Source organism: Stenotrophomonas sp. S39 (assembly GCF_016624665.1).
GTDB lineage: Bacteria > Pseudomonadota > Gammaproteobacteria > Xanthomonadales > Xanthomonadaceae > Stenotrophomonas.
Map to the genome: position 1 here is coordinate 1 of NZ_JACVTT010000022.1, position 52,979 is coordinate 52,979.

A 52,979-nucleotide genomic window follows, 5' to 3' on the forward strand; every position below is an offset into this window, starting at 1 on the left:
ACGCCCAACCCCGGTCTTGCCGTGTGCGCAGGACAGCGCACACGAGCAAGCGGCGACCGAGCTTGCATGGACGTACTTGCAGCGCCCCCCTCAACCGGACCCACCCCGCCATCCCACGGACAGCCCGCTTTTGACGTTGACGTTGCCTCTGCGGGTGCAGGGCGCAGCCCTGCCGAACACCCTTACACCGCGCTGTAGGCCCGTTCGGCCGCGCAGAACACATTCCCTGGCGCAAACAACTCGCCCAGATGGTGCAGCGCCTGCCGCCGCTGCTGCGGTGGCCGGTAATCGTCCCCGGTTCCCATCAGCATCTGCTGGAACTCCAGCAGATCCTGCAGGATGCGCACGTGCCGGTACCAGGCAATCCACTGCGGATCGCCCAGGTCATCGCCGTAACCATCGGCAAATCCCTGCGGGCGCTCACGCCCCCAACGGCCACCCACCGCCGCGCCGACAAACATCAGGTCGCGTTCGCGGGGCGCCAGCGAAAGGCCGTCCCAGTCGATCAGGTGCAGTGCGCCGTCGTGACCCATCAACACGTTTCCCGCATGCAGATCGGTATGGCACAGGTACAACCGCGGCACGCTGTCATGCAACGCCTGCTGCAACTGCCGGGCCCGCGCGTGCAATGCGGCGATGCGCGGTCGCTGCCGCCCCCACATGGCCAGGAAGGCACGGCTCCAACGGTCCTGTGCCACTGGCAGCGCTGCCGGTTGCTGCAGCCACTGGCCAACGGTCTGCAGCGCGGACGCATCCAGCACCCTGTGTGGCAGCCCTTCCGCCAACGTGGCGGGTACCTTTGCATCGTGCAGCTGGCGCAGCACTTCCCCCAGCCGGCGCCACTGCGCCGCGCTCAGCGGTGCCTCGAAACCGGATTGCCCTTCGATATAGGGGAACAGGGTGAACTGCAGGCCCCAGCGCGTAACCGAGGCCCCCCCGGTCAGTGCCGGCCACGGCGCCACCACTTCTTCGATGCCCAGCGGGCCGCGCATCCAGTGCAGGCCCTCCCACACCACCGCGCCCACCTCGTAGCTGCGGCACTTCAACCACCACTGGCTGCCGCGTGCGTCGATACGGAACACGCCGGCATTGGCGTCGGCACCCACCGCACGCGGCACCACGGCGGTGGCCGTGACGCCGTAGGACTGTTGCAGGACTTCGCCGATCTGCTGCGCCGAAGCGAATGGCATGGTTGAGCGCGTACCGTGGGGTTGGATCCAGTGTCGCATCAAGCCCAGTGAACGCGCAGGCAATCCGGTCACAACATCAACATGCATCCCTCGCCAGGGGCATCGGAGGAAGCGCTGGAAGCCAAGACGCGTTTCATCGGCGGTCGCCCCATAGCGATCAAGGAACGGTTTCACCGAGCGGGCGTTCCCGAAGCTGTCCACCACGCTGAGAATCGCCGTGGGTGACCATGCAGTGCTCGCCCTGCTGCCGCTGCCGCAGCAGCGCAGCACAGGCATGCGCCGCGCTCAGCCCAGCCGCATCGACAATTCCACATCCTCGGCGAACGGCAACGACAGGTAGCCGCTGCCCGGCGCACGCACGCGCTGCAGGTAGGCCGGGCTATCGTCGGCATTGTCGGCCACAATCAGCGCCCCCGGGCGCAGGTGCGGCTGCAGCAGGTCCAGCACCTCGGCATACAGCACCTTGGCGCCATCCAGCAGCACCAGATCGATCGGCGCGGGCAGGTCCTGCGCCAGCGTCTGCAGGGCATCGCCGGCACGCAGGTCCACCAGGTCATCCAGTCCGGCCTCACGCAGGTGCGCGGCGGCGCGCTGCAGCTTGCCCGGTTCGAATTCGGTGGTGACCAGGCGGCCGCCGCCGTTGTCGCGCAGCGCTGCGGCCAGGTGGATGGTGGAAATACCGAACGAGGTACCAAATTCAACGATGTGGCGCGCGCCACTGCTCCGCGCCAGCAGGTACAGCAGCTTCCCGGTGTCGGCCGACACCGGCAGCCACAGGTCCTTCAGCAGCTCGCCATACAGCCGGGTGTACTCGCCGCGGCTGCCCAGCAGGCGCTGCCGTTCGGCCGGCGGCACCGCAGTCAGGGCCGGGCTGAGGGCGCTGTCGGCTTCATCGAACAGGCGCTGCAGCAGCGGCGCCACGGGGGAGGATGTCAGGGTGGTCATGCAGGGCTTCCAGAGAGGGGTCAATGACGTTTCACGGGCGCCAGCCGGCGGCTAGAATGCGAGTAATCCGTCGCAAACAAGATTAGGCGCCCTCCCCTGGGCTGACTATTCGCATTGGAACCGACTCATGTCCGAGCGCCGTCCGCCGCAGATTTCCTCGAGAAAACAGCCTCGCCAGGCTCGTTCCAACGACCTGGTCGGAGCCATCCTGCAGGCCGCTGCTCAGGTTCTGCGCGATGAAGGCGCGCCCCGTTTCACCACCGCGCGGGTAGCCGAGCGGGCCGGCGTCAGCATCGGGTCGCTGTACCAGTACTTCCCCAACAAGGCGGCGATCCTGTTCCGGCTGCAACACGATGAGTGGCAGCAGACCAGCGCGATGCTGCGCGACATTCTGCAGCGCACCGACGGCCCGCCGCTGCAGCGTCTGCGCGCGCTGGTACAGGCGTTCATCCAGTCCGAATGCGATGAGGCGCAGATGCGCGGGGCGCTGGTTGACGCCGCGCCGCTCTACCGCGATGCGCCGGAAGCCGAGCAGGCCCGCAATGGCGCCGACGCGGCCATGCTCGCATTCATGACCGAAACACTCCCCGATGCCAGCGCAGCGCAACGGCAACTGGCGGTCGATCTGATCCACACCACGCTGGGTGCCACCGGCCGCGAGTTTTCCAGCGTGCCGCGTACGGCGGTGGAGATCAGCACCTACGCCGATGCGGTCGCTGACATGTTCTGCGCCTATCTGCAGCAGCTTGGCGCGCGGTGAGCGCGCCGTGACTCAGCGCGCGTAGAACCCGAGGAACATCGCCACCGCCGACTCGGCGACCTTGCGCCTTTCGGCGGGCCCCAACGGCGGCTGGCCCATGGTCACCTGCGGCCAGAACGCGAAGCCCTTCACCAGGCCCTGCAACTGGTGGTCGGCGAATTCCGGATCGACCTCACGCAGGCGCCCATCGGCGACGGCCGCGCGGATCCACGCGCTCACCCCGCCTTCCTTCTCGCCCATTCGGCAGACGATGGCCTGCGCGCGCTCCGGCGAGTGGATGATCTCGGCCATCGCCACGCGGGCCAGATCGATGAAGTTGGCATCGCCCAGCAGTTCCAGCTTCTGCCCCAGCAACTGCAGGAGCTGCACGTCCAGCGGCAGATCGGCGCGGTAGGGAAGCACGACAGCGGCCATGCTGCTTTCCCAGAGTTCTTCCAGGATGTGGCCGAACAGTTCTTCCTTGCTGGGGAAATGGTTGTAGACGGTGCGCTTGGAGACGCCTGCGGCTGTGGCGATGCGGTCCATGCTGGTCGCCTCATAGCCGGCGCTGCGGAACTCCTCCACCGCCGCGCGCACGATGGCTTCGCGTTTGCGGTCGGTCAGGCGTTGCGGGGCACGGGACATGGCGGGAACCAGGAAACTGAACGGATGTGCACATTTTACACCGACCGGTGTACTTTCCTGAAATCGGAAACTACACTGTGCAGTGTACCCAGCGGACGTCAACGATGAAGCGCCTGCTCCTTGTCCTCCTGTTCGGAACCCTTGCCGTGACTGCCTATACCTTCTGCAAGTCCTGGTCCCTCCCCGACTTCCCCGATTCGCCGCAGTACAGCGATGGCAAGTTCCGCAACGCCCTGCCGAAGCCGGCGATGGGCCTGCGCGCCGGCGCCGAGCTGTGGTGGACGTTCCTCTTCAACCGGCCCAAGGGCACCGTGCCAACGGCGCCCATCCCGGTGCAGGCACTGGACCGTGCGGCGCTGGATGCCGCGCCGGATCGCAGCCTGTTCCGGCTTGGCCACTCCACCCTCCTGTTGAAGCTGCGCGGCCAGTACTGGCTGACCGACCCGGTGTTCTCCGAGCGGGCCTCGCCGGTGCAGTGGATGGGCCCGGCCCGCTTCCATGCGCCGCCGATCAGCATCGAGGACCTGCCGCCGATCGCCGGGGTGATCCTCTCGCACAACCATTACGACCATCTCGACCATGCTGCGGTCATGCAGCTGGCCGGCAAGACCGCTCGCTTCATCGCGCCGCTGGGCGTGGGCGACCAGCTGATTGCCTGGGGCGTGGATGCGGCCAAGGTCGAACAGCTGGACTGGTGGCAGTCGACCGAGGCCAACGGCCTGCGCCTGACCGCCACCCCGGGCCAGCACTTCTCCGGTCGCGGCCTCGGCGACAGTGACCGCAGCCTGTGGGCATCGTGGGTCATCCAGGATGACGACTTCCGCATCTTCTTCAGCGGCGATACCGGCTACTTCGATGGCTTCAAGGCGATCGGCGAGAAGTACGGTCCGTTCGACCTGACGATGATCGAGACGGGTGCCTACGACAAGCGCTGGGCGTTCGTGCACATGCAGCCCGAACAGACCCTGCAGGCGCACCTGGACCTGCGTGGCAAGTGGCTCCTGCCGATCCACAACGGCACCTTCGATCTTGCCCTGCACGAATGGCAGCAGCCGTTCGAGCGGATCACCGCACTGGCGGCGGCCAGGAACGTCGCTGTGACCACGCCGATCATGGGCGAGGCCTTGGACATGCAGGCGCCGCACGCCGGCTCACGCTGGTGGGAGCAGGTGCAGCGGTAACGCGGTGGGCGCCGATCCAGGCCGGCGCTACGCCTTCGGCTGCAGCCTGCGCCCTTCCCGCGCAAGATTGAGCTGCAGCGCGGCAGCGGCGAGTTCGGTCATCTCCGTGGTGACCTTCGCGCTGCCCCGCGCCCGCAGCCAACCGAGAATGTCGGCGAGATGCCAGATCGAGGTCGACCCCTCATGGAGCGGAGACGGAAACGACTGCGGGTTGGCGAGCATCAGCTTGCGCATGTTCTGCCGCGACATTCCCAGCAGGTCTGCAACGTCGGTGAGCCCCACCAGGTCGGGGCTCACTTCGACCAGCTCGGCACCAGGCACCGCCCGCTGCGCGTCATCCAGCGCCGAACGCAGGGCAGCCCCTGCGCTGCCCGCCTCGCGGCAGAACGCCAGCGCCAGTCGTCCAGGCAGACCGATGCCCACAAGTGCATCGTCACACCCGGCTTCAGCCAGGCGCTGCTCGAGGACATCGATTTCATCGCAGGTATCCGGCAAGCGGTACTTCAGCGTGAAGTTGAATTCCATGTTTGACCACCTCGCTTCTGACGAAGCCTGATTTCATTGCTCACGACTGCAGTTCTCGACTACGCGCCGCAAGGCCCTTGCATGATTGCCTGCACTGCGGGGCGTGCTCCAGATGCTGACGATGCAGAACTCTCCGCATCGGCAATCGGTGTCGTTGAAGGGGCAATACATCCGGCCCCACGCATGGCCGCCCGCCACGCGAAGCCTCCACCCTCGATCCTCCGCGAACTGCAATGCCGCTTCGATGTCCTTGTCGGGATGACGCGCTCGAGACATTCCCTGTTCTCCACAGTCTGCACACGGCATGGACGAGTTGTCAACTGACAACCCAGTGAAATCCAACACCCGATCTGACGATAGCCGGTCCCATCCACGCGTCCAGAGCCACACACGTCAGCGCGACGGGATGGCCCCGCCTGGAGATTCGTTGACCCACGTCGCTGACACCCCGAAGAGCTATTGCAGCGCGTCATGTAACCGCTTACATGCCTTGCTAGCGTATCCCTCGCCCGCTTACGGCCGAACCCGCGAGGTTGCCCGCAATGACGTTGTGCGCCGAACGCTCCAAGGTCTCCCGCCCTCTTTTCCTGTGCCGTCCCGCCACTGCCCTGCTGCTCGCCGCGCTCGCAGCGTCCGCCCAAGCCCAGACCCTTCCCCCGCGCAGCCAATGGCAGGCCAGCAGTTCTTCGCAGCAGGTGCCGGCAATGGCCATCGGCCACCTGATCGACGGCGACCCGAAGACCGTCACCGGCGGCGCCTTCAGCCCCGGCCATTGGTTCCAGATCGACCTGGGCGCACCCGCACTGCTGGCGGGCACGCGCCTGACCTGGGATGTCTCCAATCCTGAGGGCTACTCGCTGCAGACCTCGGTGGACGGCACGCAGTGGCAAACCGCATACACCATGGCCGACTCGCTGGGTGATGTGGAAACCCTGTACTTTTCGCCACGGCAGGCGCGCTACCTGCGGCTGGCCAGCCCGCAACGCACGTCCGACTGGGGCGTCTCCATCTTCGAGATGGAGCCGCTGGACGCCACGCTCAGTGCACGCATCGGCGGTCTCGATGCAACGCAGGCAGCAGCACTCTGGCAAGGCGGCAGCGCCGTGGCGATCCCTCGTGGGAAAGGCGGCTCCCCTGTGCTCGAGATCACGCTGCCGCAGGCCCAATCCACCGCCGGCCTGGTGATCGACTGGGCCGATGGCGCGCGCGGCCCTGCCCGCCTGCAGGCGCAGGATGCACACGGCCAATGGCAGGAACTCGCACATGATGCGCAGGCAGCCCACCATCGGCAGAGCTGGCTGGCCGCCGGCACAGCGCAATCCCTGCGCGCGTTCCGGCTGAGCGTGGACGGCGCTGCACCTCAGATTACGCGTCTACGGCTGCTCGGCCCGAAAGCCGTGATGACGCCGATGAAGCGGTACCAGATCGCCGCCAGCGGCGCGCAGCGCGCGTTGTTCCCCGCCTCGCTGCAGATGCAGCAGACCTACTGGACCGCGGTCGGCATCCACGGGGGAAGGCAGAAATCCATCTTCGACGAGCATGGCAATCTGGAGGCATTCAAGGGCGCGCCGCTGGTGCAGCCCCTCTGGCGCAATGCCGATGGCCATACCGCGGGCGCCGCCGGCCAGTCGATGCAGCATGCCCTGCGCGATGGCTGGAAGCCGATGCCGTCCGTCACCTGGGTGCCGCAGCCTGGCCTGGAGCTGCGCAGTGAAGTGTTCGCCATCGAACGCGATGGGCAGCCGGTGACCTTCCTGCGCCATCGCCTGCACAACACCGGCAGCACCCCGATCGAGGGCACGCTGAGCCTGGTCGTGCGCCCGATGCAGATGAATCCACCGTGGCAGAACGGTGGGCTCTCGCCGATCCGTGAGGTGGCCGTCGACGGACACACCGTACGCGTCAATGGCCGCACGCTGCTGCAGTCGCTCACGCCGGTAGCGGCGTCCGGCGTGGCGCCTTTCGGTAAGGACGGTGCAACGGAGATCACCGCCACCCTCGCTGCTGGCCAACTGCCTACCGCGCAGCAGGCGCAGGATGACCAGGGCCTTGCCGCAGCCGCGCTCAACTACAACGTCTCGCTCGCGCCCGGCGCCAGCGATGCCATCGTGGTCGCGTTCCCCTTGGGTACGGCCGCGGCGGATGCGAATGGCGTGCTGCCCGAGGCACCAGCGCTGGACCTGGCCACGCTTCCACGCGATGCCAATGCGGCGTTCGAGACCCTGGCCACGAAGGCATCGGCAGACTGGCAGGCACGGCTGGGCACGGTCGGCCTGCGCCTGCCCGATCCCTCCCTGGTCGACATGCTGCGCGCACAGGCCGCCTACATGCTGATCAACCAGACCGGTCCGGCCATGCAGCCCGGGCCGCGCAACTACAACCGATCCTTCATCCGCGACGGCATGGCCACTTCGGCAGTGCTGCTGCGCATGGGCGAAGCAGCCGTCCCACGCGACTACCTGGCCTGGTACAGCACGCACGGCGTGCATGCCAATGGCCTGGTCTCGCCCATTCTCAACGACGATGGCAGCGTCAACACCGGCTTCGGTTCGGACATCGAGTACGACAGCCAGGGCCAGTACGTTGCACTGGTTGCCCATGTCGCGCGCCTGGATGGTGGGTCGGAATCGGTGCGTGAGTACCTGCCGAAAGTGAAAGCAGCGCTGCGCTTCCTGCAGGAACTGCGCGAGCGCACGCTGGTGCCGGGCTACAAGGCCGACCAACCCGCGCCGAAACGTTTCGCCGGCATTCTTGCGCCGTCGATCAGCCACGAGGGCTACCCCTCGCCTACCCACAGCTACTGGGACGACTACTGGGGCCTGAAGGGCTGGCACGACGGTGCATGGCTGGCCGAAGCACTGGGCGATCATGAAACAGCCGCGTGGGCACGCGAGCAGTACAGGCTGCTGTACGACGCGCTGCATGCCTCGATCCGCGCGACGATGGCGTGGAAGGGCATCGACTTCATTCCATCTTCGGCCGACCTCGGTGATGGCGATCCCACCGGCGTATCGATCGCGCTGGACCCGACCGGTGCGCAGAGCGTGCTGCCGGCCGAAGCATTGAGGACCACGTTTGCGCGCTATCTGGACGACGTGCGCAAGCGCAACCAGCCCGGCGCGCTGTACGCCTATACGCCCTATGAAATCCGCAACGTGTTGAGTTATGTGCACCTCGGCCAGCCTGACGCGGCCGATGAACTGCTGCAGGGACTGCTGCACGATCGGCGCCCGCTTGAGTGGCAGGTATTGGCCGAAGTCGTGCATTCCCGCCTTCGCTTCCCGCGCTACCTGGGCGACATGCCGCACACCTGGATTGGTGCCGAGTACGGTCGCACGCTGTTTGGCATGCTGATGCGCGAAGACGACGATGCGCTCTCATTGCTGCCGGGCACGCCGCCGTCGTGGGTGGCCGGTGACGGGCTGGCGGTGGAGCGCCTGCCAACGGCTTACGGCACGCTGCAGATGCAGGCGCGGCAGCGCGACGGCGTGCTGACGATCACGCTGGGTGAGGGTCTGCACCGTGGGACGGCAGTGAAGGTCTGGTGGCCAGACCGCACGATGCCAAAGGCGGTACGGGTGGATGGCCGGCCGGTCAGCGGCTTCGATGCCGATGGTGTGCGCGTGGCGAAGCCGTTCAATACGCTGGAGGCGCGTTGGTGAAAGCCACCGGGCATGGCCCCACGTCAGAGATTGGGCAACCCCGGCGGGTTGGTCTGCGATTGCGGCACGGCTTCCTCGGCCAGGTTCCAGCGTGCCAGCGCCTGCGCATAGGTACCGCTGCGGATCTGTGTGTTCAACGCGGCGGTGATCGCATCGGCCAGCCCACTGCCCTTGCGCGTGGTCGCCGAAATCGCCGCAGCATCCGGCCAGCCACCGGGGAACAGGCCCACCCGCCGCACCTTGCCATCACGTGCCGAGTAGGCACCCGTGGCGTTCGGCTCGAACGAGACATCGGCACGGCCGGTGATCACCGCCAACCGCCCCACCACTGCATCATCGAAGTACTGGTACTCCACGGGCTTCAGGCCCGCCGCGATGTTCTGCTGGTCCCAGTGCCGCAGAATCTGGTCCTGGTTGGTGCTGGCGCCGACCACCACCTTCAGCCCGGCCACGTCGGCCGGTCTCTCGATCTTGCGGATCGGTCCATCGGCGCGCGTGTAGATGCCCAGCAGGTCGAAGCGGTAGCTGGAGAAGTCGAACTTCTTCTTCCGCTCTTCTGTGACCGTCACATTGGACAGCACCGCATCGTACTTGCCTGATTCCAGCCCCAGCGGCCAGTCGGCCCATGCCACTGGAACCAGCACCAGCTTCAAGCCCAGGCCATCGGCAATCAGCTTGGCGATGTCCGGCTCCACGCCCACCACCTGCTTGCTGTCAGCACCGTAGTCAGCCAGCGGCAGCTGTGCCGGATGGGTCGCGACGGTCAGCGCGCCGGGGGTCACGAAACGGTAGCCGGCGGGAATCAGCGACTGCGCCTTCGGGTCTGGCGTGCCAACCAGTGCGGGCGCATCGGCACCGGCCAGCGTCACGCTGGCGCCGGGCGCGGCGGCCGGCGCCTGCACGCGCGAATAGACGATGCCGGCAATGCCGATGACCAGCACGGCGCCGATCAACAGGGTGCTGCGCGAGGGACGGCGCGATGCTGCAGGGCTCATGGTGCTCCTTGGGGAATTACAGGGTCTTGGCCAGGAAATCGGCGGTACGCTGCTGGCGCGGCCGTTCAAACAGCGCCTCGGGATTGCCCTGCTCGATCACCCGGCCCTGGTCCATCATCACCACGGTATCGGCGACGCGGCGGGCGAAGCTCAGTTCATGGGTGACGATCACCAGGGTGGTGCCCGAGCGGGCCAGCTCTTCGATCACGCTCAGCACTTCGGCCACCAGCTCCGGGTCCAGCGCCGAGGTCGGCTCATCGAACAGCAGTACCTTCGGCTGCAGCGCCAGCGCGCGGGCAATGGCGATGCGCTGCTGCTGGCCACCGGACAGCTGTCGTGGGAAAGCGTCCGCCTTGTCAGCCAGGCCAACGCGCTGCAGCAGATCACGCGCCTGCTGTTCGGCCTGCGCACGCGGCAGGCCACGCACCGCGATCGGTGCCTCGATGATGTTCTCCAGCGCAGTCAGGTGCGGGAACAGGTTGAAACCCTGGAACACCATGCCGACCTCGGCACGACGGCGGCGGATCTCGCGCTCGGGCAGTTCGTACAGGGTGTCACCGTCGCGGCGATAGCCGATCAGCTGGCCACCGACCGTCACGAAGCCACTGTCGGCGCGTTCCAGGTGATTGATCAGCCGCAGCAGGGTCGATTTTCCCGCACCGGAAGGACCGATCAGCACGGTCACGCTGCCGGCGCGCAGCTCCAGGTTCACGTCTTCCAGCACGGGCTGCTCACCGAAGGCCTTGCCCACGCCCTGCAGCACGACCGATGCGCCCTGCCCGGCCTCGACCCGGGCGGCGATGCGCGGGCGGCTGGCCACGGGCGCGACGCTCTGCACAACGGGCCGTGGCGGTGAAGAGACGCGGGAGACACTGCGCTCACGCTGCAGCTGGCCGCGCGCAAAGCGCTGCTCCACGCGCCGCTGCAGCAGCGAAAGCACGGTGAGGATGACCAGGTACCAGACCGTGGCCACCATCAGCAGCGGCACCACCTCCAGGTTGCGGCGGTAGATCACCTGCACGGTGTAGAACAGTTCGGGCAACGCCAGCACGTAGACCACCGAGGTGCTCTTGGCCAGCCCGATCACATCATTGAAGGCCGCCGGCAGGATCGAGCGCATTGCCTGCGGCAGGATGATGCGGCGGACCTGGCGGCCGCGCGGCAGGCCCAGCGCGGCCGCAGCTTCGTACTGGCCATGGTCGACCGAGAGAATGCCGCCACGGATCACTTCGGCCGAGAACGCTGCCTGGTTCAGGGTCAGGCCCAGTACCGCGGCAGTGAACACTCCGATCAGCTGGGTGGTCGGGTACGAGAACAGGCTGATGCCGGTGAATGGCACGCCCAGTTCAATGGTGCTGTACAGGTAGCCGAGGTTGTTCAGCAGCAGCAACAGCACCAGCAGCGGGATCGAGCGGAACAGCCACACATAGCCCCACGACACCGCCGACAGCAACGGCGAGCCTGACACCCGCGCCAGCGCCAGCAGCGTACCCAGCGCGAAGCCCAAGCCCGTGCCCAGCGCAGTCAGCAGCAAGGTGCGGCCAAGCCCTTCCAGCACAGGGCGCGCGAAGAACCACTCGGCGAACGTGCCCCAGCCCCAGCGTGGGTTGCCAAGCACCGACTGCAGCGCGATCAGGATCAATGCCAGCGCCAGCACCGTGCCGACGGTCTGCAGCGGATGGCGCGCCGGAACGATCTTCAACGCCGTTGAGGGTGCGGAGGCCGGACGGGCAGCGATGCCGTCCAGCGCGGTCGAGGGCGTGCTCATGCATGGACTCCGTGCCGCACGGCCGCGTCGGCGTGCGGCAATGGTGCCGCCGCGTGCAGGTGCTTCTCGAACGGCAGATGGGCGATGGTTTCCGGGTCCGCCTGCAGATCGAACAGCGCGGTGTAGCCATGGCCCAGGTACAGGCCCACTGCCTCGGGTTGGCGGAAGCCGGTGGTGAGGAACACGCGGCGATAGCCCTGGCGTGCGGCCTGGTCTTCCAGTTCCTGCAGCACGCGGCGGGCGATGCCCTGGCGGCGCAGGCCGGGCAGCGTCCAGATGCGCTTGAATTCAGCGGTGTGCGCATCGCGGTGCGGCATGAAGGCGCCGCCGGAGATCGCCACGCCATCGCGCAGCAGCAGCAGGAACGCGCCCACCGGCGCGGCGAAGGCCTGTGCCGGATAGCGCTGCAGTTCTTCGCGGGCACTGCCGCCGATGCGACGTCGCACGTCGGCATAACGGCTGTCGTATTCATGTTCCAGGCCATCGAACAGGGGCCGCGCCAGCGGGTCATCCACCGAGGTGTAGAGGAAACGCTCGTTGTCGTACCGCACGCTCATGCCGCGTCCTCCACCAGGTAGTGCTCGGCCAGGCGTGCCCACAGGCTGGCGGCGGGCGCGATCGCAGCGTCGTTGAACACATAGCGAGGGCTGTGCAGCGGCGCACTGTCGCCGTTGCCGACGAACACGAAACTGCCCGGACGCGCCTGCAGCAGGAAAGCGAAATCCTCGCTGGCGGTGCGCGGTGCAAACCCGGGAACGACCTGCCCGGCGCCGAACGCCTGCAGCGCCACCTCGCGGATGTAGGCGGTCTGCTGCGGGTGATTGATGACGCTGGGGAAGCCGCGCGGGAACTCGATCTCGGCACGTCCACCAAATGCTATGGCGGTCTGCTCGGCGATGTCGGTCACCCGGCGACGCAGGGTATCGCGCACCTCCGGCAGGTAGGCGCGTACGGTCAGCGTCAGTTCCACCACATCGGGAATCACGTTGGCCGCCTGCCCGCCATGGATCGAGCCCACGGTGACCACGCCCATCTGCCGCGGGTCCACGTTGCGTGACACCACGCTCTGCAGCGCAGTGATGATGTGCGCCGCCACCAGGATCGGGTCGACGCTGCCCTGCGGCTCGGCGCCGTGGCCACCCTTGCCGATCACCTTCAACCGCGCCCAGTCCACCGACGCCATCGCCGGTCCATCGACGAAACCAAAGTGACCCACGGGCACGCCCGGCCAGTTGTGCAGGCCATAGATCGCATCCACCGGGAAGCGCTCGAACAGGCCGTCCTCGATCATCTTCGAGGCGCCCGAGCCGGTCTCTTCGGCCGGCTGGAACACCAGCTGCAGCGTGCCATCGATGCGCCCGTGGTGGGCCAGGTAATGCGCGGCCGACAGCAGGATGGCGGTGTGGCCATCATGCCCGCAGGCGTGCATGAGGCCTTCGTTCTGGCTGGCATAGGCCAGGCCGGAGTCTTCCCGGATCGGCAGCGCATCGATGTCCGCACGCAGGCCCAGCCGGCGGCTGCCCTGCCCGCGCTGCAGTGTGCCCACCACACCCGTGCCACCGATGCCGGTGGTCACTGCATAGCCCCACTGCTGCAGCAGCTCGGCCACGCGGGCGCTGGTGCGGTGCTCTTCGAACGCCAGTTCGGGGTGGCGATGCAGGTCGTGCCGCAGGGCGATGGCCGCTTCGGCGCGCGCGGCGATCTCGGGCAATACGCCTGTTGCCGGCGAGTTCGGCCGGGAATGGCCCGGCGCTACCGATGTGTCTCCGCTCATCGTCTTACCCCACCTTCCGCGCCGGCTCGGCGTCGGTCGCATGGCGGCTGGCCTTGCGCGGCAGGCCGAGATGGTCACGCAGGGTCTGCCCTTCCAGTTCGCGCTGATGGTAGCCGCGCGCCTGCAGGATCGGCAGCACCAGCCGCACGAAGTCATCCAGCCCTTCGCGTTGCGCCGAGAAACCGAGGATGAACCCATCACTGGCACCCGCGTCGAACCAGCGGATCAGTTCGTCGGCCACGTGCTGCGGGGTGCCGATGAAGTTCGGCCGCGGGCTGACCGCCTGCAGCGCCACCTGGCGCAGGGTCAGGCCCTGCTCGCGCGCGTCCTGCTTGATGCGGTCGGTGGTGGACCGGAAGGAGTTGCTGCCAATGTCGCCCAGCTCGGGGAACGGCGCATCCGGATCGTACTGGCTGAAATCATGGTGGTCGAAGAAGCGTCCCAGGTAGGCCAGTGCGTCCTCCAGGCTCGCCAGCGCTGCGATGGCCTGGTACTTGGCCTCGGCCTCGGCCGCCGTGTGGCCGACGATCGGGCCGATGCCCGGGAAGATCTTCACGTCGTTGCCGCTGCGCCCGTGGGCGATGGCGGAGTTCTTCACCTTCTGGGTGAACGCCCGCGTCTCGTCCAGGGAGGGTGAATGGGTGAACACCGCATCGGCGTACTTGCCGGCCAAGGCGATGCCATCGTCGGACGAGCCGGCCTGGAAGATCACCGGCTGCCCCTGCGGCGAGCGCTGGATGTTCAACGGGCCTTCCACCTGGAAGAACTTTCCCTTGTGGTCCAGGCGCCGGAACTTTTCCGGGGCGAAGAACGTACCGCTGTCGCGCTCGCGCACGAACGCATCGTCGTCCCAGGAATCCCACAGGCCCTGCGCCACCTCCAGGTACTCATCGGCAATCTGGTAGCGCAGCGCGTGTTCCGGGTGCGGGCGGCCGTAGTTGCGGCCCGAGCCTTCCAGCGGCGAGGTCACCACGTTCCAGCCCGCGCGGCCGCCGCTGAGCAGATCCAGCGAGGCGAACTGACGGGCCACGGTGAATGGATCGCTGTAGGAGGTGGACAGGGTACCGGCCAGGCCGATCTTCTTCGTCGCCGTGGCCAGCGCCGACAGCAGCGAGATCGGTTCGAAGCGGTTGAGGAAATGCGGGATCGACTTTTCGTTGATGTACAGCCCATCGGCTACGAAACCGAAAGCGATGCCGTTGTCCTCGGCGGTGCGCGCGATGTCGATGTAGAACTGCAGGTTGACGCTGGCGTCGGTCGGGTTGGAGGGGTGTTTCCAGGCATGCATGTGGCTGCCGGGGCCCTGCAGCATGATGCCGAACGGAATGTGGCGCGGGGTGGTGCTCATGGGGGTCGCTCCTGCAGGTCAGGCCACCGCCGCGCGTGGCGCGGGCGACAGCAGTTCAAGGGAAGTCAGGCGGGCATCCAGGTCGGCCACCGGGGCATCGAGGATGAATTCACCCACGCCGAAGCGCCGGTGCAGTGCGTCCAGTTCGCCGCGGACGTGCGCGGCATCGCCGGACAGCACGCTGGGCCGGGTTTCCTCGATGCGAAAGTCGCTCACCCCGACCTGCCGCGCGTACTCGGCCGCGGCCTCGGGGCTGGGCAGGTTCACCGTCTGCCCCGGGCCGAGGTGCAGCTTGTAGACGCGCAGTGCACCGATATGGCGTGCAGCGGCTTCGCTGGTCGGTGCGGCGAAGGCCACGGTGGCCAGCAGCGGCGCCTGCGCCGACAGCGCGCGGTAGGCATTGAAGGCGGCCTCGATATGGGAGGGATCGCCATCAAAGTGCGCGGCATAGACGAAACGCCAACCGAGCTCGGCCGCCTGTCGCGCGCTCTGCCGGCTGGCGCCCAGCAGGAACCGCTCGGATGCGGCCTGCGGCAGCGGCCGCGCCTGCGCGTCATCGCGCGTTCCCGACAGATACCCTTCCAGGTCGCGCAGCTGCTGGGCGAAATCCGCGAACGCCGGGCGCCCAGCCGCCAGTGCTGCGGTCGAGGCCGGCAGACCGCCCGGCGCCTTGCCCACGCCCAGGTCCACGCGGCCCGGTGCCAGTGCCGCCAGCAGGTTGAAGTTCTCGGCCACCTTGTACGGCGCGTAGTGGCGCAGCATCACCCCGCCACTGCCGATGCGGATGCGCCGGGTCTGCGCCAGCACCCAGGCTGCCAGCACTTCCGGCGCCGGGCTGGCCAGGGTGGGTGCGGCGTGGTGTTCTGCAAACCAGTAGCGGTGGTAACCCAGCTGCTCGGCGCGCTGCGCCAGCTGCAGGCTGCTGCGCAGCGCCTGCTCGGGCGTGCCACCGTCGGCCACGGGGCTCTTGTCCAATACGCTGGTCAGGTAGCTCATGTGCGCGTCCTCGCTCAGGGATGGGCCACGGGAATGCCAAGCAGGCCGTTCAGCGCTGCCAGGATCGGTTCGGCACCGGAGACGTACTGCCGCTCGTGGTGCGCGCCAGTGGCGTGCTCGCTGTGCACGCCCTGCGGCAGCACCAGCTTGGGCAACGACTGGTCCTGTTCGCCGATCTCCGCGATCACCTCGCGTCGCGGCCGGGCAAAGCCAATGCGGCGCACGTCCAGCTGGCCGTCCAGGCCACCGATGCTCGACAGCGCGCCTTCCAGCAGCAGGCTGTGCCGGCAGAAGAACCGCTGCCCCGGCAACTGGCCGTCCTCGAACTCGCGGTCGAGCAGGAACAGGATGGGTTTGGGCGTTGCGTCTACAGCCACGGTATCGTCCTCATCAGGTCCGGCAATGCATTGCCGCTTCGTATTCGATGCTAGAGAAGACCGGCGCTGCCTCTGCGCCATCGCGCGACAATCGGCGGTCACTTCCGGCCACGCAGATGCGCCTTGGCCATAAGCAGAATGCCGCCGGTTATGCCGTGCGTTCGGCGCTCACGCGATCCGCCGCAACGGCGCCGGTGCAAGGACCGCCTGCACCGCCAGATGACCGGCTGCACGCTCGGCGGCCAGTTCGATGCGCGCCTGCAGCGCCGTGCTGCTGACCTGTGCCCCCGCGAAGTCGGCCGGCGTGGCATACACCCCGATCGGCAGCGTGTGCGCCTGCAGGAAGCTGAACAACGGACGCAGCTGGTGGTCGATCACCAGGGCATGGCGCTCGCTGCCGCCGGTGGCGGCCAACAACACCGGCGTATCCACCAGCGCGTCCAGCTCGATGAAATCCACCAGGTGCTTGAACAGCCCCGGATAGGAACCGCGATACACCGGCGCAGCCACCACCAGCAGATCGGCCGATTCCACCGTGGCCAGCGCCTGCTGCACCTCCGGCGACGCTTCCGCACGCGACAGCGACTGCCCCAGCGAGCGCGCGATCGGCGCCAGCTCGACCAGCGTCACGCTGGCATGCAGGCGCTGCTGCAGTGCGTCCAGCAGGTGCCGCACCAGCAGCAGCGTCCGCGACGTCGCCGAGCTCGTCGGCGAACCAATCAATGCAACCACGTTCAATGCAGATGACATGCAAACCTCCGTCAGTAGAGTCGAGCCATGCTCGACTTCGCCTTAATCAAAACCGGTAATTGACCCGCCCGTACCAGAACGCACCCACCGTGCTCAGCACATCGCCGGTATCCCAGGTGGTCTCGATGCTGGCTACGTCGGTAGCGCTGCGCGCGTACTCGGGCACCTTGCGGGTGCGCTTGTCGAACACGTTGTTGATGCCCAGCGCCGCACTCCAGCCGCTGCCCAGTTCGACCCCACCGGACAGATTGGTCACCAGCACCGGCGGCTGCTTGTATTCCACACCGTTGTTCAGGCGCTTGATCGGGCCGAAGTAGGTGAAGTCCAGGTTCGAGCGCCAGCGCCCGTTCTGCCAGCCCAGCCCCGCCACCTGCGTGTAGCTGGGCGTGCGGAAGCGCAGCGCGTACTCGCTGGATTTCGTCAGCAGGTTGATGTTCGGCAGCCCCTGCAGCGCGCCAGGAATGGCGCTGACCTTCTGGATGGTGGTGCGGCCGACGTTGGCCGCGTAGGTCCAGCGCAGCTTGCCCCACGCCGTGTCCTGGTTCGCTTCCAGGGTCAGTTCCACGCCGCGCGTGCGGGTATCGCCCACGTTGGTGAAGTAGCTGGCATAGAAGGCATCACCCGGCAGGATGCTGATGCCGGCCGTGCCCAGCAGGGTATCGATGGTGTTCTTCTGCGCCGCGGTCAGCACCGTACCGCTGTTGTCGGTGATGCGTGCCGGGTCCTGCGCGTTGTAGCCGATCTGGCTGGACTGGCCCAGCTGTCCACGGATGTCGATCTGGTAGGCATCCACCGCCAGGTGAAACGCCTGGCTCGGGTCCCAGGTCACACCGAGGCTGTAGTTGGTCGCTTTCTCCGGCTTCAATGGCGTTGCGCCGAGGGCGATGGTCGCCGGTGATGAAACCTGCGCCACCAGCGTAGTACCGCACGGGCAACTGCCGGTGGCCTGGTAGAACTGCGCGCCCAGGCTGGGCGCATGGAAGCCGTTGCTGACCGTTGCGCGCACGCCCAGCGCATCGGTGAAGTCGAAGCGCGTGGTCAGGCGCCCGGTCGACACGCTGCCGAAATCCGAATGATCTTCCCAGCGTGCGGCCGCATCCAGGTACCAGCGCGAGGTGATGTTGCTGGCCGCCCCCACGTAGACCGCTTTGCTGTTGCGGGTGGCTTTCACCGCGTCGGCGGTGGAGTAGCCGACGAAGGCGGCGGCACCGAAACCAGTGTAGGACTCCCACTGCCCTGCGCCGCGCTCGTACTGCTCGTGCTGGTATTCGGCACCGGCGCTCACCTCCAGTGGCGAGGCGAATGCCGCCACCTCGAAGCTGCGGCGCAGGTCGAGGTTGGCGATGCCCTGCTGGTAATCCAGCTTGCCGTCATAGAAATCAGTGGGCGAGCCCGGGTACGGTAGTGAGAAGTTGGCCGAGTTGCGCGTATACGTGCGTACCGTGCTGCGGTTGCCGGTCAGGCTGGCGTCGTAATCCCAGCCCGCCAGCTGGCCCTTCACCCCGGCACTGCCGGTGTACTGCTTCTCCTTGGTTTCCAGCACCGGCAGGAATCCATCGGGCCAGACGCTCAGCACGCTCGGCGCCTTGTAGGTGGTGAAGATGGTGGCCGGCAAGCGGAAGTTCTGGATGGCCTGTGCACTGCGGTCGCTGGCTGTGGCGGTGGCGTAGAACTGCGCGTTCTCACCCAGGCCATGGCCGGCGTTCAGCGCAAAGGCCTTCAGCGAGTACGAAGGCGAGCTGAGGATGGTGTTGGCCTCGGCATCACGCGTAGCCTCGGCTGGGTTCGGCGTCGCCCCGGCCGGAAGCTGGTTGTTCGGCCGCAGCGCCACCAGGTTGCCGCTGGCATCCACCGCCGGGTAGCTCAGGTAGCCGTCGATGTAGCGCCGCGTGCGGATGGCGTGGTGCTGGCGCGTGGTTTCACCGGACAGGTTCACGAAACCATCCTCGCCCCACGGCAGGCCGACGTTCGCACGCACACTGGTGCGGGTGCCGTCGCCATCGATGCTCTGCCCGCTTTCCACCGAGACATCGCCACCGTGCGCCTGCGACTTCAGGATCACGTTGACCACGCCGGTGATCGCGTCGGAGCCGTAGATGGCCGAGGCACCGTCGCGCAGCACTTCCACGTGGTCGATGGCCGCCACCGGAATCAGCGCGAGGTCGGCCCAGGCATGGCCGGGATAGCCGCCACCGTTGGCACCGCTGACATAGGCACTGGCGTTGCGGCGCTTGCCGTTCACCAGCACCAGCGTGTAGCCCGGCGACAGGTTGCGCAGCTGGTAGCCACGGATCAGGCTTTCCTGATCGCTCTGGTAGCCACCGATCTGGCTCAGCGACGGCAGACTGCGCTGCAGCGCTTCGAGCAGGTTCGCCTGGCCGGTGGCGGCCAGGTCTTCCGCCGAGATCACGTCGATGGGCGTGGAGCTGTTCTTGACGGTGCGCGTGCTGCTCCGCGACCCGGTCACCACGACGGCATCCAGCGTGGACGCGGCGAGGTTGGCGGACGTGGCCGTCGCTGCGTCTGCGGGACCATCCGCTTCGGCGGCATGGGTGGTGGCTGCAGCCAGCGTGGCTGCAATCAGGACAGCGAGGGTGTTCAGGACAGGCGAATGGGCGGCAGGCATGGGGGCTCGTGGGGGTGGGCCGGAGACACACCTCCATTCAAAGACCCCGGCCAGCGCCGCAACAGCGGATATCGCGTCACCCAGCCGTCATATCCGGCCAGCCACATGACCGCTGGTAATGACCTTACGCAACGCTGGGCGCCACGCCGCCCGATGCCATGTCCATGGGATGGCGACGGACGACGGGGGGATGAGTGATGTCGGCGGTCGGCGGTCGGCGGTCGGCGGTCGGCGGTCGGCGGTCGGCGGGGTAGAGTCGACTGTTAGTCGACTATCGCGCGCAGCGCGGGCTTCCAAACGGTGTCGCCAACAGCAGTCGACTAGCAGTCGACTCTACCCAGTCGGGTACACCAAGCCAGACGAACGCCCCCGCGCACATGCTCCACTGGCATCACCACATGCCCGCGCGCCGCTGCGCCCACCGCAACCACCTCGGTAGCATCAGGCCATGAGCATCAACCCGACCGCGCCCACCCTCGCCATCGTGGCCTGCCACGGCCAGGGGCTGTTCGAGTTCGGCTGCGCGGTCGGCCTGTTCGCGCCCATCCGCCCGGAACTGGGCGTGGCCTGGTACCGCACCCAGCTCTGCGCCGGCGAACCTGGTGCGCTGCGCATGCTCGGCAGTGCACAGGTGCAGCTGCCCTGCACGCTCGATGCTGTCGATGACGCCGACATCATCGTCATCCCCGGCTGGCGCGAGCCCAGTGAGCGCCCGCCACAGGCGCTGCTTGATGCGCTCATCCGCGCCCATGCGCGAGGCGCGCGCATCGCATCCATCTGCTCGGGCGCGTTCGTGCTGGCCTGGGCAGGCCTGCTCGATGGCCGCCAGGCCACCACGCACTGGCGGCTGACCGAGGCGCTGGCGCGTGATTTCCCACGCATCCACGTGCGCGAGGATGTGCTTTACGTCGATACCGGCGACATCATCACTTCCGCAGGCTCGGCCACCGGCATGGACATGATGCTGCACATGGTGCGCAAGGATTACGGCGCGCGCGTGGCCAACCTGGTGGCCGAACGCCTGGTGCTGGCGCCATGGCGTGATGCCGAGCGCAGCCAGCGCGTCAGCCGGGCCATTCCCAATGGCGAGCCCACGCGGCTGGCCAGGCTGATGGAATGGATGCGCCACAACCTGCGCGAGACCCATTCGCTGGCCAGCCTGGCCGAACAGGCCGCACTGAGCCAACGCACGCTGCAGCGGCAGTTCCTTGAAGCCACCGGCCTGTCCCCCATCGACTGGCTCATCCGCGAGCGCGTGGCCTACGCCCGCGAGCTGCTGGAAACCACCGACCGGCCACTACAGTGGATCGCCGAGCAGGCCGGATTTGGATCGCAGGAATCGTTCCGCCGTCATTTCCGCAGCCAGGCGGCCGCCAGCCCAACCGAATACCGTAGCCAGCATCGCAACGGGATCGGCGCGGACCGGCTGGTCGGCTGCTGAGTGCCTCCCCAACCGGCTTTCCACGGCGCCACCACCGCTGCAAGATAGGGGATGGCCCTGCACTGCCGATGGAACGGTGATGACTGACAGCCCCTACCGGAACTACCGCGTTGGCATCGGCGTGTCGCTGCTGCTGGCCGCGCTCATCGCCACCCTCTCGCTCATCGCGGTGGCGACCCCCAACCTGGGCTGGGGCGTCGTGGCGCTGGCCACTGTGGCAATCTGCATCGGTGGCCCCTTGCTGCTGGTCCTGCTGCTGGCGTGGCTGCGCTACATGGTACGGCAGCGCGGGCGCGTGCCCGGCCGCGTGCACGCGTGGATGTTCCTGCCCACCGTGTCGGCCGCGCTCATCATTCCGTTGTGGGAGTCCGTACAGCACAGCTGGGCCAACATGGTGGGCGGGTCGCGTGACCCTGTTGCCGAGCTGCACATCAATCTCAGCGGTCAGCCGCTGTGGCTGGACACCTCACCGTATGCGTCCACCGGCTCCGGCACTGGCCCGGACCTGCCCATGCAAGGCGACACGCCCGAGCGCTTCGTGGCCTTCCATCGCTATCCCAACGCGCAGTCCGATGTGGACCGCGCGTTTCCGTACCAGGACGCGCGCCTGAAGCGCTCCGTGGAACACTACCGGTACGCCACGCCATCCGGCGATCGCGCCGTCACCGAGGTGCCACTGGTCCGCCGGCCGTATCCGGACACCACACGCTTCAACGCCGGATGGCGCAGCACAGGCACACCCGAGCTGGTACACCTCTACTACCACTACAGCGATCATGTGGAGGTCGTACCCACGCTCGCACGCCTCAGCGGATCGGCTGCCGACCAATTGCAGCGCAGCCGCTTCGAGGGCCTGGTGCTGTTCAGGATCCACAACTATGGCCACACGCCCATCGTGCGGATGGAGGCCGATGGCATCGCACTGGACATCGGTGACAAGGCCATCGAGAACATCCCGGCGATGCCTGCGGATTGCACCGCCTATGGCTATCCGGCCGGTGTCGCGCTGCTGCCACTCGACCAGCCACTGCAGGTGCGCTGGCAGACCGTCGATGCACCCACGCGGTGGCACGGCGCGCGTGTGCAGGTGCCTGCATTCCGGCAGGCGCAGCCGTTGCAGGGCCAATCCACGTTGCAGCACGTTCTGCTGTACGTACTGCCTGACGGCACGCTGGCCGCCGAACGCTACGCCGAAGTGTTCGACGGCGACACGCAGCGCGGCATCAAGGCCACCGGCCTGCCGGCCAGTGCTGCCGCCTTCGCGCGTTGTGGCAGCGCCCGCGCTGGCTACAGCGAGCGTGCCGGCGCCGTGCTTGCTGACTGATCCGCAGCGCTGGCGGTCCCAGCCGAGCGCTCGTGCAGCGCGCACATCCCGCCGGGCTTGGCCCGGCGCTACCGCGTCCTTGCGCGCGGTGCCAAAGTCGGTAGTGCCGGCCGCTGGCCGGCAAACCGCCGCAGGTGAAGATGGCCCTACCAATTCGTTCACTGACGCAACACCGGCGCCAACGCACGATCAGGTCGCCCATCCCGGGCCTTACGCATAGGTGTTCTGCAATGGACAAGAATCGTACCGAAGGTGCCAAGAACCAGGTCAAGGGCACCGTCAAGGAAGTGGCCGGCAAGGTCACCGGCAACAAGACCCAGGAACTTGAGGGCAAGGCACAGAAGGACGTGGGCAAGGTGCAGAGCGCGGTGGGTAAGGCCAAGGACGACGCACGTCATTGAGTGCCGTCGCAGCCGCCGCAGCCACAGGGCGCGGCGGCCAGGTGCCCTCTCCGGAGGGAATCGCCGGCAGGTTCATCCTCGCCCAGCATTGAGAATCCACGCGCGGTGACTCTGTCGACCACACAACGCATCCTGCTCGTCGAAGACGATACGGCCATCCGCGAACTCACCGAAGATGTTCTCACTGACGGCGGGTATGAGGTCATCGCTGTCTGCGATGCGGAGAAGGCGGTCCATGCACTTGCCGCAGCTGAGTCGTTCGACCTGCTGATTTCCGATATCCGCTTGCCCGGCATGAACGGCTGCGAGCTTGCACGCCATGCGATGGCCCTGGACCCCGCCCTGCGCGTACTCCTGGTCACCGGTTACGCAGGCCAGCGCGCAGGCGATCCGCAGTCCGTGCCCAAGGACATTCCCCTTCTGCTCAAACCATTTTCGTTACGGCAGCTTCTGCAGTCGGTGCACAATACGATCTGAGATCGCCTGCCAGCAGCCGGTCCACACGGCGCTCGAGTTCTGCAGCCGAGAACGGCTTGGTCAGTATCTCCATCCCCTGTTCAAGGTGTTCACCCCCTACCGCTGCAAAAGCGGCATAGCCGGTAATGAACAGCACAGGCAACGCCGGCCGCGTCTGCCGCCCCGCGTCAGCCACCTGGCGGCCATTCAAGGTGCCCGTCAGGCCGACATCGGTCACCAGCAGGTCGAAGGGCTGCCCCGTCGCCAGCAGCGCCAGCGCCTCGCTGCCATTGGCTGCTTCGGTCACGCGATGGCCTTGGGCGCACAGGACATCCCGCACCAGGGCACGAATGGATGCCTCATCCTCGACAAGCAACACCGCGCGACCAGACATCACTGGCGTGCTCTCAGTGTCGTACAGCGGCTGGACATCAACCGACGGCGGACCATTGAACTGGGGAAGATACAGGTGAATGGTGGTCCCCTGCCCTGGCGTCGACTCGACGTCCACCTGTCCGCCCGATTGCCGGGTGAACCCATAGATCATCGACAGGCCCAGCCCGGTGCCCTGCCCGATCGGCTTGGTGGTGAAGAACGGCTCGAACACTTTGTCCAGCACGCTCGCATCCATGCCCGTGCCGGTATCGCATACGGACAGGCGCACATAGGTCCCTGCGGGCAGTCCAAGCTGTTCACTGCGCGGTCCCGCCAGCGCCTCGACCTCAGTGGAGATGACCAGCGTTCCACCCTCGGGCATGGCGTCGCGGGCATTGATGCACAGATTGAGCAGGGCGTTCTCCAACTGTGGGGCATCCACCAGCACGTCGTCACCCCCATCCTGCAACCGCGTTTCGATTTCGATCGAGGGCCCGATGGAGCGGCTGAGGATGTCCAGCATGCCGCTCACCAGCGACGAAACCTGCACGGAGGACGGAGCCAGAGTCTGTCGTCGCGAGAACGCCAGCAGGCGTTGGGTCAGCGCGGCGGCCCGATCGGCGCCACCGCGGGCCATCTCGAGATAGCGCCCCAGACCCTCCGTGCGCCCCTGGCCAACCCGCAGCTCCAGCAGCTCCAGGCCCATCGAAACAGCAGTCAGCATGTTGTTGAAGTCGTGCGCGATGCCGCCGGTCAGCTGGCCCAGCGATTCCATCTTCTGGCTTTGACGCAGGCGCTCTTCCATGGCCATCAGTTCGGCCGTGCGTGCCTGTACTCGTTCTTCCAGGGTCAGGGTCAGCTGCTGCAACCGGTGCTGCGCGATACGACGATCAGTAATGTCAGCCGCGGCCCCGAACCACTCCTTCACCCGCCCCTGCTCATCCAGCAATGGCACCGCACGCATCTGCAGCCAGCGCACCGCGCCATCATCCAGCAGGGTGCGGTGCTCAACTTCCAGCGCCGATCCCGTATCACGCGCAGCTTCAATGGCAGCGTCCACAGCTTCCCGATCGCCAGGATGGATCAAGCGCTCGCGCCAGGCGCCTGATGTGTCGTGCAGGTCTATCGCCTCGCCCTGGCCATAGATCAGGTCCACCTGCTGCCAGTCTGCGGAAATGGAGTACAACGACTGCGTCGCCGCAGAAACCAGCGCCCCCAGGCGTCGCTCGCTCTGCACCAGCGCTTCGGAAGCGTGCCGCTCGGCCGTGCGGTCGCGGAACACCACGACATAGCCCACCGCTTCTCCCTCGTGGCCACGCAGCACCGTCATCGAGCCATGCGCCCAGAAGCGGCCACCGTCGCGCCGGCGCAACCAGCGCTCGCCACTCAATCCGCCCTTCTGCAGCGCCTGCTCCATGTTGTAGCGGAAGCGCCCGGCCTGCCGGTCATCGTCCAGGTACAGCACTTCACCATGCTGGCCCAGCACCTGGCTTTCGTGCCAGCCGAGAATTTCCTCGGCACCGCGGTTCCACAGCGTCACCAGGCCGTCCATGTCGAAGGCGATGATCGCGTAGTCGCGGGCACTGTCCATGATCTGCCGGTGCCGCGCCTCGGTCAGCGAAAGATGCCGTTCCAATGCCACCTGCGGCGTCAGGTCCAGGCCCTGCACGAAAATGCCGTTGACCCGACCCGCGTCGTCCTTGCACGGCTGGAACACCACATCGACGATATGGCACGGGCCACTGCCAGGCTGCGCGATGCCACTGTCATAGGCCACCTTGCGGCCGATGTATGGCTCACCCGTGCGGTAGACCTCATCCAGAAGATGCAGATAGCCCTGGTCCAGGACTTCCGGCAACGCCTCTACGATGGGCCGGCCAAGCACCTCGCGGTGACCGATCAGGCTGGCGTATCCCGGGTTGACCAGCTCGACCCGGTGCTCCGGCCCGGCCAGGAATGCCATGAACAGCGGGGACTTCTCGAACAGCGCGATCAGCCGCTCGTTCTCGCGCGCCAGCCTATCCTGGGCCACCACCATCCCGGTGACTTCCTTGGTCACGCAGAAGGCACCCGCTACCTGCTCATCCTCGCCATGAAGCGGGGAAAACGAAAACGTCCACCAGGTATCTTCCGGCGCACCGTAGCGGTTCATCGCCACCGGCACATTTTCAAAGCGCGAGCCCTGCCCGGCGAAGGCCCGCTCGATAGGCTCACGCACCGCAGGCCAGGCATCGGCCCACAGGCTGCGCAGCGGCGCGCCCATCGCGTGGTCCAAGCGCGGCCCGAGGATCGGCGCGTAGGCATCGTTGAACAGGAAGATCAGTTCAGGCCCCCAGACCAGGTACATGCTCTCGGGGGAATTGAGCATCAGTTCCACCGCACAGCGCAGCGAAGCGGGCCACTGGGCGACAGGGCCAAGGGGCGTCGCCGACCAGTCGTGGTGGCGCACACGCTCAGCCGCAGCGCCGGCTGCACGGGGAAACACAGGGAGATGGGGCTGCACTTCAATTCCTGGTGGAAAGCGGGAGTCGCAGCACCCCAGGGGCATCCCGCCCGCTGCAGAAAGTGAGACTGTTGCCGCCAATCTACGGCATCCGCGCCGAAGGCGCTGTCAACGCTGGCTCAAGGGTGGCCAAGCCGCTCAGCGTGTGAACAAAGCCTCACAGCCCCGGCGGTAGCGCCCCGTATAGTGACGCGCGTCACACAAGAACCCCTTCCATGCTCCGTGCGTTTGCCTATTCCAGCCACATGTCGGCTGGTCTTTCCGACGAAAAGATCCGCAGCATCATCTCCCAGTCGGCCACATTCAACCGCGTTGCGGGCGTCACTGGAGCATTGCTGATCAGTGGTCCGCAGTTCTTCCAGTACCTCGAAGGGCCACCGGACGGGCTGGATACCGTCATGCGCCGCATCCATGAAAGCCGCTCGCACCACGCCATCGTGCAGGTGCTGGATGCCAGCATACAGGCGCGCGCCGTGCCCTATTGGGCGATGACCCGGGTCGAAACCGGGCAGACCGTGGTATCCGGCCTGGTCAATGCGCAGTGGGACGAATTCGGGCAGCGCGCTGCCATCGCCAGCCCGGGCATGGGCCTGCTGGCCGCGCTGCTGCGCCCGCACTTCCCCGCGCTGGGCGGGGCGGCAGGTTGAGGGGATTTTATCTGCGGATACCGGACGTCAGACGACCTCGCGCCGCCCCAGCGAGCCCATCGTGAAAACATAGCCCGCGTCCAACAGGAAGCTACGCATGCGCTGCTCAGCCGTGCGCGGGCAGGTAATCAACTCCGGTCCATACAGGGCGTAGACCCAATGCTCTTCGCACAACTGCTCGCGGCGGACGCCCGAACGCGGTGACTGGCACGCCCAGCTCCACGCTTCACGCAGGCGGCCGGGGCCGATCGATTGACCATTGCGCAGGCGGAAACTCAGCCAGCGCACCATACCGCCGTTTGACTGTTCCATCATTTGTCCCCTGTGAGTTCAGCCACACTAGCCGGGCACCCCGTCATGCCCGAGTGAGCACGCTTACGCGTGGGGCAGCTCCCAGAAATCCACCAGCGGCCCCAGCCCGGGCACCGCACGACGATCGTCGCGCACTGTGGGGAAGTGACGCTTCCACTTGCCGGCGGCAATGGCATGCAGGGCTGACACGTCCACGCTGCGGCAGACCATCGACCACGTGCGGAAGTAGCGCGCGCTGACCGCCTGGTCAAACTGCACCACCACGTTGCCGTGCCGGGTGGCGGCCTCTATGCGGCTGAACACCTGGTAGATGGCTTCTTCCGGGCCTTCCAGGTACTGGAAGAACCGGTGTCCATCAAACAGCAGGATGCCGGTGACGGACAGCGCCTGGTTGCGCGCCATGGCGTCGATGAGCAGTTCGTCGATCGAATCGGCCGCCAGCGCGCACGGCAAGGTGCTCTGATAGGCCAGCGCATGCAGAGGCAGGGCAGACATGGGTACTTCCGGAAATGAGGAAAGCGTGGCACAGGATCCTGCGCCGGGGTCGCTTGAAAAGCGTGCGACACGTTAACGAGCCGCCCGTGCGGATGGCGTGACCAACGACCGCCACGATCCCCGCCCTCAATGCGATGAGACGTACACCGCGTCCACCGGCGCCGGCGGCAGCGCGAAGCTGCGCCGCATCCGCGCCACCTCGGCCGCCGGTGGCAACCCGAACAGCCGCTTGAACTCGCGATTGAACTGCGACGGGCTGGCATAGCCCACGCCCAGTGCGGCCGCCTCGGCGGTCATGCCCTGCCGCAGCATCAGCAGCCGCGCCTGGTGCAGCCGGGTGGACTTCACGTACTGCATCGGCGAAGTACCGGTGATGGTACGGAAATGGTCGTGGAAGGTCGGCACGCTCATCTCCGCCTCCACCGCCAGCGCATCCACATCCAGCGCCGTCGCGTAGGCCGCATGGATATGCCGCAGCACCTTGCCGATGCGCCCGAATCGCCCGCGCATCGCCAGCGCCTCACGCATCGCACCGCCCTGCGCCCCGGTCAGAACACGGAAATACACCTCCCGCACCAGCGCCGGGCCCAGCACCACCGCCTCCAGCGGATCGCCCAGCGCTTCCAGCAGGCGCAGCACGGTCGCCTGCATCGCCGCCTGCATCGGGCTGGCCATCATGCTCTGCGCCGATGCCGGGGCATGGGCCGCCTGCGCCTCCAGCTCCAGCATCAGGTCCGCGGCCAGCTGCAGGTCCAGGTGCAGGTAGATCGCCAGCAGCGGCGCGTCGGCCGTCGCCTCGGTTTCCATGGTGAATGGCACCGGCACTGACACTGCCAGGTAGTGCTGCGCGTCGTACTGGTACACCTGCCCACCCAGGTAACCACGCTTCACGCCTTGGCAGACGATCACGATGCCGGGGTCGTACAGCACCGGCGTCCGCGCCAGCGGTCGGTTCGAGCGCAGCAGGCGCACGCCTGGCAGGGCCGTCAGCGTGTAGCCCTCGTCCATGGCGAGGGCCTGCAACAGGCCCACCATGCGCGCCTGCATCGTCTGTTCCGCAGAAGGCATGGGCAGCTCATAGGAATAGGCAAGAATGGCGGAAGCCTAGGCCTGGGATGCTCGTAGTGCAAGCACTAACGTGCAAGCTCCCAACCGAGAGCCCCCCATGACCACGTCCCGCCTCTTCCTCATCACCGGCGTCAGCAGCGGCTTCGGCCGTGCGCTGGCCGAGCATGCCCTGCTGGCCGGCCATCGCGTCGTCGGCACCGTGCGCAACGACACCGCCCGTCATGACTTCGAAGCCCTCGCCCCGGGCCGCGCGTTCGGCCGCCTGCTCGAGGTCACCGATGCCGATGCCATCACGGCCCTGGTCGCCCACATCGAAGCCGACATCGGCGCCATCGACGTGCTGGTCAACAACGCCGGCTACGGCCACGAAGGCGTGCTGGAGGAGTCGACCCTCGCCGAGCTGCGCCAGCAGTTCGAAGTGAACGTGTTCGGCCCTGCCGCACTCATCAAGGCCGTGCTGCCGCACATGCGCGCGCGCCGCCGCGGCCACATCCTCAACATCACCTCCATGGGCGGCTTCATCACCCTGCCCGGCATTGCCTGGTACTGCGGCAGCAAGTTCGCGCTGGAGGGCATCAGCGAAGTGCTGGCCAAGGAAGTTGCCGGTTTCGGTATCCATGTCACCGCCGTCGCGCCCGGTTCGTTCCGCACCGATTGGGCCGGCCGCTCGATGGTGCGCTCGCCCCGTGCCATCGAGGATTACGACGCGCTGTTCGACCCCATCCGCAGCGCGCGCGAAGCCAAGAGCGGCCAGCAGCTTGGCGACCCGGCCAAGGCCGCGCAGGCCATGCTGCAGCTGATCGACAGCCCCACGCCGCCCGCCCACCTGCTGCTGGGCAGCGATGCCGTGCAGCTGGTGCGCGGCAAGCTGCAGGAACTGGGCACCAGCATTGACCAGTGGGAAGCCCTGAGCCGTTCCACCGACGGCTGAGCCGCTGCGCTCGCCGGGCATGGCCCGGCGCTACCGGGGCATGACCCTGCTGGTGGGTGCCGACCGTTGGTCGGTGCCAACTCCTGGTGGGTGCCGACCGTTGGTCGGCACAAGATCAGATCCACCGGCTTCCGCGTGAAGACCGCGCGCACGGTTCCCCTGCCCCCTCGGTTGTAACCTGAGCCCCTACCAGCCGCCAGGGAGGCGCAGGCGTGAATGCATCGATCCGGCAGGTGAACCTGCAGCGACTGATCCTCGCGCTTGCCACGCTATCGGCGCTGGTCATGCTGAGCAACACGCTGTGGGCCAGCTACCAGGTGCAGCGCCAGCAGCTCATCGAAAAGAGCCTGGAAGCCAACCGGGTCTACGCGCACTCGCTGGCCCAGTCCACCCAGCATTTCGTGCTGAACGCGCAGCAGCAGCTCGCGGTCGGGGCCGAGCGCCTCAGCCGCGGGCTCGACCAGCCGGCAGCACACGATGATGAAGTGGAACGCATCAAGCTGCAGACCGATGCCTTCAACAGCGTCATCGCGGTGGATGCCCAGGGCGTGGTGGTCGGCACCTCACCTGCCCTGCCGGAACTGCAGGGCAAGGCGCTCACCAGTGCCGCCAACCACAAGGCGCTGCAGCAGCGGCTGCCGATGGTCAGCGATCCGTTCATCGCCCACACCGGCAATCTGGTCGTCACCCTCTCCCACCCGGTATTCGATGCCGACGGCGGCTACGCGGGCTACATCACCGCCTCCATCCACCTGCGCGACCCGAACGTCCTGCATTCCCTGCTCGGCACGCACCCCTACGAGGATGGCTCGTACCTGTACGTGGTCAGCCGCGATGGCACCCTGCTCTACCACCCCGAACCGGACCGGGTCGGCCAGCCCGCCAAACGCAACGCCGCCGTCGAAGCGCTCAGCCAGGGAAGCGCCGGTGCCTTGCATTCGCACAACAGCCGCGGCGTGCACATGCTGGCCGGTTTCGCACCGGTGCCCGCCGCCGGCTGGGGCATCGTCGCCCAGCGCCCCATCGATGCCGCCACCGCGCCCATGGGCAGCCTGTTCGCCACTGTGCTGCGCAACGCCGCACCGCTGGGCCTGCTCTCGCTGCTGCTGATCTGGCTGTGCTCGCGCCGCATCGCCTCGCCGCTGCAGCAGCTCGCGCAGCACGCGCAGGAAGGCGATGTCGGCGCCGCCATTTCCCAGGTCAAGGCGGTCAATTCCTGGTACTTCGAGGCCGCGCAGCTGAAGCAGGCCGTGCTGGTCAGTTTCCGCAACCTCAGCGATCGCATCGGCAAGCTCGACCTGGCCGCACTCACCGATCCCCTCACCCAGCTGCTCAACCGGCGCGGGCTGGAACGCGCGCTCAGTGCCCTCACCGCCTCCGGCGTGCCGTTCGGCGTCATCACCCTCGATGTGGACCACTTCAAGGACGTCAATGACCGCCACGGCCACGACGCCGGTGACCAGGTCATCGCCGGCGTCGCCCAGAGCATGCGCGCCAATGCCCGCCCGCAGGACGTGCTGTGCCGTCTCGGTGGCGAGGAATTCCTGGTGCTGCTGCCCGAGGTCAGCGCCGATACCGCGCTGCAGGTGGCCGAACGCCTGCGCACCGCCATCGAAGCCCAGGCCTTTGCCAAGGTCGGGCACGTCACGATTTCTGCCGGGGTCAGCCACTACCCTGAAACCCAGTCCAACCCCGATCTGGCCATCCGCCAGGCCGACAAGGCGCTGTACCGCGCCAAGCACGGCGGCCGCAACCAGAGCGTGCTCTACCGCAAGCGCAGCCAGCAGCCTCCACCGCCGTCTTGACGCGCTGTTGGCTGCATCTACACGGCATCGCCTCTGCGTACCTGCAACCCTGCCATCACCCCAATTGCCTGCAGCACCCCCGACCGGCTCTCGCGCTCCCGTTCAACCGGAAAAAGCACATGGCCCCGACCCGTACCGAAGAACGCATGTCGACGCTGGGCAGTCTGGACGTCCTGGATGACGTTGCCGGGGCCTCGCTGGATCGCCTCACCGATCTGGCCGCACGCACCTTCCACGCGCCGGTGGCCTTCGTCTCGCTCATCGAAGTCGACCGCCAGCGGCTGATCTCGAGCAAGGGTCTCACCTCGGCCGGCTCGCACATCCGCGATTCCATCTGCGCGCACACCATCGGCTCCACTGCGGGCCTGGTCATCAACGATCTCGCCCTGGACCCACGCTTTTCCAGCCTGCCACTGGTGGCCGGGCCGCCGCACCTGCGTTTCTATGCGGGCACCCCGCTCATCGCCGCCAACGGCGTGGCCATCGGTGCGCTGTGCGTGATGGACAGCGTGCCCCGGCAGTTCTCCGCCGATGATCGCCGCCAGCTGCAGACACTGGGCATGGCAGTGATGAACGAACTGGAGCTGCGCACGCTCAGTGGCCGTCGCGATCCGGTCAGCGGCCTGCCCAACCGCCACCAGTTCGCCATCGACTACGCCGCGCGTTCGGTACGTACGCCCGGGCGGCCGTGCTATGCCGTGATGATCGACGTGCTCGACCTGCCACGGGCCAACGAGGCCGGCCAGGTGCTGGGCATGGTGCCGCTGGAAGCGCTCATCCGCCGTGCCGGCGTGCGCATCAACCTTGCCCTGGACGGCGTGGCCCAGGTCTACCACGTGGAAGCCACGCGCTTCGCCTTCGTGATCGAACTCCCCGACCGCGATGCCATCGAGCGCCTGGTCCACCTGCTGCATGACGATCTCATCCGCCCGATCATGGCTGCCGCCGTACCGCTGGCACCGCAGTTCCATGCCGGCCTGTGCGAGGCCACGCTGGGCCGCGACAGTGCCGACGATGTGCTGCGCAAGATGATGATCGGCATGCATTCGGCGCTCGCCGGCCATGTCACCTGCTGCTGGTATTCGTCCCTGCGCGATGAAGGCCTGCAGCGCAGCTATCGGCTGGCCACCGACGGCCAGCAGGCGCTGCAGCAGGACCAGTTCCACCTGGTTTATCAACCCCGCTTCCGCGCCGAAGACCTCACCCCCGTCTCGGCCGAAGTACTGCTGCGCTGGGACCATCCGCAGCTGGGCGCGGTCAGCCCTGCCGAGTTCATTCCCGTGTTCGAACGCACCGCGCTGATGGACGGCGTCACCGCCTGGGTGCTCGACCACGCGTTCACCCAGCTGGCGCAGTGGCGGCGCGAAGGGCTGTCACTCACCCTGTCCATCAACCTCTCCGCGCGCGATGTCGCGCGCAAGGGTATGGCCGATGCCTTCATTGCCACGCTGCTGTGCAAGGGCCTGTCCTGCACCGACGTGGAAGTGGAGATCACCGAGGGCGAATGGCTGCGCGCCGATTCCTTGCCCGGCGAACAACTGAAGCAGCTGGCGGCCGCCGGCGTGCGCGTAGCGATCGATGATTTCGGCAGTGGCTACAGCAACTTCGGTTATCTCACCGAACTGCCCATCCACACGATCAAGCTGGACAAGTCGATGATCGACGACCTGCCCACCGATACCCGCGCGCAGCTGAAAGTGCAGGCCGTCATCGGGCTGGCCCATGGCCTGGGTTACAACACCGTGGGCGAAGGGGCGGAAACGTTCGAGCAGGTGGCCCTGCTGCAGGCGTATGGCTGCGATGAAATCCAGGGCTTTGCACTGTCACGCCCGATCAGGGCCACCGATCTGGCTGCGCTGCAGACGGTGCCGTACGTTCCGGCCTGAGCCCAGTACTGGCTGAACGGGATTTTCGGCATTCATCTTTTGCTGACACCGTTGAGCTCGCCAAGACGGCATGATGGCGCCGCAGCAGCATTGCCCCTTCCACTGGATATCCTTTGCAGCCGTCTTCCCCTTCGGCCGGATCACCGGCCTCGCCGTCGCGTACCTTCTTTGAATACCTGGCCGTACGGGCCGGTGAACAGTGGTTTGCCGTGGATGTGCAGGCCACCGTCGAGATCCGCGGCCCGGAAACTTTTGACCGCACCGGCAGCGAAGGACGCCTCACGCTGACCGTGCGCGAAAACGCCCTGCGCGTGGTCGATCTGCGCCGCCTCAGCGGGCTGACACCGTTTACCTACACCTGCCCGGCCATGGCGCTGGTGCGCGCCGGGGTGGATGTGATCGGCCTGGCCGTGGACGAAGTGGGCGACATCGAGAGCGTGCCGCGCAAGCAGCTGCGGGCTGACAACCCACTGGGGTATGTGTTCTGCAGCCAGAGCATCGCCATGCCCGACAAGCGCGAGATTCCGCTGATCGACCCGATGTTGTTGATCGCCGCGTAGCCAGGCATTGCCCATGTAGAGCCGAGCCCACGCTCGGCTGCTTCTGCGAGCCCCGCCCAGTAGTGCCAGCCCATGGCTGGCAACACGTACCCCGTCCGCCATCACGGAGCCGAGCATGGGCTCGGCTCTACAGCCCACGGCACGCCGCCTACATCACGATGGCAAACCCCAGCGCCAACACCAGCGCCGAGGTCAGCAGGAACGACGCCAGCACGAACCCGGCCGCAGGCAGATACCCCACGTCATTCAACGCCACGAACGTGCGCGTGCGCGCCCACAGGTACCACACCACGGCCGCCACCCCGATCACCGCGCCCCAGCCTTTCGCTTCCCCGCCCACCGCCTGCGAAACCGCCAGCAGCAGCACGAACGGGCACGCCAGGAACGCCTGGATGGAAAACGGCTCGCGCAGGGTGTCGCGGTTGATCGGCAGACGCTGACGCCACAACGTACTCAGCGCCGCGCCCAGCGCAAAAATGCAGAACACCGCCGAGCGCGTCAGCAGCAGGCCCTGCTCGCTCGAGAACAGCAGCTTGCCCAGCGGCCCGGACAGGGACAGCGGCGCCGTGCGCATCGCCATTTCCAGCGCATGCGCCAGCACCACCGACAGGATCAGCATCAGCACCGGGCTGATCGCATCGGCAAAGCGGTGTTCCGGATCCTTGGCAAATTCGCGCCGCGTGTAACGCGCCACCTCCCCCGGCCGCACCAGCACCCGCCACAGCGTGCGCGGGTAGAACACCAGCCAGCCCACCAGCTCGTAGAGGAACTCCTCAAGCGATCGAAGCAGTCGGATCAGGTCCATGGGATCAGCAACGCCGCAAGGGGTTGGCGGCCAGCTTACAGGTACTGCTGCTCTTACCCATCACGCCTGGGAACATTCAGCCGAGCGTGGGCTCGGCTCTACAGCGAACGCGTCACACCAGGGTAGCGCCGGGCCATGCCCGGCGGATCACACCGCGTCCAGAATAATCCTCGGCAGCCGCGCAATCGCCCGCGAAAACACCGCCGGCGCATCCATCCCGCGTGCCACCACCAGCGCGCCGTGCAGCTCCACCAGCATCTGCTCGGCCAGCAGCTCGGCCTGGTCATCACCCACACCGTGCTGCCGCGCCACACCCGCCAGCGCCTCCTGCAGCCGGTGGAAGGTCGAGGCAATCGCATCGCCACAGCCGTTCTGCACGCCACGCGGCGGCGACAGCATGTTCAACAGGCACGACTGCCGGCCGTGGTCGTACATCGCGTCCATCGCCGTAACAAAACGCGCCAGCTTGTCCGCCACCGGCGCATCGCCGGCCAGCACCGGGAAGATCTCCGCATCCAGCACGCGCCCGACCTGGGCCAGCACTTCCTGCGCCATCTCCTCCTTCCCGTTCGGGAAGCGGTGGTAAAGGCTGGATTTCTTCAGGCCCGTCGCCTCGGCAATCACCGCCAGCGACGCGCCTTCATAGCCGACGTCCTTGAACGTCAGCGCCAAGCGGTCCAGCAGGGCCGCGTCATCAATTTTCCTGACCTGGGGCATGGGTCACCTCCTGCCTGAACGATAACCGACCGTTCGGTCCAATTCAAGCTTGACGTGGACCGATCGTTCGAATTCAATTCATCCCGTACCGACCGTTCGGTACATTTCATCCCAACCCCTCAAGGAACCACCCATGTCCCGTCTCGCCCTCGTCACCCCCGAAACCGCCACCCCGGCCCAGCAGCCGCTGCTGGAGCAGACCAAGGCCAAGTTCGGCAAGCTGCCCATCATCATGACCGCGCTGGCCAACTCCCCGGCCACCATGAACAGCTACCTGGCCCTGTTCCAGAACCTCACCGACGGCCGCTTCAGCAAGCAACTGGCGCGCAAGATCGGCCTGGCCATCGGCGAAGAAAACGGCTGCGAATACTGCATCTCCCTGCTGGCCGCCATCGCCAAGCTGCAGAAGCTCACCGAGGAAGACATCGAGCTGGCCCGCCACGGCAAGTCCACCGACCCGAAGGAACAGGCCCTGCTCGACTTCGTGCTGCTGCTGGTGCGCCACAAGGGTGACGTGACCGACGAAGAACTGCAGGCCGTGCGCGCCGCCGGCTGGGGCGATGAGGACATCGTGGAAGTGTTCGGCCACCTGGCGCTGAACTTCATCACCAACTATCTCTGGAAGGTCGGCCGCAACGACGTCGACTTCCCGATCCTGCGCCTGTTTGACCAGGGCAAGATCTCGCGCGGCAGCAGCCACCCGTTCCAGCAGGTCGCCTGAGGAGCCCACACCATGAACACCCCTGCCCGTCTGGCAGCCGGCCTTGCCGGTGCCCTCGCCGTTGCCTCCGCCCACGCCGCCGCGCCGGCCGTCACCTTCCACTATGCCCAGGTGGACGACGTGCGCGTGTTCTACCGCGAAGCCGGCGACCCCAAGGCGCCCACCGTGTTGTTGCTGCACGGCCTGCCCTCCTCGTCCTTCATGTACCGCGAACTGATTCCGATGCTGGCCGACCGCTACCACGTGATCGCCCCGGACCTGCCCGGCTTCGGCTTCACCGAAGCACCGCCGCGCGACAAGTACGCCTACACCTTCGCCAACCTGGCCAACACCATCGACCGCTTCACTGAAGTGGTCGGCATCGATCAATACGCCATCCAGGTGTTCGACTACGGCGCACCGGTCGGCTGGCGCCTGGCCACCCAGCACCCGGAACGCATCACCGCCATCGTTTCGCAGAACGGCAACGCCTATGAAGAAGGCCTGGGCGAGCTGTGGGAGCCGATCAAGCGCTACTGGAGCGCGCCGACCGCAGCCAACCGCGATGCGCTGCGCGGCATGTTCACCCCGGAAAGCATCCAGTGGCAGTACACCCACGGCGCGCCGGATGCCATGCGCATCGCGCCGGAAACCTACACGCTGGACAACGAGCGCCTGGCGCGCCCGGGCAACCTGGATATCCAGCTGGACCTGATGCTGGATTACCGCACCAACGTGGTGATGTACCCGCAGCTGCAGAAGTACTTCCGCGACCGCAAGCCGCCGCTGCTGGCGGTGTGGGGGCGCAACGATGCGATCTTCATTCCGGCCGGCGCGGAGGCGTTCAAGCGCGATCTGCCGAAGGCGGAGGTGCGTTTCTATGACACCGGGCACTTCGCGTTGGAAAGCCATGTGCAGGAGATCGGCCCGGTGATCCGCGCGTTCCTGGATGCGAATCTGTAAGGACCGTTTGCGCGGGCCACGTTCGCGCACTTCGCTCGCTCTGTAGAGCCGAGCCGACGCTCGGCTTGCGGTTGTCCCATGACGTATCCGGCACGCGAAATCGGCCGGATACGTCATTTCGCTCCACACAGCTAGTCATCCACGCAATCAGTTGAAATGCCCCATACAACTATTCGCAAGCGCAAAACGTCACACGCTGCACGCCCTCGCGAGCCGCTTACGTCACACGGCGTCGTCTCTGCCACTGCCGCGGCGTGCTCGCGTCTCCTCTTGTCGCATGTGCCATCTGAGTTGCATGCAACAATTCCTGGCTCGCACTCGATTCATCCGAAATCTTCGGATTTTTCTCATTGAACTGAACGTGCAGGCGTAGACAACATGGCGCGCCACTGAAAACGAGTGGCCGGGTCTGCAAACCCGTGTAGTTAAGCGACTGTAGTTTGCGCTTGCCCGTCGGCACCGACCGGAAACCGGTGCCGGCGGGCAATCCGTCGGCCTATATGGCGGGCGGTGCGTGGGGGTCCTCGGGCCCACCGGTCTATTCGCTTATCTACCCGGTTTGCAGCCACGCACCGTCCGCCACCCCGCTTCCGCGCGGTGGCGCTGTTAAGCACAGCCACGGAAGCTACTGCCATGACCACTCGCAAGAACCCGCCGCTCCATGCTGTTGGCACCGTCAACGACGACGAAAACCCCACCTCCGATCTCAGCACCTTCCAGGGCTGCCTCACCCGCATCCGCGATGGCGAAGGCTCCGACGGAATGCTCTGGCCGGAAGAAAACCTGTCCGACGGGCGACGTCAGTCTCTCGCGCGCATTGACCGCGCGGCCACGGGCATCCTCACTGCGGTGGAGATGCTGCATGCCGCCAACCGCTGCAAGACCATGGCCACGCCCCGCCGGCACTTGGATGAGGGCGTGGTGGAGGGCTTGTTCTTCGCGTGTCGCGAGCTGGCCGAACTGGTGTGCAGGGAAGTCAGGCCGGCCTGATCTCGCCGGGCCATGCCCGGCGGAAAATCAAAACCACCGCGCCGCGCGTTCGCGGGGCACGGCCCCGCGCTACCACCACCCCGCCCGGTAGCGCCGGGCCATGCCCGGTGGAAAATCAAAACCACCGCGCTGCGCGCCACCACCGCGCCACCGCTCCCGGTAGCGCCGGGCCATGCCCGGCGGAAAATCAAACGTCCCGTGCAGCCACGCTTAGCGAGCGGTCCAACCGCCATCCATCGGGAGCGCCGTGCCCGTCATCTGCGCCGCGGCGTCCGATGCCAGAAACACCGCCATGTCACCCAGCTGCTCCGGCGTCACGAACTGCAAGGACGGCTGCTTCTCGGCCAACAGCTCACGCGCGGCGGACTCCTGGTCCGTTCCTTCCCGCTCCGCCAACGCGGTGATCTGCTTCTCAACCAGCGGGGTCCGTACCCACCCCGGGCAGATCGCGTTGGCCGTGATGCCCGTGCCCGCGTTTTCCAGCGCGGTCACCTTGGTAAACCCGACCACGCCATGCTTGGCCGCCACATAGGCGGACTTGTTCACCGAGCCCACCAAGCCGTGCGCCGACGCGATATTGATGATGCGTCCCCACCCCTGCTGCTTCATATGCGGCAGGGCCGCTGCCGTGGCGTGGAAGACCGCCGATAGATTCAGCGCCAGGATCGCATCCCACTTCTCAACGGGGAATTCCTCGATCGAGGCCGTGTGCTGAATGCCCGCATTGTTCACCAGGATGTCGATGCGCCCCATCGTGGCAACGGCGCAGTCGATCATCTCCCGCACCGCCTCGCCACGCGAAAGGTCTGCGCCATCGTGCGCCACCCGCACCCCGAACTCGGCCTCCAGACCGGAGCGGATGCGTTCGATCTCCGCCGCATCGCCGAAGCCATTCAGCACGATATCGGCCCCCTGCCGCGCCAGCGCCGTGGCAATGCCAAGACCGATACCGCTGGTAGAGCCGGTAACTACCGCGACCTTTCCAGAGAACATGGGGAAGATTCCTTAGAACGGAGGCCCAAGTGTAGATCCACGCCATGCGTGGATGCTCCACCTCTCGGCACAAGCTCACCCTGCCAGGGTAGATCCACGCCGCGCGTGGGTGCTCCACCTCTCGGCACAAGCTCACCCTGCCAGTGTAGATCCACGCCACGCGTGGATGCTCCACCTCTCGGCACAAGCCTAGGCTGGCCGTATAGTCAGCCCATCCAGCCAAGGACGGTCCGATGAACCTGCGCCACGCCCTGCTGCCCACTGCCCTGACCGTACTGCTTGCCCCCGTGGCAAACCTTGCGGCACAACCGCAAGCCCCCAGCACACCGCTGACCACCGGCAGCGTGCGCCTGGATATTGCCAGCGGTCGCGTCGAGGGCGACATCTGCGTGACCCACCTGCCAGCCGATTCACGGGGCTCGTTCGCACTCAACGCCGGCCTGAATGTTGCGCGGGTCACCGATGGTGACGGCAAAGACGTGGCCTTTGGTGGTTGGTACGAACCCGGCGTGGACGGCGAGGCACGTGTCTACACCCTGGCCGAACCCACCGCCAAGCTCTGCGTGCAGTATGTCGGCGCGTTTCCGCGCTACCCGAAGCACGATGCCATTGACGACTTCAAAGGCATGATGGCCTTCAACGGCGACAGCGCCCGGTTCACCGAACAATCCGCATGGCTGCCACTGGCATTCGACCCCAAGACCCGCGTGCGCAGCCGCGAGAGTCGTTACGACATGCAGGTAGACTGCAACGGCTGTCGGTTCCTGTATCTCAACGGCAGCCCGGCCATTGAAGGCGCACAAGGCCGCTTCCGCAGCGATATCGCCCGGCCGATTCTGCTGTTCGGCGGCAGCGGCCCGATCACCCGCACCGCACAGGTCACCCTGCTCAACGAGAGCCTGCCCGCGGCCAAGGTCGATGCGCTGTCCAACGCGGTACAGAAAGTGGCCGAGGCCTATACGCGCTACATGGGCGTATCGCCGGCCGAGCGCCCCACCTTCCTGCGCATGGTCACGCTTGACCAGGTGGAGCGCGACCGCCGTGGCAACGAGTGGGGCTTTGCCGCCTGGCCGACCATTGCGATGAGCGGCAGCATCGGCAACGTGGCCGACTCGCTGCTGGCGGGTGGCGAACGGGCCGAGCGGCGCGTGCAGTACATCGCACACGAAATGGGCCACTACTATTTCGGCACCTTGAACCAACCGCAGGGCGCCTACTATTGGTTCCTGCTCGAATCCAGCGCCGAGTTCCTGTCGATCAAGGCGCTGCGCGAGGTCAGTGGCGATGCCGCCGCGGATCGCTACGTCGCGCGGCTGCAATCGTCCATCGACAAACAGGACAAGCCCCTACCGGCATTGGACAGCATCGATGCCAGCGCCAATCTGGGCGAGCTGTATCGCTACGTCTACGCGCCCTTGCTGCTGCTCTCGCTGGAACAACAGGTGGGCGAAGCGAAGATGCAGGCCTTCATGCGCGGCCTACTGGCTGCGCCCTCCCCCAACGATTGGGCCGAACTGCGAAGCATTGCGATGAAGGCCGGCATCGACGCCAAGGCCTGGAAACAGTGGCAAGCCAGCTGCGTGTCAGGCGGAGCGCCACGCTGTAGATCCACGCCACGCGTGGACGCTCCTCCTCAGCGCCCCATCACTTCAGCCGTTCAACCAGCCGCTGGCCCACTTCCAGCGCCGACGCCGGGTTCTGCCCGGTGATCAGCTCGCGATCCACCACCACATGGCCGGTCCACGGCGTGGTGTTGCTACTGAACTTCGCACCCGCCCGCTGCAACGCGGTCTGCGGATAGAACTTCATTTCACCGCCGCCCAGCATCGGCTTGGCCTGCTCTTCTTCCTGGTTGCTGATCGCCGTCATCTGGTAACCCCTGTAGATCCACTTCGGGGTGGCCGGCACGGCGCCCGCTTCCAGCTTTGCTCGTTGATGGGGACTCGGCCGGGTGAGCCCCGGGCCAGGCAAGGCTCTCGGAGCGCTCATGCCGCGCAGGGGCACTTTGCCTGAGTACCAAGGGTCATATGTCGCTTGCGCCGCTATTCCATGGGTAGAATTGGCCAAATTCTGTCGTATAAGGCCATGCCATGGAACACCCTCTCGTCGAGGTTCGGGGCGCTGCCCAGGCGCTCCGGGAATTCGCTGAAGCCCGTGATTGGGCACAGTTCCATTCCCCGAAGAACCTCGTCATGGCTCTCTCCGGCGAAGTTGGAGAGCTGAACGAGGTCTTCCAGTGGATGACGGAGGCCGACTCGTTCAATGCCGCGTCCTCTGAAGCCACCGCCAAGGCCGTTCGAGAAGAGATCGCCGACGTAGCCCTGTATCTCATCCGGCTGTCGGACGTGCTCGGCATCGACCTCAATGAAGCGGTCAGCAGCAAGCTGGCCATGAATGCCGCCAAGTACCCGGTCGATCTTTCGCGGGGCGTCAGCACCAAGTACAACAAGCTGTCTCAGCCATGATCGTCTATCAGGCAGACAAGGACGCCTTCCTTCGCCACTGCAATGATGAGGAAATCGAGGACGTCATCCTCGCCAGCTACAAGGCGGCCACCAAGGGCCATGTGGGTGAGTCCGAAATCCGCTCCTGGCGCGAGTCACTGAGATACGTCGCACGTGCACTGAACCACCCGTCCATTCCCGGCGACATCGGCGTGGCGGTTGAGTTCGTCCTGCCTCAGTCGCGGAAGCGTATTGACGTTCTCCTGACCGGCCACACCGAAGACGGCTCGGCGCACGTCATCATCGTCGAGCTCAAACAATGGTCGGTCATCAAGCAGTCCAATCGCGACGCCATGATCGAGTTGCGGCCCGGAGACCTTCGAGTCCATCCCAGCTATCAGGCATGGTCCTACGCTTCATTCCTTGAGGGCTTCAACGAAGCGGTCCATGTAGGAAAGCTCCAGCTTCATCCCTGCGCCTATCTGCACAATTATCAGTCGGACGGTGTGATCGACTCACCCCATTACCGGCCCTACATCCAACGCGCACCGCTCTTCCTGAAGGGCGCGGGCGACCTTGAGGCGCTGCGCGCTTTCATCAGCCAGCACACCAGCAAGGGCGATGGCATCCCGGTGCTGGCCAATCTCGACAGTGCCACGATCCGGCCGTCCAAAGCGCTCGCAGACGAGTTGCATCGATTGCTCTCGGGAAATAGTACGTTCACCCTGCTCGACGAACAGAAGCACGTGTTCGAAGCCGCCAAGGCAGCCTGTGCCCAGGCGCACGCGGAGCGGAAACCTCGGGTTGTCATCATTGAGGGCGGCCCGGGTACGGGCAAGTCCGTCGTTGCGGTGAATCTTCTGGCCGCGGTGCGCGATGGCTTGAACGTCAAGTACGTCTCGAAAAATGCCGCGCCACGCGAGGTCTATAGAAGCGCCCTCAGCAAGTCAAAGGAGAACGATCGCCTCCACCACTTCTTCGGTGGGTCCGGAGCGTACATCAATAGCCCTGAGAACGAATTCGATCTACTGATCGTCGACGAGGCCCATCGGCTCACGGAGCAAGGCGGGTTCTACGGGAACGAGGGTAAGAACCAGATCATGGAGCTGATCAACGCTGCCCTGTGCAGCGTGTTCTTCATTGATGAAGACCAACGGGTCACGCTGAAAGATATCGGCACCAAAGAGGCCATTCGGGATTTCGCAGTCGCCCGTGGAGCGACGGTGGAGGAATACGCCCTGTCCTCGCAGTTCCGCTGTGCGGGGTCGGACGGCTATCTCGCATGGTTGGACGACGTGCTGCAGGTCCGCCCGACCGCAAACACAACGCTGGACGAAGAGAGCTACGACTTCCAGGTATTCGATGATCCGGTCGCATTGCACGCGGCCATCGATGCCAAGAACGCCGATAACCGCGCGCGCGTCGTAGCTGGCTATTGCTGGCCATGGAACAGCAAGAAGAACAGCAAGGACATGGACATTGTCATTGGCAACTACCGACGGCAGTGGAACCTTGGTCAGGACGGAAGCCTTTGGATCGTGTCCCCGAACTCGATTGATCAGGTGGGCTGCATCCATACCTGCCAGGGTCTGGAAGTCGACTACATCGGCGTAATCATCGGACCGGATCTGATCATGGAAGACGGCGCCCTCAAGACGGTCCCTCGTGCGCGTGACCGGCACGACAAGACGATGAAGGGGTATGTGAAGCTATCCCAGTCCGATCCTGCACACGCTGCCGCGTTGGCCGAAACCATCATCAAGAACACCTACCGCACCTTGATGACTCGAGGAATGAAGGGATGCTACGTCTACGCCACCGATCCGCAGGTCGCCGCGTATTTAAGGGGCCGACTGCGGCGTGCGGCAACCATCGAACAGGTGGTTGAGCTGGAAGCCTGATCAGCTTCATTTGACAGAACGTCCGGATCTTTCCCGCGCAGTTCGCGGGGGATTCTCCTCGACGACAAGCACGCTGATCCAATTTGCTTACTTCAACCGCTCAACCAGCCGCTGCCCCACTTCCAGCGCCGAAGCCGGGTTCTGCCCGGTGATCAGCTCGCGATCCACCACCACATGGCCGGTCCACGGCGTGGTGTAACTGCTGAACTTCGCACCCGCCCGCTGCAACGCGGTCTGCGGATAGAACTTCATTTCACCGCCGCCCAGCATCGGCTTGGCCTGCTCTTCTTCCTGGTTGCTGATCACCGTCATCTGGTAGCCGCTGTAGATCCAATTCGGGGTGGCCGGCACGGCGCCCGCTTCCAGCTTTGCCACGAAACCGTTGGAATCCGGCAGCGTGGACAGCAGCGCGATCGGCCCGTGGCAGACCAGCGCGGTGGTCTTGTTGCGCTGGTGGAAGTCGGCCAGCAAGCGGCCGAGCGCCGGGCTCTTCAGCAGGTCCTGCATCGGTGCGTGGCCACCGGGAATGTAGACCGCATCAAAACGCGCGTAGCCCTGCTGCTCAACGCGCGCCAGGCTGACCACCGGCGAGGCCGTCGACGAGGTCAGCGCCAGCTTCTCCATCAGATCCTTATGCAGCTTCAACTGCGCGGCATCGTTGCCGAAGTACGCCGCCGTCACCGATGACGCATCCACCGTCGGCGCCCGCCCCTGCGGCGTGGCGAAGGTCACCTCATGGCCTGCATCCAGCAGCAGCTTGACCGGCTGCATCAGCTCGTTGAGATAGAAGCCGGTGGACAGTACCTCGCCGTCCTTCAGGTCCAGGTGGTTCTCGTCGGACAGCACCACGAGCACGTTGGCGGCATGGGCGCCGGTGGCGGCCAGGGTCAGGGCGAGCGCTGCGGCGAGCCGGGTCATCAGGTTCATGGGGTAGCTCCACTGGGAATGGTGGCTACTTTATTCATCGCTCACGCAGCGATAAATTGGCCTTCTCGCAAAAGATCTGTTCCCCGGAGAGCCAAATGAGCCGCAAGTTCGACTACCTCGGCGATGTGGAGGTATTCCTGGCGGTGGTCGAGCACGGCTCGTTCACTGCCGGCGCCGTGGCGCTGTCCACCACGCCCTCGGTGCTGAGCCGTGCGGTCACCCGCCTGGAAGCGCGGCTGGGCCGGCAGCTTCTGCAGCGGACCACCCGCCGCGTGGGCCTGACCGACGCCGGGCGGCTCTACCTGGAACAGGTGCGCACCGCCTTCGGCCTGCTGGACGACGCCGAGCGGGACGTGCAGGGTCAGGACGGCGCGCTGGCCGGCCGCGTACGCCTGAGCGTGCCGACCACCTATGGCCACTACCGGCTGCCGCCCGTGCTGGCGCGCTTTGCGCAGCAGTACCCGCAGGTGCAGGTGGAACTGAACATCACCAACCGCAATGTGGACCTGGTGGCGGAGGGCTTTGACTTGGCGATTCGGCTGGGGCAGCTGCCGGATAGCGGGCTGGTGGGGCGGAAGCTGGAGGACGCGCCGCTGCTGCTGGTGGCTTCGCCGGAGTACCTGGAGCGCCGGGGTACTCCGCAGACGCTGGACGATCTGGAGCAGCACCTGTGCCTGCCGTTTGTGATGCCGCGGACTGGACGGTTGGCGCCGTGGGTGTTTCGGGATGGTGGGAAGGATGTGGACTGGGTACCGCGTTCGTCGATCGAGACGTCTGACGATGTGCTGGGCGTGGTTTCTCTGGCCACGCAAGGCATTGGAATTTGCCAGAGTTATGAGTTCATCGTGCGGGAGCGCTTGCTGCGTGGGGAGCTTGTGGAGGTGCTGCCGCAGCTGCGCGGGCGGTCGAGGCCGTTCTCGGTGATTTATGCCCCGCATCGGCGGCAGTCGGCTGCGGCACGGGCAATGATTGAGTTGCTGGTGGGAAATGTGGCGAGCGTTGAGGACGGCGTTGGTTGAGGCTGCCATGTGTGTTGGCGGTGTCGGCTTGGACCGCATTTCAAGCTGTGCGGCTGATCTACCGCCTTTGCGGTCCGCTGTGGATTGAATGGTGTTTTAAAGGAGATAGCCGAGCTACCCGCTTGATGCATTGCCGGCTTCGAAAACGAGGCTCGGACTGGGTGGGTAGCCTGCGCGAGCCCATCTATCCGTTAATCTTGCTACGCGAGCAACAAATTAGCTGGAAAATTTGCAAAAACCGCACGGGAACTGCCACCGAATCGATATGGATAGAAGTCAAGCTGAAGCCCAAGCGAACCACCTTCGTGCGCGGAGCTACAAGGGGAGTGCGCTACTGAAGTGCCGCCGGATCATGAGTTTTGGCAGGAAATAGCATGCTAACCGAGCCCTGCCCCGTCGATTCAAAGACATGGCCTATAAAGACGAATAGGAACAGGCAAACATCCCCGCATACGCGAGCAGCCGTTGAAATCTGCTTCACTGAAGCGTTCGACAAAGCTGATTCTCATCAACTTCCTCGATCATTTACGCATCAGAAATCTGCAGAGGTCTCATCCTTTTGGCCACGGGAGCGAAAAGGCTTAGGTCGACCAGAGAACTGAACATTAACCCCGGCCGACTTCAGCTGAAGATCACCCAGGAAGTCGAGGTCAACGACGGCTCGACTGCAACTATCAATTGAGCTCGAGAAGCGAACTACTGCCTCTAACCGTGCGCTCCTGCTAGCATTGTGGATATCTTCAATGGGGGGAGTGTGGATGCAAACCAAGGTGTCACAATGGTGGTCTTCGTTTAGGAAGACGCGAGGCGCAAGCCCGTGGGTGTATGTGGTACCGACTTTACTGTCTGGCTTGGTGTTGGCGACTCTATTTGCGCTGGGACCGCTCGTCCAAGCAGTAGTAGTGGCACTCGTCTCTGGAGAGTCGTCATCGCTTTACGACAGTGAAAACGTTGGCCCTCTCGTTAGCTTCAATGCATTCCTAACGACGGCCCTATGGCCCCCGTACCTAGTAGGCGGGATATTCTCGGCAACTGCAATGTTGCTGGCGCCCACGAAGAGGACAGTGATCGCCTCGGGAACGCTTGCAATTGGCCTATCGCTCACTGCTATTGACTTATCATCAGGCATACCAGACGGATTAGCAGCTTCGGTGCTGTGCAACTTCGCAGCGGGGGGGATTCTTGCAACTTTCACAGTGATTCTAATCCTCGACGACCGGATAGGCCGACACATAGCAAATGGAAATGAAAGAGTTGAGAGAATAATCTGGCTACTTTCACCCGCAGCAGGTTATTTTACCCTTGCAGCAGTCCTTTTTCTCGCACTGGGATTCTTGACGAGAATGCCTACAACCCCAGTCAGCTTTCGGCTCGAACCCTCTCTAAATGGCTACTACGTCACGAAGAATGAGGACCATTGCCAACCAAACAGCCAAGATGAATCAAGTAAATGCGATTCATCTGAGAGAGCAGAAAGCGATACATTTGCAATTCTCGGAAAGTTCAGTGAAGCAAAAGGTGGCAGGACGAAATTTCTTGGCGGCGGACCCAGCCTAAAAATTGAGTGGTCAACGAAGATAAAATCTTCCACAAGAGGTTCTGTCTGGGTAACTCAGGGTTGCGTAGCAGCGGACTCCGACTATGGGAAGGCCCTCAAATCCACCCCTATTTACTCTGGCGACATAAACAACCTTACCATTACCGCTGACGATGGACTGAGTGAATTTCGCATCACTCATCCGAACTCGAATAAAATTACCGTCTCAGACGATAACGTTGCGCAATTTTGGATGAACCCATCGCGCGACGACCCAGAAAAAATTGATATAAGCAGATTCCTTGGGAACGGGATTATCAATTTTGATGATAATTTTAGCAGGACAACATTCTCCCTCGGACTAATCTCCCTCACTGGCAAAAAGGAAGGCTCTCCACTAAAGACGCGCAGCGCCACCTACTCAATCAATGGTGATCAAGAGAAAATAATCAAATTCAGCATGTCCCCGGAGATGATTGAAGCAACCGCTGCGATCTCATGTGACGGCCTGGAGGTCACACAGAACGATCAGCACTTAGCTGCGATAACGAAAGTTCCATACATAGGTCTCCTAGTGTCTTTAGAAGCGCCTAAGCAGCTGAGTCTCGAGGACGTAGGCAAACACAATTACGTCACGGTCTCTGGCGCAAATGGGTGGATAGAGAGCACAGGTTATCGCAGGGATCAATTCCATGAGGCAGTTACAGGGGGCAATCTTTCACAGCTATCGCTCATTGGGGTTATGGGAGATTTAGTTGTCGATGGGCAGAATGTCTCCACAGGACCAACGAGCACGCTACAGCTAAGCGGAAAAATGTTCGCTCGCACAGATGGTCCCGCCATACTCGTTGAGGGTGGTGCCGACTATCTCATCCTTAACGGAAAAAGACTTAGTAGTACGAGATGGGAAAGACTGGATACAGGCATAAGAATCCCAATAATTCTCGGAGTACCAACCGCAGCATACTTTCTCCTGAGCTTCGCGAGCGGCACATTGCGGCGGCCAACTCGGATGGTCTGGAGGCTTCCGAGAGCACCCAGCAAGTCAAAATCAAAGTCCCGCCATCGCCGTAGGACTGGACGCTTCCACTGAGGAAGTGAACGTTGCGAAATTGCTCACCCGAACAAAACAAGGGCGCCTTTCGGCGCCCTAGTTTCTTTCAACTCACTCCCACTCAATGGTTGCCGGCGGCTTCCCCGAGATGTCATAAACAACCCTTGAAACCCCCCGCAACTCATTGATGATCCGGTTGCTCACCGTACCCAGGAACTCATACGGCAGATGCGCCCAATGCGCGGTCATGAAATCAATCGTCTCAACCGCACGCAGCGCAATCACCCACTCATAAGCCCGCGCATCACCCACCACGCCCACCGACTTCACCGGCAGGAACACGGCGAACGCCTGGCTGGTCTTGTCGTACAGGTCCGCCTTGCGCAGCTCATCAATGAAGATGGCATCGGCCTTGGCCAGCAGTTCGGCGTATTCGCGCTTCACTTCGCCCAGGATACGCACGCCCAGGCCCGGGCCCGGGAACGGATGGCGGTAGACCATGGTGCGCGGCAGACCGAGCTCGACGCCCAGGCGACGCACTTCGTCCTTGAACAGCTCGCGCAGCGGCTCCACCAGGCCCAGCTTCATGTGCTCCGGCAGGCCGCCCACGTTGTGGTGGCTCTTGATCACATGCGCCTTGCCAGTCTTGCTGCCGGCCGACTCGATCACGTCCGGGTAGATGGTGCCCTGCGCCAGCCACTTGGCGTTCTTCAGCTTGTTCGACTCTTCGTCGAAGATCTCGACGAACAGGTTGCCGATGATCTTGCGCTTGGCCTCCGGGTCGCTCACGCCTTCCAGCGCGCTGAAATAACGGTCGGCGGCATTCACGCGTACGACCTTCACACCCATGTGCTCGGCAAACATCGCCATCACCTGGTCGCCTTCCTGCCAGCGCAGCAAGCCGGTATCCACGAACACGCAGGTCAGCTTTTCGCCGATGGCCTTGTGCAGCAGCGCGGCCACGACGGACGAATCGACGCCGCCGGACAGGCCCAGGATCACTTCGTCATCGCCCACCTGCTCGCGCACGCGGGCGATCTGGTCGTCGATGATGTTGGCGGCAGTCCACAGGGTCTGGCAGCCGCACACATCCACCACGAAGCGGCGCAGCAGCGCCTGGCCCTGCAGGGTGTGGGTCACTTCCGGGTGGAACTGCACGCCGTACCAGCGCTTTTCTTCGTTGGCCATGGCGGCCACCGGAATGCGGTCGGTGGTGGCGGTAATGGTGAAGCCCGGCGGCGCGACGGAGACGTGGTCGCCGTGGCTCATCCAGACATTCAGCTTCGGCTCGCCGCCGTGGTCGCTCAGGCCCTTGAACAGTGCATCGGGGTTGATGACGTTCACTTCGGCGTGGCCGAATTCGCGCTGGTCAGCGGCTTCGGTGGCACCACCCAGCTGGGCAGCCAGGGTCTGCATGCCGTAGCAGATGCCGAAGATCGGCAGGCCGCTGTCGAACACTTCCTGCGGCGCGGCCGGGGCGCCCGGCAGCGTCGTCGATTCCGGACCACCGGACAGGATGATGCCCTTGGCGCCAAACGCCGCGATCTCGGCCGGGTTGTGGTCCCAAGCCCAGATTTCGCAGTAGACGCCCAGCTCGCGGATGCGGCGGGCGATCAGCTGCGTGTACTGCGCGCCGAAATCGAGGATCAGGATCTTGTCGTTATGGATGTTGGTCATTCGGGCGCTCAGGGGTGGGTGTTACAGAGAAGGTGCGCAGCACGCTGGCGGACAGTTCACGCCGCAATTCATCGGCCACCGGGTCCGGTGCGGTCCATCGCACGCCGATGAAGCCATCGGCACGCTGCTCGCGCCGTGGGTAGGGGTCGCCCCACATGCAGGTCTGCAACCGGTCGGCGTCGGCGCTGCTGGTTTCGCAGGCGATCAGCCGAGCATCGGTCATGTTGACCAGCTCCTCGCCAAACCATCGGCCGCCGCTACGCTCGAACTTCGGGTGCTGCGCCGACCAGCCCAGCAGGCGATCGCTCTCATCACGCAGTGACAGCAGTACTGCCGCAGTGTATTCACCCTGCCGGCACACCAGCACGCCATTGAAACTGGATGCGCGCGGCGGAACGAGGCGCCATTGCAGCGCCCCCTGCGGCTCAAGCCGCCAGCCTTGCGGCAGGTCGAAGGTCAGGTTCGGGCAGGACACCCGATTTGCAGGGGCAGCCGCGACGGCTGCGGGTGGCTCGGCAGCGCCGGAGCAACCCGCAACCAGCAGGACCATGCCAAGCAGACTCCCGCCACGGAACCGGTCGGCACGCCGGCCGGCAGTGCGGGGGTGGCTCACGGGACCGGGGCGGGTCGTCATCAGGCGCGGTAGTTCGGCGGTTCCTTGGTGATCGTCACGTCGTGGACGTGGCTCTCACGCTGGCCGGCGCCGCTGATCTTGACGAACTTGGGCTTGGTGCGCATGTCGTCGATGGTGGCGCAACCCACGTAGCCCATGGTGGCGCGCAGGCCGCCCATCAGCTGGTGGATGATGCCGCCCACCGGGCCGCGGTACGGCACGCGGCCTTCGATGCCTTCCGGCACCAGCTTGTCGGCGGTGGCGGCGTCCTGGAAGTAGCGGTCCTTGGACCCCTTTTCCATGGCGGCCAGCGAACCCATGCCGCGGTAGCTCTTGTACGAACGGCCCTGGTACAGCTCGGTCTCGCCCGGCGATTCCTCGGTACCGGCCAGCAGGCCGCCGACCATGATGGTCGAGGCACCGGCGGCCAGCGCCTTGCCGATGTCACCCGAGTAACGGATGCCACCGTCGGCGATGAGCGGGATGCGGTCCTGCAGGGCTTCGGCCACCAGATCGATGGCGGTGACCTGCGGCACGCCGACGCCGGCGACGACGCGGGTGGTGCAGATCGAGCCCGGGCCGATGCCGACCTTGACCGCGTCCGCGCCGCTGTCCAGCAGCGCCAGTGCGGCTTCGCCGGTGCAGATGTTGCCACCGATGACCTGCACGTGCGGGAAGTTCTTCTTGACCCAGGCAACGCGGTCCAGCACGCCCTGCGAGTGGCCGTGCGCGGTATCCACCACGATCACGTCCACGCCGGCGGCAACCAGCGCTTCCACGCGGCGGTCGGTATCACCACCCACGCCGACGGCAGCGCCGACCAGCAGGCGGGTCGACAGATCCTTGGCGGCGTTGGGGAAGTCGGTGTTCTTCTGGATGTCCTTGACGGTGATCAGGCCACGCAGGGCGAAATCATCGTTGACCACCAGCACCTTTTCGATGCGGTTGCGATGCAGCAGCTGCAGCACTTCATCGCTGGCGGCGCCTTCCTTCACCGTGACCAGGCGATCCTTCTTGGTCATGATGTGGCGGACCGGATCGTCCAGCTCGGTTTCGAAGCGCATGTCGCGGTGGGTCACGATACCGGCCAGCAGGCCGTCGCTGCCCACCACCGGCACGCCGGAGATGTTGTGTGCCTGGGTCAGGGCCAGCACGTCGCGGATGGTGGTTTCCGGGCCGACGGTGATCGGGTCGCGGATGACACCGGCCTCGAACTTCTTGACCTTGGCCACTTCCGCGGCCTGCTGTTCCAGGCTGAGATTCTTGTGGATGATGCCCATGCCGCCGAGCTGTGCCATGGCGATTGCCAGGCGGGCTTCGGTGACGGTATCCATGGCCGCAGACAGGATCGGAAGCTTGAGCTTCAGGTCTCGGGTCAACCGCGTTTCGAGGTTGACGTCCTTGGGCAGGATGGTCGAGTGGGCGGGGACGAGCGATACGTCGTCGTAAGTGAGTGCTTCAGCCTGGATGCGCAGCATCGGCATACCCGAGATGTGGGGAAGCGCGACATTTTACCCCTTTTTCACGCCCCGTGGGAGGGGGTGGATGCGACGCAGTGTCGCGCGGGCGGTGATTGGTTCAGGGGGCGGGTACCGCCCTGGTTGCATGAATCCATTGGTGGGTCATGAGACTGCTTTTGGCGGGTCACAGGCCTGCCTTTGGTGGGTCATGGGACTGCTTTTGGTGGGTGCATAGGACTGCCTTTGGTGGGTGCGGACCGTTGGTCCGCACAATCCTTCAGACCCCGATACCCCAGCAGAATCCCCTTCTCCTGAGGATGTGCCGACCAACGGTCGGCACCCACCAGAAGCCAGCCAGCCCGGCCTGTTTTTGGTAGGTGCGGACCGTTGGTCCGCACAATCCATCAGGCACCGATACCCCACCAGAAGCCGGGAATCAGCTCAGCGCTTCGGCCGCTTCCAGGGTGTTCTGCATCAGCGTGGCCACGGTCATCGGGCCGACGCCACCCGGCACGGGGGTAATCCAGCTCGCCCGTTCGGCCGCCGCTTCAAACCCGACATCGCCCACCAGGCGGCCGTCGTCCAACCGGTTGATGCCGACGTCGATCACCACGGCGCCCGGCTTCACCCACTCGCCCGGCACGATGCCCGGGCGGCCCACCGCCACCACCAGGATGTCGGCGTTGCGCACGGCCTGCTCCAGCACGTCCTTCGGGGTGAACTTGTGGCAGCTGGTCACGGTGCAGCCGGCGATCAGCAGTTCCAGGCCCATCGGCCGGCCGACATGGTTGCTCACGCCCACGATGGTGGCGTTGCGGCCGCGCACCGGCTGGTCGGTGTGGCCCAGCAGCGTGGTGATGCCGCGCGGGGTGCACGGGCGCAGGCCGAATTCACGCAGGGCCAAGTGGCCGACGTTTTCCGGGTGGAAGCCGTCCACGTCCTTGCGCGGGTCGATGCGCTGGATCAGGCGGCGCGCGTCGGGAATGCCCGGCAGCGGCAGCTGGATCAGGATGCCGTTGATCTTGGGGTCGGCATTGAGCTGGTCGATCAGGTCGAGCAGTTCGGCCTCGCTGGTGCCAGCGGGCAGATCGTAGTCATGGGCTTCGATGCCGACCTTTTCAGCCGCGCGGCGCTTGTTGCGCACGTACACGGTCGAGGCCGGGTCGCCACCCACCAGCACCACGGCCAGGCCGGGGCGGCTGCCACCGGCGGCCACCCGGGCGTCGACGCGCACCTTCAGGCTGTCGAGCAGGTCCTCGGCAATACGGCGGCCATCGAGGATGCGGGCAGGAAGCTGGGGGGCGGAGTCAGTCATCGAATGCGGGGGCAGGCGGCGGCGGGGACGCTATTGTCCCTGATTCAGGCCCCCTCGCCCACCGGCGCGAGGCCGGACATGCCAGGTAGTGGCGGGGGGGGGGGGGGGCGCCGCCGGGGGGGGGGCAGAGGGCGCGGCC

At 65.5% G+C, this 52,979-nt stretch carries 46 protein-coding genes and 1 pseudogene; 20 read left to right on the forward strand and 27 right to left on the reverse strand.

Annotation, left to right across the window (positions count from 1 at the left end):
• Positions 1–182: 182 nt before the first annotated feature.
• Entirely contained in the window at positions 183–1,190 is a 1,008-nt protein-coding gene (locus tag IAE41_RS07930) for an aminoglycoside phosphotransferase family protein (protein WP_200732698.1), read from the reverse strand.
• A gap of 285 nt (positions 1,191–1,475) precedes the next feature.
• Positions 1,476–2,135, reverse strand: coding sequence for a class I SAM-dependent methyltransferase (locus IAE41_RS07935; RefSeq protein ID WP_200732699.1), 660 nt, complete (start codon positions 2,133–2,135; stop codon positions 1,476–1,478).
• A 127-nt stretch (positions 2,136–2,262) separates the two neighbouring features.
• Between IAE41_RS07935 and IAE41_RS07940 the strand changes: the two genes are divergently transcribed.
• On the forward strand, positions 2,263–2,895 hold the full coding sequence (locus tag IAE41_RS07940) for a TetR family transcriptional regulator (RefSeq protein ID WP_200732700.1): 633 nt from the start codon (positions 2,263–2,265) through the stop codon (positions 2,893–2,895).
• Between the two features lie 12 nt (positions 2,896–2,907).
• Here IAE41_RS07940 and IAE41_RS07945 read toward each other — a convergent pair whose 3' ends face one another.
• The gene (locus IAE41_RS07945) at positions 2,908–3,519 is read right to left on the reverse strand and encodes a TetR/AcrR family transcriptional regulator (protein WP_200732701.1); all 612 of its coding nucleotides are present in this window, start codon (positions 3,517–3,519) and stop codon (positions 2,908–2,910) included.
• A 104-nt stretch (positions 3,520–3,623) separates the two neighbouring features.
• Here IAE41_RS07945 and IAE41_RS07950 point away from each other — a divergent pair, with 104 nt between their 5' ends.
• On the forward strand, positions 3,624–4,700 hold the full coding sequence (locus IAE41_RS07950) for an MBL fold metallo-hydrolase (RefSeq protein WP_200732702.1): 1,077 nt from the start codon (positions 3,624–3,626) through the stop codon (positions 4,698–4,700).
• 27 nt (positions 4,701–4,727) lie between these two features.
• Here IAE41_RS07950 and IAE41_RS07955 read toward each other — a convergent pair whose 3' ends face one another.
• On the reverse strand, positions 4,728–5,225 hold the full coding sequence (locus IAE41_RS07955; protein ID WP_200732703.1) for a DNA-binding protein: 498 nt from the start codon (positions 5,223–5,225) through the stop codon (positions 4,728–4,730).
• A gap of 33 nt (positions 5,226–5,258) precedes the next feature.
• Positions 5,259–5,501: a hypothetical protein gene (locus IAE41_RS22645; RefSeq protein WP_267911383.1), complete on the reverse strand. Its 243-nt coding sequence runs from the start codon at positions 5,499–5,501 to the stop codon at positions 5,259–5,261.
• Between the two features lie 266 nt (positions 5,502–5,767).
• Here IAE41_RS22645 and IAE41_RS07960 point away from each other — a divergent pair, with 266 nt between their 5' ends.
• A complete protein-coding gene (locus IAE41_RS07960) occupies positions 5,768–8,887 on the forward strand; it encodes a discoidin domain-containing protein (RefSeq protein ID WP_200732704.1) in 3,120 nt (1,039 codons plus the stop codon).
• 23 nt (positions 8,888–8,910) lie between these two features.
• Here the strand turns inward: IAE41_RS07960 and IAE41_RS07965 are convergent, their stop codons facing one another.
• From IAE41_RS07965 to IAE41_RS08005, 9 genes are all read right to left on the reverse strand, one after another.
• Positions 8,911–9,882 carry an ABC transporter substrate-binding protein gene (locus tag IAE41_RS07965; protein WP_108746556.1) on the reverse strand — a complete coding sequence of 324 codons (972 nt, stop codon included), beginning with the start codon at positions 9,880–9,882 and terminating at the stop codon, positions 8,911–8,913.
• 16 nt (positions 9,883–9,898) lie between these two features.
• The gene (locus tag IAE41_RS22720) at positions 9,899–11,650 is read right to left on the reverse strand and encodes an amino acid ABC transporter permease/ATP-binding protein (protein WP_200732705.1); all 1,752 of its coding nucleotides are present in this window, start codon (positions 11,648–11,650) and stop codon (positions 9,899–9,901) included.
• Positions 11,647–12,207: a GNAT family N-acetyltransferase gene (locus tag IAE41_RS07975; RefSeq protein WP_200732706.1), complete on the reverse strand. Its 561-nt coding sequence runs from the start codon at positions 12,205–12,207 to the stop codon at positions 11,647–11,649. The genes IAE41_RS22720 and IAE41_RS07975 overlap by 4 nt, the downstream gene beginning before the upstream one ends.
• Positions 12,204–13,424, reverse strand: coding sequence for a M20 aminoacylase family protein (locus tag IAE41_RS07980; protein ID WP_200732707.1), 1,221 nt, complete (start codon positions 13,422–13,424; stop codon positions 12,204–12,206). The genes IAE41_RS07975 and IAE41_RS07980 overlap by 4 nt, the downstream gene beginning before the upstream one ends.
• 4 nt (positions 13,425–13,428) lie before the next feature.
• Complete coding sequence (locus tag IAE41_RS07985) at positions 13,429–14,772, reverse strand: LLM class flavin-dependent oxidoreductase (RefSeq protein WP_200732708.1); 1,344 nt, start codon at positions 14,770–14,772, stop codon at positions 13,429–13,431.
• Positions 14,773–14,790: 18 nt separating this feature from the next.
• Positions 14,791–15,768: an MsnO8 family LLM class oxidoreductase gene (locus IAE41_RS07990; RefSeq protein WP_200732709.1), complete on the reverse strand. Its 978-nt coding sequence runs from the start codon at positions 15,766–15,768 to the stop codon at positions 14,791–14,793.
• A gap of 14 nt (positions 15,769–15,782) precedes the next feature.
• The gene (locus IAE41_RS07995; protein ID WP_200732710.1) at positions 15,783–16,145 is read right to left on the reverse strand and encodes a DUF3088 family protein; all 363 of its coding nucleotides are present in this window, start codon (positions 16,143–16,145) and stop codon (positions 15,783–15,785) included.
• Positions 16,146–16,313: 168 nt separating this feature from the next.
• A complete protein-coding gene (gene msuE / locus IAE41_RS08000; RefSeq protein WP_200732711.1) occupies positions 16,314–16,895 on the reverse strand; it encodes an FMN reductase in 582 nt (193 codons plus the stop codon).
• Positions 16,896–16,941: 46 nt separating this feature from the next.
• Entirely contained in the window at positions 16,942–19,521 is a 2,580-nt protein-coding gene (locus IAE41_RS08005) for a TonB-dependent receptor (RefSeq protein WP_200732712.1), read from the reverse strand.
• 448 nt (positions 19,522–19,969) lie between these two features.
• On the opposite strand from IAE41_RS08005, the gene IAE41_RS08010 reads away from it, so the two are divergent.
• The 4 genes from IAE41_RS08010 (at position 19,970) to IAE41_RS08025 (ending at position 23,164) form a co-directional block, all read left to right on the forward strand.
• Entirely contained in the window at positions 19,970–20,962 is a 993-nt protein-coding gene (locus IAE41_RS08010; RefSeq protein WP_200732713.1) for a helix-turn-helix domain-containing protein, read from the forward strand.
• 79 nt (positions 20,963–21,041) lie between these two features.
• A complete protein-coding gene (locus tag IAE41_RS08015) occupies positions 21,042–22,286 on the forward strand; it encodes a hypothetical protein (RefSeq protein ID WP_200732714.1) in 1,245 nt (414 codons plus the stop codon).
• A gap of 230 nt (positions 22,287–22,516) precedes the next feature.
• Positions 22,517–22,687 carry a CsbD family protein gene (locus IAE41_RS08020; RefSeq protein WP_200732715.1) on the forward strand — a complete coding sequence of 57 codons (171 nt, stop codon included), beginning with the start codon at positions 22,517–22,519 and terminating at the stop codon, positions 22,685–22,687.
• Between the two features lie 132 nt (positions 22,688–22,819).
• Complete coding sequence (locus tag IAE41_RS08025) at positions 22,820–23,164, forward strand: response regulator (RefSeq protein ID WP_200732734.1); 345 nt, start codon at positions 22,820–22,822, stop codon at positions 23,162–23,164.
• Here the strand turns inward: IAE41_RS08025 and IAE41_RS08030 are convergent.
• Positions 23,112–25,886 (reverse strand): PAS domain-containing protein, encoded by a 2,775-nt coding sequence (locus IAE41_RS08030; protein WP_234458375.1) that lies wholly within the window; start codon positions 25,884–25,886, stop codon positions 23,112–23,114. The two genes, IAE41_RS08025 and IAE41_RS08030, sit on opposite strands and share 53 nt — an antisense overlap.
• A 350-nt stretch (positions 25,887–26,236) precedes the next feature.
• Between IAE41_RS08030 and IAE41_RS08035 the strand changes: the two genes are divergently transcribed.
• Positions 26,237–26,668 (forward strand): BLUF domain-containing protein, encoded by a 432-nt coding sequence (locus IAE41_RS08035; RefSeq protein ID WP_200732717.1) that lies wholly within the window; start codon positions 26,237–26,239, stop codon positions 26,666–26,668.
• A 27-nt stretch (positions 26,669–26,695) separates the two neighbouring features.
• On the opposite strand, the gene IAE41_RS08040 is transcribed toward IAE41_RS08035, so the two are convergent.
• The 3 genes from IAE41_RS08040 to IAE41_RS08050 all read right to left on the reverse strand — a co-directional run bounded on the left by IAE41_RS08040 (position 26,696) and on the right by IAE41_RS08050 (position 28,543).
• Complete coding sequence (locus tag IAE41_RS08040; RefSeq protein WP_200732718.1) at positions 26,696–26,980, reverse strand: hypothetical protein; 285 nt, start codon at positions 26,978–26,980, stop codon at positions 26,696–26,698.
• A gap of 63 nt (positions 26,981–27,043) precedes the next feature.
• A complete protein-coding gene (locus IAE41_RS08045) occupies positions 27,044–27,475 on the reverse strand; it encodes a BLUF domain-containing protein (protein ID WP_200732719.1) in 432 nt (143 codons plus the stop codon).
• 126 nt (positions 27,476–27,601) lie between these two features.
• Positions 27,602–28,543, reverse strand: coding sequence for an AraC family transcriptional regulator (locus IAE41_RS08050; protein ID WP_200732720.1), 942 nt, complete (start codon positions 28,541–28,543; stop codon positions 27,602–27,604).
• Between the two features lie 97 nt (positions 28,544–28,640).
• Here IAE41_RS08050 and IAE41_RS08055 point away from each other — a divergent pair, with 97 nt between their 5' ends.
• From IAE41_RS08055 to IAE41_RS08070, 4 genes are all read left to right on the forward strand, one after another.
• Positions 28,641–29,474 (forward strand): oxidoreductase, encoded by an 834-nt coding sequence (locus tag IAE41_RS08055; protein ID WP_200732721.1) that lies wholly within the window; start codon positions 28,641–28,643, stop codon positions 29,472–29,474.
• A 212-nt stretch (positions 29,475–29,686) separates the two neighbouring features.
• Entirely contained in the window at positions 29,687–31,279 is a 1,593-nt protein-coding gene (locus IAE41_RS08060) for a sensor domain-containing diguanylate cyclase (RefSeq protein ID WP_325166989.1), read from the forward strand.
• A gap of 119 nt (positions 31,280–31,398) precedes the next feature.
• Entirely contained in the window at positions 31,399–33,165 is a 1,767-nt protein-coding gene (locus tag IAE41_RS08065; RefSeq protein WP_234458376.1) for a sensor domain-containing phosphodiesterase, read from the forward strand.
• Between the two features lie 113 nt (positions 33,166–33,278).
• A complete protein-coding gene (locus tag IAE41_RS08070; protein WP_200732722.1) occupies positions 33,279–33,725 on the forward strand; it encodes a chemotaxis protein CheW in 447 nt (148 codons plus the stop codon).
• Between the two features lie 148 nt (positions 33,726–33,873).
• Here the strand turns inward: IAE41_RS08070 and IAE41_RS08075 are convergent, their stop codons facing one another.
• Positions 33,874–34,530, reverse strand: coding sequence for a hypothetical protein (locus tag IAE41_RS08075; protein ID WP_200732723.1), 657 nt, complete (start codon positions 34,528–34,530; stop codon positions 33,874–33,876).
• A gap of 147 nt (positions 34,531–34,677) precedes the next feature.
• On the reverse strand, positions 34,678–35,247 hold the full coding sequence (locus IAE41_RS08080) for a TetR/AcrR family transcriptional regulator (protein WP_200732724.1): 570 nt from the start codon (positions 35,245–35,247) through the stop codon (positions 34,678–34,680).
• A 133-nt stretch (positions 35,248–35,380) separates the two neighbouring features.
• Here IAE41_RS08080 and IAE41_RS08085 point away from each other — a divergent pair, with 133 nt between their 5' ends.
• The 3 genes from IAE41_RS08085 (at position 35,381) to IAE41_RS08095 (ending at position 37,900) form a co-directional block, all read left to right on the forward strand.
• Complete coding sequence (locus IAE41_RS08085) at positions 35,381–35,968, forward strand: carboxymuconolactone decarboxylase family protein (RefSeq protein WP_108746539.1); 588 nt, start codon at positions 35,381–35,383, stop codon at positions 35,966–35,968.
• 12 nt (positions 35,969–35,980) lie between these two features.
• Entirely contained in the window at positions 35,981–36,910 is a 930-nt protein-coding gene (locus IAE41_RS08090) for an alpha/beta hydrolase (protein ID WP_200732725.1), read from the forward strand.
• A 633-nt stretch (positions 36,911–37,543) separates the two neighbouring features.
• A complete protein-coding gene (locus tag IAE41_RS08095; protein WP_200732726.1) occupies positions 37,544–37,900 on the forward strand; it encodes a hypothetical protein in 357 nt (118 codons plus the stop codon).
• 210 nt (positions 37,901–38,110) lie between these two features.
• On the opposite strand, the gene IAE41_RS08100 is transcribed toward IAE41_RS08095, so the two are convergent.
• Positions 38,111–38,893: a 3-hydroxybutyrate dehydrogenase gene (locus tag IAE41_RS08100; protein WP_200732727.1), complete on the reverse strand. Its 783-nt coding sequence runs from the start codon at positions 38,891–38,893 to the stop codon at positions 38,111–38,113.
• A 233-nt stretch (positions 38,894–39,126) separates the two neighbouring features.
• On the opposite strand from IAE41_RS08100, the gene IAE41_RS08105 reads away from it, so the two are divergent.
• Positions 39,127–40,602, forward strand: a complete 1,476-nt coding sequence (locus IAE41_RS08105; RefSeq protein ID WP_234458377.1) for a hypothetical protein — start codon at positions 39,127–39,129, stop codon at positions 40,600–40,602.
• On the opposite strand, the pseudogene IAE41_RS08110 reads toward IAE41_RS08105, so the two are convergent.
• Positions 40,538–40,822, reverse strand: a pseudogene (locus tag IAE41_RS08110) (type 1 glutamine amidotransferase domain-containing protein); the annotation flags it as partial. The gene IAE41_RS08105 and the pseudogene IAE41_RS08110 overlap by 65 nt on opposite strands.
• 161 nt (positions 40,823–40,983) lie before the next feature.
• On the opposite strand from IAE41_RS08110, the gene IAE41_RS08115 reads away from it, so the two are divergent.
• Entirely contained in the window at positions 40,984–41,358 is a 375-nt protein-coding gene (locus IAE41_RS08115) for a nucleotide pyrophosphohydrolase (RefSeq protein WP_200732728.1), read from the forward strand.
• Entirely contained in the window at positions 41,355–43,238 is a 1,884-nt protein-coding gene (locus IAE41_RS08120) for a DUF2075 domain-containing protein (protein ID WP_200732729.1), read from the forward strand. Before IAE41_RS08115 ends, IAE41_RS08120 begins: the two co-directional genes overlap by 4 nt.
• Before the next feature lie 87 nt (positions 43,239–43,325).
• Here the strand turns inward: IAE41_RS08120 and IAE41_RS08125 are convergent, their stop codons facing one another.
• Positions 43,326–44,165, reverse strand: coding sequence for a type 1 glutamine amidotransferase domain-containing protein (locus IAE41_RS08125; protein WP_200732730.1), 840 nt, complete (start codon positions 44,163–44,165; stop codon positions 43,326–43,328).
• A 95-nt stretch (positions 44,166–44,260) separates the two neighbouring features.
• On the opposite strand from IAE41_RS08125, the gene IAE41_RS08130 reads away from it, so the two are divergent.
• A complete protein-coding gene (locus tag IAE41_RS08130; RefSeq protein WP_200732731.1) occupies positions 44,261–45,184 on the forward strand; it encodes a LysR family transcriptional regulator in 924 nt (307 codons plus the stop codon).
• Positions 45,185–46,086: 902 nt separating this feature from the next.
• Complete coding sequence (locus tag IAE41_RS08135) at positions 46,087–47,814, forward strand: hypothetical protein (protein ID WP_200732732.1); 1,728 nt, start codon at positions 46,087–46,089, stop codon at positions 47,812–47,814.
• 72 nt (positions 47,815–47,886) lie between these two features.
• Here IAE41_RS08135 and guaA read toward each other — a convergent pair whose 3' ends face one another.
• From guaA to folD, 4 genes are all read right to left on the reverse strand, one after another.
• Entirely contained in the window at positions 47,887–49,452 is a 1,566-nt protein-coding gene (gene guaA, locus IAE41_RS08140; protein WP_054171531.1) for a glutamine-hydrolyzing GMP synthase, read from the reverse strand.
• A complete protein-coding gene (locus IAE41_RS08145) occupies positions 49,436–50,002 on the reverse strand; it encodes a hypothetical protein (RefSeq protein ID WP_200732733.1) in 567 nt (188 codons plus the stop codon). The genes guaA and IAE41_RS08145 overlap by 17 nt, the downstream gene beginning before the upstream one ends.
• Positions 50,003–50,085: 83 nt before the next feature.
• Positions 50,086–51,543: an IMP dehydrogenase gene (gene guaB, locus IAE41_RS08150; protein ID WP_108747812.1), complete on the reverse strand. Its 1,458-nt coding sequence runs from the start codon at positions 51,541–51,543 to the stop codon at positions 50,086–50,088.
• Between the two features lie 418 nt (positions 51,544–51,961).
• Entirely contained in the window at positions 51,962–52,840 is an 879-nt protein-coding gene (gene folD / locus IAE41_RS08155) for a bifunctional methylenetetrahydrofolate dehydrogenase/methenyltetrahydrofolate cyclohydrolase FolD (RefSeq protein WP_079221628.1), read from the reverse strand.
• Positions 52,841–52,979 lie beyond the last annotated feature (139 nt).

Coding starts and splice junctions, on each gene's coding strand:
- IAE41_RS07930 (WP_200732698.1), bottom strand. CDS start 1,190: ATGCCATTCGCTTCGGCGCAGCAGATCGGCGAAGTCCTGCAACAGTCC.
- IAE41_RS07935 (WP_200732699.1), bottom strand. CDS start 2,135: ATGACCACCCTGACATCCTCCCCCGTGGCGCCGCTGCTGCAGCGCCTG.
- IAE41_RS07940 (WP_200732700.1), top strand. CDS start 2,263: ATGTCCGAGCGCCGTCCGCCGCAGATTTCCTCGAGAAAACAGCCTCGC.
- IAE41_RS07945 (WP_200732701.1), bottom strand. CDS start 3,519: ATGTCCCGTGCCCCGCAACGCCTGACCGACCGCAAACGCGAAGCCATC.
- IAE41_RS07950 (WP_200732702.1), top strand. CDS start 3,624: ATGAAGCGCCTGCTCCTTGTCCTCCTGTTCGGAACCCTTGCCGTGACT.
- IAE41_RS07955 (WP_200732703.1), bottom strand. CDS start 5,225: ATGGAATTCAACTTCACGCTGAAGTACCGCTTGCCGGATACCTGCGAT.
- IAE41_RS22645 (WP_267911383.1), bottom strand. CDS start 5,501: ATGTCTCGAGCGCGTCATCCCGACAAGGACATCGAAGCGGCATTGCAG.
- IAE41_RS07960 (WP_200732704.1), top strand. CDS start 5,768: ATGACGTTGTGCGCCGAACGCTCCAAGGTCTCCCGCCCTCTTTTCCTG.
- IAE41_RS07965 (WP_108746556.1), bottom strand. CDS start 9,882: ATGAGCCCTGCAGCATCGCGCCGTCCCTCGCGCAGCACCCTGTTGATC.
- IAE41_RS22720 (WP_200732705.1), bottom strand. CDS start 11,650: ATGAGCACGCCCTCGACCGCGCTGGACGGCATCGCTGCCCGTCCGGCC.
- IAE41_RS07975 (WP_200732706.1), bottom strand. CDS start 12,207: ATGAGCGTGCGGTACGACAACGAGCGTTTCCTCTACACCTCGGTGGAT.
- IAE41_RS07980 (WP_200732707.1), bottom strand. CDS start 13,424: ATGAGCGGAGACACATCGGTAGCGCCGGGCCATTCCCGGCCGAACTCG.
- IAE41_RS07985 (WP_200732708.1), bottom strand. CDS start 14,772: ATGAGCACCACCCCGCGCCACATTCCGTTCGGCATCATGCTGCAGGGC.
- IAE41_RS07990 (WP_200732709.1), bottom strand. CDS start 15,768: ATGAGCTACCTGACCAGCGTATTGGACAAGAGCCCCGTGGCCGACGGT.
- msuE (WP_200732711.1), bottom strand. CDS start 16,895: ATGTCATCTGCATTGAACGTGGTTGCATTGATTGGTTCGCCGACGAGC.
- IAE41_RS08005 (WP_200732712.1), bottom strand. CDS start 19,521: ATGCCTGCCGCCCATTCGCCTGTCCTGAACACCCTCGCTGTCCTGATT.
- IAE41_RS08010 (WP_200732713.1), top strand. CDS start 19,970: ATGAGCATCAACCCGACCGCGCCCACCCTCGCCATCGTGGCCTGCCAC.
- IAE41_RS08015 (WP_200732714.1), top strand. CDS start 21,042: ATGACTGACAGCCCCTACCGGAACTACCGCGTTGGCATCGGCGTGTCG.
- IAE41_RS08020 (WP_200732715.1), top strand. CDS start 22,517: ATGGACAAGAATCGTACCGAAGGTGCCAAGAACCAGGTCAAGGGCACC.
- IAE41_RS08030 (WP_234458375.1), bottom strand. CDS start 25,886: ATGCTCAATTCCCCCGAGAGCATGTACCTGGTCTGGGGGCCTGAACTG.
- IAE41_RS08035 (WP_200732717.1), top strand. CDS start 26,237: ATGCTCCGTGCGTTTGCCTATTCCAGCCACATGTCGGCTGGTCTTTCC.
- IAE41_RS08040 (WP_200732718.1), bottom strand. CDS start 26,980: ATGGAACAGTCAAACGGCGGTATGGTGCGCTGGCTGAGTTTCCGCCTG.
- IAE41_RS08045 (WP_200732719.1), bottom strand. CDS start 27,475: ATGTCTGCCCTGCCTCTGCATGCGCTGGCCTATCAGAGCACCTTGCCG.
- IAE41_RS08050 (WP_200732720.1), bottom strand. CDS start 28,543: ATGCCTTCTGCGGAACAGACGATGCAGGCGCGCATGGTGGGCCTGTTG.
- IAE41_RS08055 (WP_200732721.1), top strand. CDS start 28,641: ATGACCACGTCCCGCCTCTTCCTCATCACCGGCGTCAGCAGCGGCTTC.
- IAE41_RS08065 (WP_234458376.1), top strand. CDS start 31,399: ATGGCCCCGACCCGTACCGAAGAACGCATGTCGACGCTGGGCAGTCTG.
- IAE41_RS08075 (WP_200732723.1), bottom strand. CDS start 34,530: ATGGACCTGATCCGACTGCTTCGATCGCTTGAGGAGTTCCTCTACGAG.
- IAE41_RS08080 (WP_200732724.1), bottom strand. CDS start 35,247: ATGCCCCAGGTCAGGAAAATTGATGACGCGGCCCTGCTGGACCGCTTG.
- IAE41_RS08085 (WP_108746539.1), top strand. CDS start 35,381: ATGTCCCGTCTCGCCCTCGTCACCCCCGAAACCGCCACCCCGGCCCAG.
- IAE41_RS08090 (WP_200732725.1), top strand. CDS start 35,981: ATGAACACCCCTGCCCGTCTGGCAGCCGGCCTTGCCGGTGCCCTCGCC.
- IAE41_RS08095 (WP_200732726.1), top strand. CDS start 37,544: ATGACCACTCGCAAGAACCCGCCGCTCCATGCTGTTGGCACCGTCAAC.
- IAE41_RS08100 (WP_200732727.1), bottom strand. CDS start 38,893: ATGTTCTCTGGAAAGGTCGCGGTAGTTACCGGCTCTACCAGCGGTATC.
- IAE41_RS08105 (WP_234458377.1), top strand. CDS start 39,127: ATGAACCTGCGCCACGCCCTGCTGCCCACTGCCCTGACCGTACTGCTT.
- IAE41_RS08115 (WP_200732728.1), top strand. CDS start 40,984: ATGGAACACCCTCTCGTCGAGGTTCGGGGCGCTGCCCAGGCGCTCCGG.
- IAE41_RS08120 (WP_200732729.1), top strand. CDS start 41,355: ATGATCGTCTATCAGGCAGACAAGGACGCCTTCCTTCGCCACTGCAAT.
- IAE41_RS08125 (WP_200732730.1), bottom strand. CDS start 44,165: ATGAACCTGATGACCCGGCTCGCCGCAGCGCTCGCCCTGACCCTGGCC.
- IAE41_RS08130 (WP_200732731.1), top strand. CDS start 44,261: ATGAGCCGCAAGTTCGACTACCTCGGCGATGTGGAGGTATTCCTGGCG.
- guaA (WP_054171531.1), bottom strand. CDS start 49,452: ATGACCAACATCCATAACGACAAGATCCTGATCCTCGATTTCGGCGCG.
- IAE41_RS08145 (WP_200732733.1), bottom strand. CDS start 50,002: ATGGTCCTGCTGGTTGCGGGTTGCTCCGGCGCTGCCGAGCCACCCGCA.
- guaB (WP_108747812.1), bottom strand. CDS start 51,543: ATGCTGCGCATCCAGGCTGAAGCACTCACTTACGACGACGTATCGCTC.
- folD (WP_079221628.1), bottom strand. CDS start 52,840: ATGACTGACTCCGCCCCCCAGCTTCCTGCCCGCATCCTCGATGGCCGC.